This is a genomic window from Massilia genomosp. 1, from assembly GCF_011682185.1.
In the GTDB taxonomy this organism is placed as follows: Bacteria; Pseudomonadota; Gammaproteobacteria; order Burkholderiales; family Burkholderiaceae_D; genus Telluria_A; species Telluria_A rubra.
In genome coordinates this window covers 1-54823 of record NZ_WHJF01000026.1, presented here as the reverse complement: position 1 = coordinate 54823, position 54823 = coordinate 1, and the positions used below count along the sequence as shown (strand labels likewise).

Annotated in this window: 58 protein-coding genes (1 of these 58 cut by a window edge); 36 read left to right on the top strand and 22 right to left on the bottom strand. The window is 64.7% G+C overall.

Going from position 1 to position 54823, the window contains the following annotated elements; genetic code table 11:
• The 6 genes in view from F1735_RS12310 to F1735_RS12285 are tightly spaced (at most 4 nt apart) and all read left to right on the top strand, a layout consistent with a single transcriptional unit that may run on beyond the window.
• Positions 1–1743, top strand: partial view of an MMPL family transporter gene (locus F1735_RS12310; protein WP_167237200.1) — the 3' portion only. Its footprint begins 621 nt before the window's first position; only the last 1743 of its 2364 coding nucleotides appear in the window; its start codon lies beyond the left edge, outside the window; the stop codon is at positions 1741–1743.
• The gene (locus tag F1735_RS12305; protein ID WP_167237199.1) at positions 1736–2287 is read left to right on the top strand and encodes a DUF3261 domain-containing protein; all 552 of its coding nucleotides are present in this window, start codon (positions 1736–1738) and stop codon (positions 2285–2287) included. Before F1735_RS12310 ends, F1735_RS12305 begins: the two co-directional genes overlap by 8 nt.
• A gap of 4 nt (positions 2288–2291) precedes the next feature.
• Positions 2292–3473 (top strand): beta-ketoacyl-ACP synthase, encoded by a 1182-nt coding sequence (locus F1735_RS12300; RefSeq protein WP_167237198.1) that lies wholly within the window; start codon positions 2292–2294, stop codon positions 3471–3473.
• Positions 3470–3946 carry an ApeP family dehydratase gene (locus F1735_RS12295; protein WP_167237197.1) on the top strand — a complete coding sequence of 159 codons (477 nt, stop codon included), beginning with the start codon at positions 3470–3472 and terminating at the stop codon, positions 3944–3946. Before F1735_RS12300 ends, F1735_RS12295 begins: the two co-directional genes overlap by 4 nt.
• A complete protein-coding gene (locus F1735_RS12290; protein WP_167237196.1) occupies positions 3946–4701 on the top strand; it encodes a 3-ketoacyl-ACP reductase FabG2 in 756 nt (251 codons plus the stop codon). The genes F1735_RS12295 and F1735_RS12290 overlap by 1 nt, the downstream gene beginning before the upstream one ends.
• Positions 4698–5927 carry a beta-ketoacyl-ACP synthase gene (locus F1735_RS12285; protein ID WP_167237195.1) on the top strand — a complete coding sequence of 410 codons (1230 nt, stop codon included), beginning with the start codon at positions 4698–4700 and terminating at the stop codon, positions 5925–5927. The genes F1735_RS12290 and F1735_RS12285 overlap by 4 nt, the downstream gene beginning before the upstream one ends.
• 54 nt (positions 5928–5981) lie before the next feature.
• Here F1735_RS12285 and F1735_RS12280 read toward each other — a convergent pair whose 3' ends face one another.
• A complete protein-coding gene (locus F1735_RS12280) occupies positions 5982–6416 on the bottom strand; it encodes an Sbal_3080 family lipoprotein (protein WP_167237194.1) in 435 nt (144 codons plus the stop codon).
• A gap of 202 nt (positions 6417–6618) precedes the next feature.
• Between F1735_RS12280 and F1735_RS12275 the strand changes: the two genes are divergently transcribed.
• From F1735_RS12275 to F1735_RS12265, 3 genes are all read left to right on the top strand, one after another.
• Positions 6619–8220: a methyl-accepting chemotaxis protein gene (locus tag F1735_RS12275; RefSeq protein WP_167237193.1), complete on the top strand. Its 1602-nt coding sequence runs from the start codon at positions 6619–6621 to the stop codon at positions 8218–8220.
• A 37-nt stretch (positions 8221–8257) separates the two neighbouring features.
• Positions 8258–9241, top strand: a complete 984-nt coding sequence (locus tag F1735_RS12270; protein WP_308627314.1) for a porin — start codon at positions 8258–8260, stop codon at positions 9239–9241.
• Positions 9242–9348: 107 nt separating this feature from the next.
• The gene (locus tag F1735_RS12265; protein ID WP_167237192.1) at positions 9349–9558 is read left to right on the top strand and encodes a hypothetical protein; all 210 of its coding nucleotides are present in this window, start codon (positions 9349–9351) and stop codon (positions 9556–9558) included.
• 459 nt (positions 9559–10017) lie between these two features.
• Here F1735_RS12265 and F1735_RS12260 read toward each other — a convergent pair whose 3' ends face one another.
• The gene (locus tag F1735_RS12260) at positions 10018–11310 is read right to left on the bottom strand and encodes a hypothetical protein (RefSeq protein ID WP_167237191.1); all 1293 of its coding nucleotides are present in this window, start codon (positions 11308–11310) and stop codon (positions 10018–10020) included.
• 99 nt (positions 11311–11409) lie between these two features.
• Positions 11410–11970, bottom strand: coding sequence for a PAS and helix-turn-helix domain-containing protein (locus tag F1735_RS12255; protein WP_167237190.1), 561 nt, complete (start codon positions 11968–11970; stop codon positions 11410–11412).
• A gap of 154 nt (positions 11971–12124) precedes the next feature.
• On the opposite strand from F1735_RS12255, the gene F1735_RS12250 reads away from it, so the two are divergent.
• Together F1735_RS12250 and F1735_RS12245 are read left to right on the top strand one after the other, a co-directional pair.
• A complete protein-coding gene (locus F1735_RS12250; protein WP_167237189.1) occupies positions 12125–12823 on the top strand; it encodes a CoA transferase subunit A in 699 nt (232 codons plus the stop codon).
• A 17-nt stretch (positions 12824–12840) separates the two neighbouring features.
• Positions 12841–13491 (top strand): 3-oxoacid CoA-transferase subunit B, encoded by a 651-nt coding sequence (locus F1735_RS12245; RefSeq protein ID WP_167237188.1) that lies wholly within the window; start codon positions 12841–12843, stop codon positions 13489–13491.
• Positions 13492–13878: 387 nt separating this feature from the next.
• Here F1735_RS12245 and F1735_RS12240 read toward each other — a convergent pair whose 3' ends face one another.
• Positions 13879–14262, bottom strand: a complete 384-nt coding sequence (locus F1735_RS12240; protein ID WP_167237187.1) for a BlaI/MecI/CopY family transcriptional regulator — start codon at positions 14260–14262, stop codon at positions 13879–13881.
• Positions 14263–14525: 263 nt separating this feature from the next.
• On the opposite strand from F1735_RS12240, the gene F1735_RS12235 reads away from it, so the two are divergent.
• Together F1735_RS12235 and F1735_RS12230 are read left to right on the top strand one after the other, a co-directional pair.
• Complete coding sequence (locus F1735_RS12235) at positions 14526–14828, top strand: DUF169 domain-containing protein (protein ID WP_167237186.1); 303 nt, start codon at positions 14526–14528, stop codon at positions 14826–14828.
• Positions 14829–14873: 45 nt separating this feature from the next.
• Positions 14874–15278: an SIMPL domain-containing protein gene (locus F1735_RS12230; RefSeq protein WP_167237185.1), complete on the top strand. Its 405-nt coding sequence runs from the start codon at positions 14874–14876 to the stop codon at positions 15276–15278.
• A 48-nt stretch (positions 15279–15326) separates the two neighbouring features.
• On the opposite strand, the gene F1735_RS12225 is transcribed toward F1735_RS12230, so the two are convergent.
• The 6 genes from F1735_RS12225 to F1735_RS12200 form a co-directional block, all read right to left on the bottom strand.
• A complete protein-coding gene (locus F1735_RS12225) occupies positions 15327–16628 on the bottom strand; it encodes a dicarboxylate/amino acid:cation symporter (protein WP_167237184.1) in 1302 nt (433 codons plus the stop codon).
• A gap of 137 nt (positions 16629–16765) precedes the next feature.
• Positions 16766–17311 carry a hypothetical protein gene (locus F1735_RS35680; RefSeq protein ID WP_222852982.1) on the bottom strand — a complete coding sequence of 182 codons (546 nt, stop codon included), beginning with the start codon at positions 17309–17311 and terminating at the stop codon, positions 16766–16768.
• Between the two features lie 121 nt (positions 17312–17432).
• Complete coding sequence (locus F1735_RS12215) at positions 17433–17930, bottom strand: hypothetical protein (protein ID WP_167237183.1); 498 nt, start codon at positions 17928–17930, stop codon at positions 17433–17435.
• Positions 17927–18760 carry an FAD:protein FMN transferase gene (locus F1735_RS12210; protein WP_222852981.1) on the bottom strand — a complete coding sequence of 278 codons (834 nt, stop codon included), beginning with the start codon at positions 18758–18760 and terminating at the stop codon, positions 17927–17929. The genes F1735_RS12215 and F1735_RS12210 overlap by 4 nt, the downstream gene beginning before the upstream one ends.
• Positions 18753–19298 (bottom strand): FMN-binding protein, encoded by a 546-nt coding sequence (locus tag F1735_RS12205; RefSeq protein ID WP_167237181.1) that lies wholly within the window; start codon positions 19296–19298, stop codon positions 18753–18755. Before F1735_RS12205 ends, F1735_RS12210 begins: the two co-directional genes overlap by 8 nt.
• A gap of 10 nt (positions 19299–19308) precedes the next feature.
• The gene (locus F1735_RS12200) at positions 19309–20199 is read right to left on the bottom strand and encodes a DUF6662 family protein (protein WP_167237180.1); all 891 of its coding nucleotides are present in this window, start codon (positions 20197–20199) and stop codon (positions 19309–19311) included.
• 179 nt (positions 20200–20378) lie between these two features.
• Between F1735_RS12200 and F1735_RS12195 the strand changes: the two genes are divergently transcribed.
• The 4 genes from F1735_RS12195 to F1735_RS12180 all read left to right on the top strand — a co-directional run bounded on the left by F1735_RS12195 (position 20379) and on the right by F1735_RS12180 (position 22713).
• Positions 20379–20705, top strand: a complete 327-nt coding sequence (locus F1735_RS12195; RefSeq protein WP_167237179.1) for a low molecular weight protein tyrosine phosphatase family protein — start codon at positions 20379–20381, stop codon at positions 20703–20705.
• Between the two features lie 120 nt (positions 20706–20825).
• Entirely contained in the window at positions 20826–21347 is a 522-nt protein-coding gene (locus F1735_RS12190) for a hypothetical protein (protein WP_167237178.1), read from the top strand.
• Positions 21344–22477, top strand: coding sequence for a hypothetical protein (locus F1735_RS12185; RefSeq protein WP_167237177.1), 1134 nt, complete (start codon positions 21344–21346; stop codon positions 22475–22477). The genes F1735_RS12190 and F1735_RS12185 overlap by 4 nt, the downstream gene beginning before the upstream one ends.
• A 59-nt stretch (positions 22478–22536) precedes the next feature.
• On the top strand, positions 22537–22713 hold the full coding sequence (locus F1735_RS12180; protein WP_167237176.1) for a hypothetical protein: 177 nt from the start codon (positions 22537–22539) through the stop codon (positions 22711–22713).
• Between the two features lie 42 nt (positions 22714–22755).
• Here F1735_RS12180 and F1735_RS12175 read toward each other — a convergent pair whose 3' ends face one another.
• A complete protein-coding gene (locus F1735_RS12175) occupies positions 22756–23550 on the bottom strand; it encodes a 3-hydroxybutyrate dehydrogenase (RefSeq protein WP_167237175.1) in 795 nt (264 codons plus the stop codon).
• A gap of 144 nt (positions 23551–23694) precedes the next feature.
• Here F1735_RS12175 and F1735_RS12170 point away from each other — a divergent pair, with 144 nt between their 5' ends.
• From F1735_RS12170 to F1735_RS12140, 7 genes are read left to right on the top strand one after another with little or no spacing between them, the layout of a single operon-like run.
• On the top strand, positions 23695–24576 hold the full coding sequence (locus F1735_RS12170) for an alpha/beta fold hydrolase (RefSeq protein ID WP_167237174.1): 882 nt from the start codon (positions 23695–23697) through the stop codon (positions 24574–24576).
• 8 nt (positions 24577–24584) lie between these two features.
• A complete protein-coding gene (locus tag F1735_RS12165; RefSeq protein WP_167237173.1) occupies positions 24585–24935 on the top strand; it encodes a RidA family protein in 351 nt (116 codons plus the stop codon).
• A 5-nt stretch (positions 24936–24940) separates the two neighbouring features.
• Complete coding sequence (locus F1735_RS12160) at positions 24941–27181, top strand: RelA/SpoT family protein (protein ID WP_167237172.1); 2241 nt, start codon at positions 24941–24943, stop codon at positions 27179–27181.
• Positions 27182–27991 (top strand): MlaE family ABC transporter permease, encoded by an 810-nt coding sequence (locus F1735_RS12155; protein ID WP_373888508.1) that lies wholly within the window; start codon positions 27182–27184, stop codon positions 27989–27991. It abuts the gene before it with no gap.
• A 25-nt stretch (positions 27992–28016) separates the two neighbouring features.
• A complete protein-coding gene (locus tag F1735_RS12150) occupies positions 28017–28985 on the top strand; it encodes an MlaD family protein (protein ID WP_167237171.1) in 969 nt (322 codons plus the stop codon).
• Positions 28982–29653 carry a hypothetical protein gene (locus F1735_RS12145; protein ID WP_167237170.1) on the top strand — a complete coding sequence of 224 codons (672 nt, stop codon included), beginning with the start codon at positions 28982–28984 and terminating at the stop codon, positions 29651–29653. The genes F1735_RS12150 and F1735_RS12145 overlap by 4 nt, the downstream gene beginning before the upstream one ends.
• A 22-nt stretch (positions 29654–29675) precedes the next feature.
• Positions 29676–30302 (top strand): hypothetical protein, encoded by a 627-nt coding sequence (locus tag F1735_RS12140; protein ID WP_167237169.1) that lies wholly within the window; start codon positions 29676–29678, stop codon positions 30300–30302.
• Here F1735_RS12140 and F1735_RS12135 read toward each other — a convergent pair whose 3' ends face one another.
• Together F1735_RS12135 and F1735_RS12130 are read right to left on the bottom strand one after the other, a co-directional pair.
• Entirely contained in the window at positions 30303–32117 is a 1815-nt protein-coding gene (locus tag F1735_RS12135) for a DUF4153 domain-containing protein (RefSeq protein WP_167237168.1), read from the bottom strand.
• A 40-nt stretch (positions 32118–32157) separates the two neighbouring features.
• On the bottom strand, positions 32158–33411 hold the full coding sequence (locus F1735_RS12130; protein ID WP_167237167.1) for a hypothetical protein: 1254 nt from the start codon (positions 33409–33411) through the stop codon (positions 32158–32160).
• Between the two features lie 255 nt (positions 33412–33666).
• Here F1735_RS12130 and F1735_RS12125 point away from each other — a divergent pair, with 255 nt between their 5' ends.
• The gene (locus F1735_RS12125) at positions 33667–34065 is read left to right on the top strand and encodes a VOC family protein (protein ID WP_187364225.1); all 399 of its coding nucleotides are present in this window, start codon (positions 33667–33669) and stop codon (positions 34063–34065) included.
• 29 nt (positions 34066–34094) lie between these two features.
• Here F1735_RS12125 and F1735_RS12120 read toward each other — a convergent pair whose 3' ends face one another.
• Positions 34095–34787 carry a DUF1349 domain-containing protein gene (locus tag F1735_RS12120; RefSeq protein WP_167237166.1) on the bottom strand — a complete coding sequence of 231 codons (693 nt, stop codon included), beginning with the start codon at positions 34785–34787 and terminating at the stop codon, positions 34095–34097.
• A 185-nt stretch (positions 34788–34972) separates the two neighbouring features.
• Between F1735_RS12120 and F1735_RS12115 the strand changes: the two genes are divergently transcribed.
• Both F1735_RS12115 and F1735_RS12110 read left to right on the top strand, forming a co-directional pair.
• Positions 34973–35371: a MerR family transcriptional regulator gene (locus tag F1735_RS12115; protein ID WP_167237165.1), complete on the top strand. Its 399-nt coding sequence runs from the start codon at positions 34973–34975 to the stop codon at positions 35369–35371.
• A 57-nt stretch (positions 35372–35428) separates the two neighbouring features.
• Positions 35429–36022, top strand: coding sequence for an NAD(P)H-dependent oxidoreductase (locus tag F1735_RS12110; RefSeq protein ID WP_167237164.1), 594 nt, complete (start codon positions 35429–35431; stop codon positions 36020–36022).
• On the opposite strand, the gene F1735_RS12105 is transcribed toward F1735_RS12110, so the two are convergent.
• Positions 36019–36558, bottom strand: coding sequence for a metal-dependent hydrolase (locus F1735_RS12105; RefSeq protein ID WP_167237163.1), 540 nt, complete (start codon positions 36556–36558; stop codon positions 36019–36021). The genes F1735_RS12110 and F1735_RS12105 overlap by 4 nt on opposite strands.
• 598 nt (positions 36559–37156) lie before the next feature.
• Between F1735_RS12105 and F1735_RS12100 the strand changes: the two genes are divergently transcribed.
• Positions 37157–38686 (top strand): slipin family protein, encoded by a 1530-nt coding sequence (locus F1735_RS12100; protein ID WP_167237162.1) that lies wholly within the window; start codon positions 37157–37159, stop codon positions 38684–38686.
• A gap of 16 nt (positions 38687–38702) precedes the next feature.
• Here F1735_RS12100 and xth read toward each other — a convergent pair whose 3' ends face one another.
• On the bottom strand, positions 38703–39491 hold the full coding sequence (gene xth / locus F1735_RS12095) for an exodeoxyribonuclease III (protein ID WP_167237161.1): 789 nt from the start codon (positions 39489–39491) through the stop codon (positions 38703–38705).
• Positions 39492–39892: 401 nt separating this feature from the next.
• Between xth and F1735_RS12090 the strand changes: the two genes are divergently transcribed.
• The 7 genes from F1735_RS12090 to F1735_RS12060 all read left to right on the top strand — a co-directional run bounded on the left by F1735_RS12090 (position 39893) and on the right by F1735_RS12060 (position 47271).
• Complete coding sequence (locus F1735_RS12090; protein WP_167237160.1) at positions 39893–40810, top strand: STM4015 family protein; 918 nt, start codon at positions 39893–39895, stop codon at positions 40808–40810.
• Positions 40773–41930 (top strand): STM4014 family protein, encoded by a 1158-nt coding sequence (locus F1735_RS12085; protein ID WP_167237159.1) that lies wholly within the window; start codon positions 40773–40775, stop codon positions 41928–41930. The genes F1735_RS12090 and F1735_RS12085 overlap by 38 nt, the downstream gene beginning before the upstream one ends.
• Positions 41920–42753 (top strand): STM4013/SEN3800 family hydrolase, encoded by an 834-nt coding sequence (locus F1735_RS12080; RefSeq protein ID WP_222852980.1) that lies wholly within the window; start codon positions 41920–41922, stop codon positions 42751–42753. Before F1735_RS12085 ends, F1735_RS12080 begins: the two co-directional genes overlap by 11 nt.
• Positions 42750–44129, top strand: a complete 1380-nt coding sequence (locus F1735_RS12075) for an STM4012 family radical SAM protein (protein ID WP_167237158.1) — start codon at positions 42750–42752, stop codon at positions 44127–44129. The genes F1735_RS12080 and F1735_RS12075 overlap by 4 nt, the downstream gene beginning before the upstream one ends.
• A complete protein-coding gene (locus F1735_RS12070; RefSeq protein WP_229505730.1) occupies positions 44123–45076 on the top strand; it encodes an STM4011 family radical SAM protein in 954 nt (317 codons plus the stop codon). Before F1735_RS12075 ends, F1735_RS12070 begins: the two co-directional genes overlap by 7 nt.
• On the top strand, positions 45073–45573 hold the full coding sequence (locus tag F1735_RS12065; RefSeq protein ID WP_167237157.1) for a hypothetical protein: 501 nt from the start codon (positions 45073–45075) through the stop codon (positions 45571–45573). Before F1735_RS12070 ends, F1735_RS12065 begins: the two co-directional genes overlap by 4 nt.
• A gap of 180 nt (positions 45574–45753) precedes the next feature.
• On the top strand, positions 45754–47271 hold the full coding sequence (locus F1735_RS12060; protein WP_167237156.1) for a carboxylesterase/lipase family protein: 1518 nt from the start codon (positions 45754–45756) through the stop codon (positions 47269–47271).
• A gap of 33 nt (positions 47272–47304) precedes the next feature.
• On the opposite strand, the gene F1735_RS12055 is transcribed toward F1735_RS12060, so the two are convergent.
• From F1735_RS12055 to F1735_RS12030, 6 genes are all read right to left on the bottom strand, one after another.
• Positions 47305–48561: a PepSY-associated TM helix domain-containing protein gene (locus F1735_RS12055; protein ID WP_167237155.1), complete on the bottom strand. Its 1257-nt coding sequence runs from the start codon at positions 48559–48561 to the stop codon at positions 47305–47307.
• A gap of 1 nt (position 48562) precedes the next feature.
• Positions 48563–50707 carry a TonB-dependent siderophore receptor gene (locus tag F1735_RS12050; protein ID WP_167237154.1) on the bottom strand — a complete coding sequence of 715 codons (2145 nt, stop codon included), beginning with the start codon at positions 50705–50707 and terminating at the stop codon, positions 48563–48565.
• Between the two features lie 252 nt (positions 50708–50959).
• Positions 50960–51196 (bottom strand): hypothetical protein, encoded by a 237-nt coding sequence (locus tag F1735_RS12045; protein ID WP_167237153.1) that lies wholly within the window; start codon positions 51194–51196, stop codon positions 50960–50962.
• A gap of 75 nt (positions 51197–51271) precedes the next feature.
• On the bottom strand, positions 51272–51841 hold the full coding sequence (locus tag F1735_RS12040; protein WP_167237152.1) for a hypothetical protein: 570 nt from the start codon (positions 51839–51841) through the stop codon (positions 51272–51274).
• Positions 51842–51964: 123 nt separating this feature from the next.
• A complete protein-coding gene (locus F1735_RS12035; protein WP_167237151.1) occupies positions 51965–52900 on the bottom strand; it encodes an NAD(P)/FAD-dependent oxidoreductase in 936 nt (311 codons plus the stop codon).
• Between the two features lie 245 nt (positions 52901–53145).
• A complete protein-coding gene (locus tag F1735_RS12030) occupies positions 53146–54156 on the bottom strand; it encodes a hypothetical protein (RefSeq protein WP_167237150.1) in 1011 nt (336 codons plus the stop codon).
• Positions 54157–54475: 319 nt separating this feature from the next.
• On the opposite strand from F1735_RS12030, the gene F1735_RS35675 reads away from it, so the two are divergent.
• A partial coding sequence (locus tag F1735_RS35675; protein ID WP_222852979.1) for a hypothetical protein occupies positions 54476–54823 on the top strand: 348 nt, incomplete at its 3' end.

Below are 54823 nucleotides of genomic sequence, written 5' to 3'. Positions count from 1 at the left end.
GCATTTTCGATGACGGCCCAGCAAACCGTGGTGCCGCTGCTCGAACAGGCCAAGCAGGCCGCGCTCAAGGCCGTCCCGCAGGCGCGCGTGATCACGGCCGGCGTGGTGCTGCATGCCTCCGCCGCCAGCCACCAGGCCGAAGGCGAAATGTCGACCATCGGGGTCGGCTCGCTGGCCGGCATCGTGCTGCTGACGTGGTTTACCTTCCGCTCGCTGCGTCCGATCGCGCTGGTGCTGCTGTCGATCGGAATCGGTTTTCTAGGTTCGCTGTCGGTGTGCTGGCTGCTGTTCGGCCGCATCCACCTGCTCACGCTCGTCTTCGGCGCAAGCCTGATCGGCGTGGCCCAGGATTACGGCATCTACTACCTGTGCAACCGCATGAGCGCCGATCCGGGCGAGAATTCGGTGTGCCTGCTCAAGCGCCTGCTGCCCGGACTGTGCCTGACCTTGCTGGCGGCGGTGATCGGCTACACCGGCCTCGGTTTCACGCCGTTCCCCGGCCTGCGCCACATGGCCGTGTTTTCCGCCGTGGGGCTGGTGTTCGCCTGGCTGACGGTGACCTGCTGGTTCCCGCTGCTCGTTTCCGGCGGCACCCTGAAAACCGGCTCGCTGGCGCGCAGCTACGGCGCGGCGCTGGCCCGCTGGCCGCGCGCGCGCCTGAACGCGCCAACCTTCGCCATCGCAGCCGTGTTCGTGCTGCTGGCCGGTTTCGGCTGGTCGCGCCTGGGCGTCAATGACGATATCCGCTCGCTGCAAACGCCGCCCAGGCATCTGATCGACGACCAGATCAAACTGGGCAAATTGCTCGATGCGCCGACGCCGGTGCAGTATTTCCTGGTGCGCGGCGCCAGCGCCGAAATCGTGCTGCAGCGCGAAGAAGCACTCAAGCGCCGCCTCGATCCGCTGGTCGCGGCCAAGCGCATCGGCGGCTACCAGGCCATGTCGAACTGGGTGCCGTCGATCCGCACGCAGATCGAACGGCGCGCCCTGGTCGATGCCAAGCTGCTCGCGCCCGGCGGCCCGCTCGAGGCGCTGGCCAAGGCGATCGATGAAGACAGCGCCTGGGTCGCCGCCACGCGCGTACACCTGATGGCGCCGCGCACGCCGCTCACGCCCGAGGAATTCCTCAAGACGCCGCCGAGCGAGCCGTGGCGCCACCTGTGGCTGGGCCAGATCGACGGCGTTCACGCCAGCATTGTCGCGCTGCGCGGCATGAGCATGGCCGCGCTGCCCGAACTGCGTACGGCGGGCGAGGGCATGGAAGGCGTGCAGTGGGTCGACAAGGTCGCCGAGATTTCATCGGTGCTGGGCCGCTACCGGCAGTACATGGGCTGGGTCGTGCTGGCCGCCTACGCGGTGGTGCTGGTGCTGCTGTACCCGCGCTATCGCGGCAACGCCTGGCGCGTGGTGGCGCCGACCGCGCTGGCGAGCATCGCCACCCTGGGCGTGCTTGGCCTGGCCGGCCAGTCGCTGCAACTGTTCCACGTGCTCGCGCTGATGCTGCTCCTGGGGGTGGGTGTCGATTACGGCATCTTCATGCAGGAGCACCCGGACCGGCGCGACAGCACGCCGTGGCTGGCGGTGGGCCTGTCGGCTGCGAATACGATTTTGTCTTTCGGCCTGCTTGGCCTGAGCCGCACCCCGGCGCTGCAAGCGTTCGGACTGACGATGCTGATCGGGACCGCGCTCGCGTGGCTGCTGGTCCCCTGCTTCACGAACACCGAGGACAAGAAACATGCGTAACTCCCGCCTTTCCCCAGCCCTGCCGGCCCTGCTGGCCGCCACGCTGCTGGGCGCCTGTAGCACGCCGCCGGCGCCGGTCGCGCGCCTGGGCATCAAGCTGGCGCCGCAAGCGCTGGAGGCAAGCATCAGCGTGCAGCAGCACCTGAAGGTCGAGCGCAAGGGCCGCATCGACGAACTCGATGCCGCCGTCGAAGTCGATCCGCAGCAGGTGCAGATGGTCGGCCTGGCCTTCGGCCAGCGCGTCCTGAGCCTGAACTACGACGGCAAGGAACTGCGCTCGTGGCGCCACATGATGCTGCCCAAGCAGGTGCGCGCCGACGACGTGCTGGAAGACATGCAGCTGACCCTGTGGCCGGCCGAGGCGATCGCGCGCAGCCTGCCGCAGGGCTGGCGCATCGAAGACGCCGGCCTCTCCCGCACCCTTTACCTCGACGGCGCGGTGGTGGCCACGATTAGCTACACGCAGATGCCGCGCTGGAGCGGCACTGTGATCCTCGACAACCTGCGTTACGATTACCGCCTGACCATCGAGTCGGCGCCATAAGAACATGAAGCTCTTCCTGAACGAATGCGGGATCGTGTGCGCGCTGGGCGACTCGCATCAAGAGATCAAGCGCCGCCTGTACGCCGGCGAGAGCGGCATCGCCCCGACCGACGCCTGGTCGCCGGGGCGCGAACTGCCGCTCGGGCGCGTGCTTGGCGCGCTGCCCGACGCCGCCGGGCTCCCGCTCGGCCAGCGCAGTCGCAACAACCGGCTGGCGCTGGCCGCGCTGGCGCAAATCCGCCCCGCCGTCGATGCCGCCGTGGCGCGCTACGGCGCCAACCGGGTCGGCATCGTGATCGGCACCAGCACGTCCGGCATCGCCGAAACCGAAGCGGCGCTGCGGGTCCATTTTGCGGGCGCCGCGCTGCCGGCCGATTTTCATTATGCGCAGCAGGAGATGGGCTCCCCCGCATCCATGCTGGCGCACGAACTGCGCACCACCGGCCCGGCCTACGCCCATTCGAGCGCTTGCGCCTCCGGCGCCAAGGCCATGGCCAGCGCCGCGCGCCTGATCCGCATGGGCTTGTGCGACGCCGTCGTCACCGGCGGTGTCGACACCTTGTGCGGCTTTACGGTCGCCGGTTTTTCGGCGCTCGAATCGGTCAGCGCGGCGCGCTGCAACCCGCTGAGCGCGAACCGCGCCGGCATCAACATCGGCGAGGGCGCGGCCCTGTTCCTGATGACGCGCGAGCCGGCCGCGGTCGCCCTGTGCGGCTGGGGCGAAGCGTCCGACGGCCATCACATGTCGGCGCCCGATCCGGCCGGCAGCGGCGCGCGCCTGGCGATCGCCGAAGCGCTCGGGCGGGCGGGCATCGACGCCGCCCAGATCGACTACATCAACCTGCACGGCACCGCCACCATCCAGAACGATGCGATGGAGTCGCGCGTGGTGCATGAGCTGTTCGGGCCAGCGGTGCCGGTCAGTTCGACCAAGGGTTTTACCGGTCACGCGCTGGGCGCGGCGGCCGCGCTGGAAGCGGCGCTGATCTGGCTGGCCATGCAGACCGACAATCCGGACGGCCTGCTGCCGCCGCAGTTGTGGGACGGCGTGCCCGACCCGGCCCTGCCGGTCCTGAACGTGGCGGCGCCCGGCGCGCGCCTCGGTCGCCCGCTCAACTGGGCGCTGAGTAACTCGTTCGCCTTCGGCGGCTCGAACGCCACCTTGATCCTGGGACGGACCCAATGAACAGCGACAGTTTTCCCGATATCCGCGCGCTGGTTCCGCATGAAGGCCAGATGGTGTTCCTCGACCGCGTGCTCACGGCCGGCACCAGCACCTTGTGCGCGGAAGTGACCATCGGCCAGCACAGCGTGTTTTTCGACGCGGAAGGAGCCGAGCCCGGCGTCGGCTCGTGGGTCGGCATCGAATACATGGCGCAGGCCATCGCCGCCCACGCCGGCTTTCTGGCGCGCCTGCGCGGCGACGCGGTGCGCGTGGGCTTTTTGCTCGGCGCGCGCCGCTACCAGGCCAATGTGCCCCTGTTCACCCTGGGCAGCGTGCTGCATGTGCATGTCCAGCACGTGCTGCAGGGCGAGAACGGCCTGGGCGCGTTCGACTGCCGCATCGACGATGGCGCCAGCGCGGCCAACCTGGCCAGCGCCACCATCACGGTCTTCCAGCCCGATAATGTTAACGAATTTTTGCAGCGGAGTTTTTAATGAGTAGCCAGAGCGGTAGCCACAGCAGTATCAACGAGACAGTATTGGTGACGGGTTCGTCGCGCGGCATCGGCAAGGCCATCGCGCTGCGCCTGGCGCGCGACGGCTACGATATCGTCGTCCATTGCCGCAGCCAGCGCGCCGAGGCCGACGCGGTCGCGCGCGAGATCGAAGCGATGGGGCGCCATGCGCGCGTGCTGCAGTTCGATATCGGCGAGCGCGATGCGGCCGCTGCCGCGCTGCTGGCCGACATCGAACAGCATGGCTGCTACTACGGCGTGGTGTGCAACGCCGGCGTGGCGCGCGACAATGCCTTCCCGGCCATGAGCGGCGAGGATTGGGATATCGTCCTGAAGACCAATCTCGATGGCTTCTACAACGTGCTCAATCCCCTGGTCATGCCGATGGTCCAGCGCCGCAAACCGGGCCGCATCGTCACCATGGCGTCGGTGTCGGGCCTGGCGGGCAATCGCGGGCAGGTCAATTACAGCGCCGCCAAGGCCGGCATCATCGGCGCCACCAAGGCGCTGGCGATCGAACTGGCCAAGCGCGCGATCACCGTCAACTGCGTGGCGCCCGGCCTGATCGAGACCGACATGATCAGCGACGTGCCGCTGGAAGAAGCGCTCAAGATGATTCCCGCCAAACGGGTCGGCAAACCCGAGGAAGTGGCGGCGGCGGTCAGCTTCCTGGTCGGCGCCGACGCATCCTACGTCACGCGCCAGGTTATCTCGGTCAACGGAGGCATGGTATGACACGCCGCGTCGTCGTTACCGGCATGGCCGGCATCAGCCCCCTGGGCAACGACTGGGCCGCGATCCGCACGCGCCTGGGCGAATTCCGCAACGCCATCGTGCCAATGGCTGATTGGGCCGACTACGAAGGCCTCAACACCAAGCTGGGGGCGCCGGCCGCCCCGTTCGAACTGGGCGAGCGCTTTCACCGCAAAGCCATCCGCAGCATGGGACGGGTGGCGTTGATGGCCACGCGCGCGGCCGAGATGGCGCTGGCGCACGCCGGCCTGCTCGAGCATCCATTGCTCAAAAGCGGTCGCATGGGCGTGTCCTTCGGTTCGTCCGCCGGCACCCCGAGCGCGATCGGCGACTTTGGCCGCATGATGGAAGAGCGCAGCACGCGCGGCATCAACGCCACCACCTACATCAAGATGATGGCGCATACGGCGCCGGTGAATATCGGCGTGTTTTTCGGCTTGACCGGGCGCGTGGTCACCACCTCGTCGGCCTGCACCTCGGGCAGCCAGGGCATCGGCTACGCATATGAAGCGATCCGCAACGGCCAGCAAACGGCGATGGTCGCCGGCGGCGCCGAGGAGCTGTGCGCCACCGAAGCGGCGGTGTTCGACACCCTGTTCGCCACCAGCACGCGCAACGACACGCCGGGCGCCACCCCGCGCCCGTTCGACGGCGCGCGCGACGGTTTGGTGATCGGGGAGGGCGCCGGCTGCCTGATCCTGGAAGAGATGGAGCATGCGCTCGCGCGCGGCGCCACCATCCACGCGGAGCTGGTCGGCTTCGGCACCAACAGCGACGGCTGCCACGTGACCCAGCCGAATGCGGCGACGATGAAGATTGCGATGGAGCTGGCCTTGGCCGATGCCGACCTGGCGCCCGGCGCGATCGGCTACATCAACGCGCACGGCACCGCCACCGAGCAGGGCGACATCGCCGAATCGCAGGCCACCAACGCCATGTTCGGCGCGGGCGTGCCGATCAGTTCACTGAAAAGCTACATGGGCCACACCCTGGGCGCGTGCGGCGCGCTGGAAGCGTGGATCAGTATCGAGATGATGCGCGAGGGCTGGTTTGCGCCGACCATCAACCTGGAGCAGGTGGACCCGCGCTGCGCGCCGCTCGACTACATCCACGGCGAGGGGCGGCGCATCGACACCGACTACATCATGACCAATAATTTTGCCTTCGGTGGCATTAATACCTCGCTCATTTTCAAGAGGTTTGGCTAAACCGGAGCACGACGCCGGCCAAAGCGCGGCCCGCAGGCCGGGCCGCGCTCTCCATTACGATCCGGCCGTGCTCGGGAACAGCTGGTCGACCAGTTCGGTGATCTTCTTTTCCGCGCCGATGAACTTGCCCATATTGCCGCCGCCGCGGGTGGCGTCGTAGGTGGCTTTGCCGGAGGGCTTGCCGTTCTTGTAGACGACGATGTCGGCATACGACATGTACATCGCCAGGTCCCAGCGCCAGCTCGCCGTGTAGGTCGAGGTGACCGGGCAGGCGATCAGCGAGGCGTCGCTGTCGAGGCGCTTGACCTCGTAACCCTTGTTGCTCAGCGCGCGCTCGAAGGCGTCGAGGAAGGTCGCACGCACGTTGCCGTTCTGGACGATGCACACGGTTTTGCTGTCGAGCCGCTCGACAGGCTTGACGGTTTGATGGATCGCGCAGCCGCTCAAGGCGAACAGGGCAAGGGAAACGCTGGCCAGTCTGGAGAACATATAGTTTCTTAATGGAAATTATCGGGACTGAACTATACCATTGCGTTTCCACGTAAACATATCCTTTTTTAGCAATAACTAAGATCGTTCTGCGTTGGTACACAGCCTCATAAAAAGCAACGCTTATGTGCGAATAGTTCGACATGGATCAATACGGGGCAACAAATCGACAGTTGTCCAGCGGAAACTTCGAGAGGTCTCCATGTCCTGGTTCTACAATTTGAAGATTGCGCGCAAGTTGATGCTGGTGTTTGCCCTGGTCGTTGCGATGGCCAGTTTCCTGGGCGTGTTTTCGATCAGCCAGCTGGTCAAGGTGCGCGACGCCTCCAACGATATCGCCACCAACTGGCTGCCGTCGGTACGCTACCTGGGGCAGGTGCAGGCCTCGCTGTCGCGCTACCGCATCCCGGAAGCGACCCATGTGCTGCTGACCGACGAAGCCGACATGCTGGCCACCGACAAGTCGATGGCCACGCGCCTCGAGACCCTGCGCAAGCAGCAGGAATCGTCCGCCGCGCTGGTGACCGAAGCGGAGGAAACGCGGCTCTGCAACGAACTGAAGGTGGTGCTCGACAATTACCTGGCCGAGAGCAGGAAGGTGACTGACTTGTCGCACGCCGGCAAGAAGGAGGAAGCGCGTGCGGCTTTCCGCGGCCCGTCGAACAAGGTATTTCGCCAGATTGACGAAGCGCTCGACGCCATCATCAAGATCAATGACAGCGGCAGCGCGGCGTCGGCGGCGTTTGCCATGCAGACCTACGAGATGGCGCGCAAGCTGATCATCGGCAGCCTGGTGGCACTGGCGGCGGTGGGCCTGCTGCTGCCTGTGGGCCTGGCGCGCATCGTGGCCGGCCCCTTGCAGGAAGCGGTGGCGATCGCCGGACGGGTGGCCGGCGGCGACCTGAGCGGGGTGATCGTCGCCTCCAGCACCGACGAAACCGGGCAGTTGATGACGTCCCTGCGCAGCATGAACGACAGCCTGCTGGGCGTGCTCCAGCAAGTGCGCAGCGGCACCGATACGATCGCGCTGGCCTCGGCGGAAATCGCCAGCGGCAACCTGGACCTGTCGAGCCGCACCGAGGAACAGGCCAGCTCGCTCGAAGAAACCGCGTCCGCCATGGAGGAGCTTACCTCCACCGTGCGCCAGAATCCCGACAATGCGCGCCAGGCCAAGCAGCTGGCATTGAGCGCCTCGGCCATCGCCAGCGACGGCGGCGCCGTGGTGAGCGAAGTGATCAGCACCATGGAATCGATCAGCGCTTCCTCGCGCAAGATTGTCGACATCATCAGCGTGATCGACGGCATCGCCTTCCAGACCAATATCCTGGCGCTCAACGCCGCCGTCGAAGCGGCGCGCGCCGGCGAGCAGGGCAGGGGCTTCGCGGTGGTCGCCTCCGAAGTGCGCAACCTGGCCCAGCGCAGTGCTGCGGCCGCCAAGGAAATCAAGCAATTGATCGACAATTCCGTGTTCCAGGTCGACGCCGGCACCGCGCTGGTCCAGCGCGCCGGCAGCACCATGACCGAGGTGGTGGTCAGCGTGCGCCGCGTGAGCGATGTGGTGGCCGAAATCTCGGCCGCCAGCCACGAGCAGAGCACCGGCATCGATGAAGTCAACAAGGCCATCGTGCAGATGGATGAAGTGACCCAGCAGAACGCCGCGCTGGTCGAACAGGCGGCCGCCGCGGCGGGCGCCTTGCAGGAACAGGCTGACAAGCTGGCGCGCCTGGTCAGCGTGTTCCGGCTCGACAGCGCCGGCGCGCCCGCGCCCGCGTTGCGGCCGTCGGCCGCGCGCGTCCTTCATTAATGGCCGCAAGGCCCCGTACCCTTTACCGGAGAGACCAATGAAAAGTAGCTCGTTCGCAGTTGCCGTGCTCGCCCTCGGCGCCAGCGCCGCGGCCCCTGCCCAGTCCAGCGTACAAATCTACGGACTGCTCGATGCGGGTGTCGATCATGCGTCCGATGCGCTCGCCGGCGGCAAGTCGGCCACCCGGGTCAGCTCGGGCGGCATGAATACCTCGCGCTGGGGCTTGCGCGGCAGCGAAGACATCGGCGCCGGCCTGAAAGCGGTGTGGAACCTCGAAGGCGGCGTGCTGATGGATACCGGCGGCATGGACGGCGCCTTGTTCCGGCGCCAGGCCTATGTGGGCCTGGACGGCTCCTTCGGCCGGGTGGTGCTGGGGCGCTCGTTTACCAGCGTGTACGACACCGTCATCCAGTTCGATCCGATGGGCTTTGCGCCCTACTATTCCTGGGCCACGAGCGGGCCGGCCATCGGGCCGTCCAAGTACGGCATGACGACCGGCTTCGATAACATGATCAAGTATTCGGGCGCGACCGGCGGCTTCAAGTACGGCGCGACCTACGGTTTCGGCGAGCAGAGCAGCGGCGCGCGCGACAGCGCCAAAGTCGCCACCGCGGTGAGCTACAGCGTCGGCGGCCTCGGCTTGATGGGCACCTGGGAGCGGGTCAACGGCAACACGCTGGCGGCCAGCGGCCGGCGCGACGAGACCACCGTCATCCACGCCGGCGCGACCTACGAAACCGGTGCCTTCAAGATGTACCTGGTCGCGCGCGATTACCAGGCCGAATCGGGCAACCGCAGCGTGCGCGATGTGGAAGGCAAGACCGTCTGGGCCGGCGTCGCCTGGAAAGGTTTGCCGAACGCCACCATCACCGGCGCGGTGTACAAGATCGACGTGAGCAACGTGGCCGCCGGCGCCGATGCCGACCCGACTTTATATGTGGCGCGCTACCGTTACGCGCTGTCGAAACGCACCGATGTCTACGTGGCGGCGGCGTACGCCAAGCCAAGAACGCGCGCCTGACCGGCCTGTCGCGCGATGACGCCGGCTTTGCCGATACCCAGCGTGGCGTGATCACGGGCGTGCAGCACCGTTTCTGAGAGACTCAATTGCAAGCAATGAAAAGGCGGATGAGCGACGACACCGACGAACTGGCCCAGCGCTACTTTCGCGAGAACGTACATGCGCACCTCACTGCGGAAGAGGTCGACGAGTTCGAGCAGTACGGTGCTGTCGGCTCCGGTTCGCCCTTCGATTTCTGGGAGGCGATCGTGGGCGGGCCGCTTCCGGTGTCAGGTCCGCTTCCGGTGTCCGCTTCCCGCTTCCGGTGTCAGGTCTGACAAACGGACACGGGCTCTACGAGTCTCCTGGTGTCAGTCTCCTGGTGTCAGGTCTGACAAACGGACACGGTCTCCTGGTGTCAGGTCTGACAAACGGACACGGGCTCTACGAGTCTCCTGGTGTCTCTCCTGGTGTCAGGTCTGACAAACGGACACGGGCTCTACGCATTCCCGGTGTCAGCGTCTCCCGGTGTCAGGTCTGACAAACGGATACGGGCGCTGCCGCAATACCGCCGAGTTCGTGTCCGAATGTCAGGCCTGACACCGGGAGCGACAGGGGGCGGGCGCTGCTGCAATACCGCCGAGTTCGTGTCCGAATGTCAGACCTGACACCGGGGACCGGGCTCTGCCGCAATACCGCCGAGTTCGTGTCCGAATGTCAGACCTGACACCGGGGGGGCTGACACCGGGGAAGACACCGGGGAATGAGCGGACGGGCCAAGCTTCCCGCAGGTCCGTCTACCAGAGCAGCGGCCGTCCGAAACTGGCCCAGAACAGCCAGCGTTGCAGCTCGCGGTGTCCGCCGCTGCCGATCTGCCACGGCGCGGCCTTGCCGGCGTCGAGCCGGATGGTGGAGATGAATCCGGCGCAGGTCGACACCACCAGGGTGTTGCCATCGGCCGAGATATCCATCGCCATGACGGTCGAACCGACGAAGTGGTGCCAGTGCTTCCTGCCGGTCGGGCCGAACGCGCGCAGGTAGCCTTGCGCGTCGCCAACGATGAACTCGCCCTGGCGATGCACCGCCGCATACACGCGCGCGCCTTCCTGCACGGTCGGGGTGCGCGGGTCGTCGTTGTAGAAGTCGGTGTCCAGGCCGGGAAAATCCTTCACGTCCACGGCCAGGGTGGCGCCCTCGTAAAAGTGGCAGGCGTTGAAGATCGCCATCTGGCTGTCGCCGCTGAAAGCAGCGTAGTGCGGATATTCGCCTACCGGGCCGATGCTCGAGACCATGTTCAACTGCGCGTCGAACACCTGGTGCGCGCCATCCTGCCCGCCCACCGCGATCCACTTGCCGTCCGGCGAAATGGCGCCGTGTTCCATGTCGAGCCGCACCGGCAAGCCATCTTCTTCCAGCGACTCGGCGGTCGGCCACAGGCGCCGCGCGCCGCCGGCCGCCAGCACGTAAATGCCGACCGAACTGACCAGCAGCACGCGCTGGCCGTCGGGAAAGGGGATCAGGCGGGTCGGGCGCGGACGGTCTTCCAGGTCTTCGCCTTCCATTCCTTCGGGCAGGTCTTCATGCCCGGTCGGCCAGGCCAGCTCGACTACCTTGGGGCCAAGCCAGCCGTCGGTGACGGTCACGCCTTCGTCATTACAGGTGGCAAAATAGCGGCGCTGCGGGCAGCGCCCGATGAAGTCGATGCCCTCGACATCGGTGCAGGTAGCACCCTGCAGATGCAGCACCGGCCCATCCTGGTACGGGGCGCCGGCGCGCAGCAGCATGCTGCCATCGTCGAGCAAGAGCAGTTCCGAACTCTTGATGCCTTGCGCATCGAGCAGGTCGGCCAGCGGCGCGTGCGCCGGCGGCCAGGCCTGGCGGAACGCGTCATGCGCGGCCTGGTCCTTGCCGGGCTGGTTGACCTCTTGCAGCGCTTCCAGCCAGTGCGGCAACAGGTGCGCCATCGGCGGCATGGACGGCTCTTCGCCAGCCTTGTCCCAGCCGTCGGCCAGGCCGATGCGCACATAGTCGTTGATGGCGTCGGCATAGCCGAGCACGTGTTTTTGCCATTCTGCCTGGGGAGAAGTCATGCGGTCGTTCCTGATCGTGAGCGGAGTAGATAAACGGTAATTGTTGACAAGAAAATATTGCCGGAAATATATTACCAGAAATCGGATGACAACAGAATGTCAGCGGCTCACGCCCACCAGTTTATGCACCAGTTCGGACGAGGTGGATGCGGAGAATTTGCGCATCAGCTTGGCGCGATGCATTTCCACGGTGCGGGGACTGAGGTCGGTTTCGCGCGCGATCACCTTGCTGGTCTTGCCCTCGACCAGCAAGGCGGCGATTTCGCGCTCGCGCGGGGTCAGTTCGGCCGTGACCGGGCGCTTTTCGCTGACGTCCTCGAACGTCCACACGCCGGCGCCGAGCGGCGCGCGCGCGTCCAGGGCGCGCCCGCTCACGTGGCACCAGAACAGTTCGCCGGCGGCGCGGCGCATGATGCGCTCATCCGAATACACGCCGCGCGCGTTCATCACCGGAATGATGCGGTCGCCCGTGCGCAGGAATTCATCCATGGTCGGGTACAGTACCCGGAACGATTGGCCATCGAGTTCGCCGTGGACATAGCCGAACATCGAGGTCAATGCATCGTTGCTGGACTGGATGACGCGGTCGACCGAAATGCACATGCCGACCGGCGCGTGGCGGAAAATGGTTTCGTAATCGATGGCGTATGATGCGGTCATTGGAGGGTGGTCAGTGATTCGGTGGCATGGAGCACCAGCAGCCCAAGCCGGTAGTTCTACGGTATTGTGCTTTCGGCCCGCGTATTTTATGCTGAGAATCCACTGTGCAGTGCAGTAGGAACGAATTTAGCTTAACTATAAAAAGGGACAGGGAATGAACAAAGTTTATCCTGACGCGGCATCGGCGTTGGCCGGCATCGTGAGCGATGGCCAGACCATCGCAGTCGGCGGCTTCGGCCTGTGCGGCATACCGGAAGCGCTGATCCTGGCCTTGCGCAACAGCGCCGTCAAGCAGCTCACCGTGATCTCCAACAATGCCGGCGTGGACGATTTCGGCCTCGGCCAGTTGCTCACCACGCGCCAGATCAAGAAAATGATTTCGTCCTACGTGGGCGAGAACAAGGAATTCGCGCGCCAGTACCTGGCCGGCGAACTCGAACTCGAATTCACGCCGCAAGGCACCCTGGCCGAGAAGCTGCGCGCCGGCGGTTCGGGCATTCCCGCGTTTTTCACCAAGACCGGGGTCGGCACCATCGTCGCTGACGGAAAAGAAGTGCGCGAGTTTGACGGAGAACAATACGTGATGGAGCGCAGCCTGGTAGCCGATGTGTCGCTGGTCAAGGCCTACATGGCCGACCGCGCCGGCAACCTGGTGTACCGCAAGACGGCGCGCAACTTCAACCCGAACGTGGCGCAAGCCGGCAAGATCACCATCGTCGAAGTCGAAAAGCTGGTCGAAGTGGGCGAGATCGATCCCGACCAGGTGCATACGCCAAGCATTTTCGTACACCGCATCGTCGTCAACGCCACGCCGGAAAAGCGCATCGAACAGCGCACCGTGCGCACCAACTAAGAGCACAGGAGAAGAAGATGGCATGGACTCGTGATGAAATGGCCGCGCGCGCGGCGAAAGAATTGCAGGATGGTTTTTATGTGAACCTGGGCATCGGCTTGCCGACCCTGGTGGCGAACTACGTGCCGGCCGACATCGAAGTCTTCCTGCAGTCCGAAAACGGCTTGCTCGGCATCGGCCCGTTCCCGCTTGACGCCGCCGTCGACGCCGACCTGATCAACGCCGGCAAGCAGACCGTGACAGCCTTGCCCGGCGCGGCCTACTTCAGCTCGGCCGATTCCTTCGGCATGATCCGCGGCGGCAAGATCAACCTGGCGATCCTGGGCGCGATGCAGGTGTCGGCCCAGGGCGACCTGGCCAACTGGATGATTCCCGGCAAAATGGTCAAGGGCATGGGCGGTGCGATGGACCTGGTGGCCGGCGTCAAGCGCGTGGTGGTGGTGATGGAACACGTCGCCACGGCCAAGGATGGCTCGACTTCGCATAAAATCCTGCCGAAGTGCGACCTGCCGCTGACCGGCGTGGGCGTGGTCGACCTGATCATCACCGACCTGGGCGTGATCGAAGTGAGCCCGGCCGGGCTGAAACTGGTGGAACTGGCTCCCGGCGTGAGCAAGGAACAGGTACTGGCCGCCACCGGCGCCGAACTCGACGCCAGCGCGCTGTAACCGCGCGATGCCATACGGCGCACCGCGCGCCAGCCCGGCCGCCATGCGCAGCGCCAGCAGCGCGGCGCACACCGACCAGAAGCCGACGATCCACAGTAGTTGATCCTGCCAGGCCGCGAGGCCGGCGTCGCCGCCGCGCGGCGCCGATCACTTGATCGCCCAAGCGCATGGCCGCCGCGCCCGCGCCGCCATCGTGCAGGCGCAGCGCCAGTTCGGCGGCGGGCCACAGCACGCAGGCCAGCAGCGCCGCGCAAGCGAGGTTGTAGCGGTATTCGGGCCGGGTGTTGTGCATCAGGGCCAGCAGGAGCGCGCAGGTGCAGCCGACCAGCAAGCCTTGCCATGTAAAGTGGAGCAGGGTCCAGCCGATGCTGTCGATGAGGGACGCCGTCATTGGTCTTCTTCCTTGAGCATGTTTTCGATCTCCTGGCGCTCTTTTTTGCTGATGCCGCTGCGCAGGGCGGCCATCACCAGGGCCTTGGCCGAGCCGGAAAACGCTTTCTGGATCAGGTCCTTGAGCAAATTGGTCTGCAGCGAATCCTGCGCCTGCGCCGGCGCGTACACGTGCGAGCGTTCGCGCTCGTCGCGGATCAGCAAGCCCTTGGTGTGCATGATCTGCATCAGGCGCAGCACCGTCGCGTAGGTCACCTCCGGCCGCTCCTTGAGGATGGCCTGGTGGACCTGCTTGGCGGTGGCCGCGCCGAGTGGCCACAGGGTTTGCAGAAGACCGAGTTCGGCCGCTGTCGGCTTGGGCGGGGCGGGAAGTGTTGGCATGATGCGTTTTCCTTGAATGACAGGTATCAGCTTGGCGCATCGAGACTTTCGTGTCTAACGAGAAGTCCTGGCACGCCCAGAAATAGCGCTCGTCCTTCACACTGGCCCACCTTGACATGGACAGCATGGTCTATAACTGGCGCGGCATGGAAGATTCAGGCGGGCTGCGCCCGGCGTTGCGCGGGTAAAGTTTGCTTTGCCAGCGACAGGCATGGCAAGTACCATGGCTGTGCCAGCATGGCAAACGACACCAAGGGAATCCATTGAAGAGCGCGCAACTGGCACTGGCCAGCATCGGTATCGCTGTACTGACCTACGCGCTGGCGATCCTTTTCGCGCGCGGTACGTTTTCCGGATGGAGCGGCGGCTGCGGCGACTTCGGCATGCGCTGCGTGGGGCAGGGCGTCATCGTGCTCGGGGTGGGATGCCTGGCCGGCGTGGCGCTGGCCGTGGCCGCGCTCGGGCATGCCGGGGCGCGCACCTGGCTTGGCTGGGCGGCGCTGCTGATGAACGGCTTGCCGCTGGCCGCGATCGGCCTCATGGCGCTGCTGATCGCGCTGCGTTAAACGACGCCGCGCCGCCGGTTTTTCGCGGTCCCCTACAGTTTCCAGATGGAGGCGACGGGAGCCCAGCTTTCCAGCGGCTTGCCCTTGGCGCTGGGCCAATGGCGGGCCGCCGCCACGCCCTTGCTGACCATGCCGAACCTCGATGGTTTCATGATCGTGTTCGATACCACCGGGCGTGAAAAGATCGAGACGGAGCTGGCCGGCGATGCGATCAGGATCGCGCGCCGCAAGGCGGAGGGGATTGCGGCAGGACTCGGACGCAAGCTGGGAGCGGCGAGCGCCGTCAGCACGGGAGACTTGAAGAACCTGACGCGGGCCATGGGGCTGGCGCCGAGCGAGGCCGGATCACGTTCGTCGTCGCAGACGATCGGCACGGAGCGCGCCGACCTGCTGACGGTGATGTCGCTCAAGTTCGCGCAACCGGTCGATGTGATCTACCGCTTGCAGTGAGCCGGGTTCCCGCGGGGGCTGCTTGTTCCCCGCGGGAGAGGGCGAGCGTCAGGCGGCTTTGCGAACAGGGTACATTTCGCGGTCGTCGTCAATATGGGTAGGATTGGCCAGTTCGTTTTTCAGGCGTTCGTGATCGAGTTCTTTTTCCCAGTGCGAGACCACCACGGTGGCGACGCCGTTGCCTACAAAATTGGTCAGCGCGCGGCATTCGCTCATGAAGCGGTCGATGCCGAGAATGAGGGCCATGCCGGCCACCGGGATGGTCGGCACCACGGCCAGGGTCGCGGCCAGGGTGATGAAGCCGGCGCCGGTGATGCCGGACGCGCCCTTGGAAGTCAGCATCGCCACGCCCAGGATGGTGAGCTGCTGGCTCAAGGTCAGGTCGGTATTGGTGGCCTGCGCCACGAACAGGGCCGCCATGGTCATGTAAATGTTGGTGCCGTCGAGGTTGAACGAGTAACCGGTCGGCACCACCAGGCCGACGACCGATTTGGAGCAGCCGAGTTTTTCGAGCTTGCGCATCAGGGCCGGCAGGGCGCTTTCCGAGGAGCTGGTGCCGAGCACGATCAGCAGTTCTTCCTTGATGTAGGCGATGAAGCGGAAGATCGAAAAGCCGGTCATGCGGGCGATGGTGCCGAGCACGATGAACACGAACAGGGCGCAGGTCAGGTAGAAAGAACCCATCAGCTTGGCCAGCGGCAGCAGCGAGGCCAGCCCGAATTTGCCGATGGTGAAGGCCATTGCGCCGAACGCGCCGATGGGAGCGACTTTCATCACAATCCCGACCACGCCGAAAATCACATGCGACATATCGTCGACCAGCTTGGCGATCGGACGACCGCGTTCGCCCAGCATCGACAGCGCGAAGCCGAACAGGATCGCGAACAGCAGCACTTGCAGGATGTCGCCCTTGGCGAAGGCATCGACGACGGTGGTCGGGATGATGTTCATCACGAAGTCGAGCGTGCTCTGGTTATGCGCCTTGGCGGTGTATTCGGCGATGGCCTTGGCGTCGAGCGTGGCCGGGTTGGCGTTGAAGCCGTCGCCCGGACGCACCACGTTGGCGACGACCAGGCCGATGGCCAGCGCGAAGGTGGAGACAACCTCGAAATACAGCAGCGCCTTGCCGCCGACGCGGCCGATTTTCTTCATGTCCTGCATGCCGGCGATACCGGCGACGACGGTGCAGAAAATCACGGGGGCGATGATCATCTTGATCAGCTTGATGAAGCCGTCGCCCAGCGGTTTCATGTCGACCCCGAGTTTCGGGTAGAACACGCCGAGCAGCACGCCGCACACGATGGCGATCAGAACCTGTACATACAGGATCTTGTAGAAGGGTTTGTTCATGACGGTGTCTCCGTTCGATATTTGAGTATCTGTATCTTTATCGAAATTCTGCACGTCATCTATTGTGGATATCCGCAGAATGCGAAGTTTCCAGATGTAAATATTTAATGATTGATATGCGGCAATGTCGGTGTCGCTTATCGGGGACATACCGAGCGTATGAAGTTGGCAATGAGCTGTTCGCGCGCGCGGTCCCGCCTGCCACGCGGTAAAGCGACGGGCAGCGGCGGGTAGCGGCGGGCGGCGGGGGGCTGAACCAGCCAGATCGCATATCTGCGGTAAATCTTGCCGCCTTTCATCACGAAGCGGACCTTGTTCAACGCGGCGATGTCGCTGCTGGGGTCGCCCTCAAGCGCCACGATGTCGGCCAGCATGCCCGGCTTTAGCTGGCTGAGTTCGTCCGACTTGCCGAGCACGGCGGCCCCGAGCACGATGGCCAGGGTGGCCACGAACAGGCGCGGGCCGTCGATCACCCCTTCGGCGATAGCGCCTTTGACGGCGACATCGGCAGAGCCCGCGCCTTCGCTGCCGAGGTCGCGCAGGGTGGTAAAGCCCGCTTGCAGGGTCGTGCTGGCGTGCTTGCCGGCGAGCAGGGTGCGGTAGGCCGGCGCTTCCTCTATCACCTGGTCGTCCAAGCTGGTTTCCTGGTACGCGTGCGGCAGCAGGTGCGAGTGCAGGTCCAACAGGCCGGGGATCAGCTTGGCGCCGGGCAGGTCGGTGCGTTCGGCGTCGGCCGGCGCGGCCAGGAAAGGGAAATAGTATCCCGGACGCGGCGCGCCGCCAGTAGGTGCGCCGCCGCGACAATCAGTTCGCTTCGGCGCGGACGACCACGGTGCCGGCCGGCGCGCGGACGCTGTCGGGTATTGCCGCCTTGCGGCTGGCGCGGCGCGCATGCACCCAGTGCCATCCGAACGTTGGCAGCAAGGCGGCCCCCATGGCCAGGTGAACCAGCGCCGCGCCGCTGCCGAGCGCATCGTCGCCCGCGTAGTAGATCGCCACCGCGCTGGCGGCCAGCAGTACCAGCATGATGCCGAGCGTGGCGCCACTGCCGCGCTGGCGCCGCTTGCGCCAGCCGGCGCGCATATGCACGCTCCACAAGGCGCCGAGCATCATCAGCACCACGAAACCGCCCGTCGCGTGCATCGCCGCAGTGACCACGCGGCCGGCGCCGGGCAGGCGCCAGGCAAGCTCCATCTCGAAACGCATGAGCAAGGTGGTGGGCGCCATCAGGCAGCCGCTGACAAACAGCAGCAGCAGCGCGCCCAGCAAGGCCCGTACGAACCAGGCGGGATAGCCTTTCATGCGCATGCTCCCGCGGCGGGATCGATCAGTGCCCCGCCCAGCGCGCGCACCAGGGCCGCGCGCGTTGAGGGTGCGGCGTTGGCTGCCACCTTGGTCAGGGCGTCGGCGCGCCAGGCGCTGCGCGCGAGGACGGTCCAGATGCCGCTGGCGGGGAGCGCGTGCGGCGGCGCCACGATGTGGGCGGGGAAGGCCGCCGCTTGCGGGTCTTCATCGTATGCGGGGGCGCCGGCACGTGAGCTGGCCATGGCGGCGTCGCGCAGCCCGCCCAGCGGGCGCATGCTGCCGTCGAATTCGCGCCGCTGCATCGGCAGCACCAGCGCGCCGAACACGCGCACGTCGCCGCCGGCGTTGACCCAGCCGGCTTCGGCGCCGGCGCGGCGCAGCGCGCGCACCGCCAGGTCGACCGCGTAGCCTTTGGCGATGCCGTCGAGGGTCAGGCGCAGCGGCCGGCCCAGCCTGGCCCAGCCCGGCCCGGTCTCGATGTCGGCAGCGCTGCCGCGCGCCAGCGCCGGCACGCCGCCGTGGTCGGGCAGGGCGCCGCAAGCGACCAGCGCGCCGCCCACGGTGCAGTCGAACAGGCCGCCGCTGGCGCGCATCATCGCGCGCGCGGTGCGCAGCAGGCGCAGGGTGGACGCGGACAAGGCGATCGGGCGCCCCTGCGCCAGGTTCAGGCGCGACAATTCGCTGTCGCGCTCATGGAAACTCCATAGCGCCTGCGCCGTTTCGATGCAGGCAAACGCGGCCCGCATGGCCTCCTGCGCCGCCGCGCCGCGCGCGCCGACTTCGACATAGGTGCCCAGCAGGGGGCGCATGCGCCTGGCGTCAGCCATGGCCCAGGTACAGCTTGTGCATGACCATCAGGCGCTTGACGCCGTCGAGCACATTGCGGCTCGACAGGGTGGCGCCGCTGATATTCGGCACATCCTGGTCGAGCTTGAACGGATCGGCCAGGGTCTTGCCGACGAAGTGCTTGCGCCAGCCCATGTCGCGAATCTGGCCGCCGTGGGTTTCGCGGTAGCTGAGCACCTCGATGCCGAGCACCCGGCCGTCCGGCGCGAGCGCGGTGGCGTAGGTGATGAACTCGTGCTTGCCGACCACCTCGTCGACCATGAACCAGCCCAGGAAAGCGCCTTCGCGTTCGGCGCGCCAGATCTTTTGTTCGTCGGTCCGCTGGCGCACGCCGGCCAGTTCCTTGATGCGGTCGCGCTGCTCGCCGCTCAGTTTGAGCGTCCGTTCAGGGAAGCTTGTCGCGCTCGGGAACAGCAGCGACTGCGCCGCCGCCACCGTCAGGTAGTCGGTGGCGTGGGCGGGCGACACCAGCGCTGCCATCGGCAGCAGCAGGGCGGCGGGGTCGACATAACGGCGCATGGCGGTCTCTCTAAAAGTTGTAGCCGACCTTGAAGCGGATCTCGTTTTTGGTCTTTTCGATCAGGTGCAGGTCGGTGTCGGTCTGGCCGGCATATTTTTCGCCGCCGCCGCGCACTTGCTTGAAGGCGGTCAGCGTGGCCCACCATTTCTGGCCGGCGTAGTGGATGCTGGGGCCGGCGAACAGGGTCCAGCGTTCCAGGCCGACGTCGGTCTCGTACTCGGATTCGCGCTGCATTTCGGCGCCGGCATACCAGCCTGGCGCGAAGCGGTAGGACACGCCGGCGCCAAGCTTGGTGGAAATTTCCATCTCGGGATCGGTAGGCCAGTCGAAATCGTCGGGCAGGTTGGCGATGGGTTTGCGCTTTTCGCGCGCGGCGCGGCCGCCCACGTTGCCGATGACGACCAGTTGGCCTTCGAGGAAGTATTTTTGTACCTGCATCTCGAACTCGACTTCGACTTCGCTTTTGTTGCGCCCGGAGTGCGGGTCGAGGCGGCCCAGTTCCACCGAGGCGATGCCGGAGACGCCGATATCGTCCTTGGCCGGGCTGAGGAAGTTGTATTTCATGCCCAGTTCGACGCTGCGCGCGCGCAAGCCGCTCTTTTTGTCGCCCGGCAGGTAGCCGTCCACGACCAGGCCCGAGGTGTTGATCGCCAGGCCGTTCAGTTCGGCCGATACCTGGAAGCGGTCGCTCACGCCGTATTCGTATTCGGTCTTGGTGTCGAGCGCGCGATAGTGGCCCGCGCCTTTGTCGGAACGCTGGGTGAACCACTGATAGAACTCGCTGCTGCCCTTAGGCAAGGTCTCGGCGCCGCGCACGTAGCCCAGCAGGTTTTCATCGGCCAAGGCAGGCAGCGACAGCGACAGGGCGGCAAGCGCCAGGAAAATACGGCTAGGGGACATCGTGGGTGTTCTCCGGAAGATATGCGGCATGGATGTCGCTATGATTGAAGCGGCATTGTAAATACAAATCATTCTCGTTACAAGTGGCGTTATCAATGGCGCGTGGATTGCTCGATGGCGCCGGAGCACAAGCAACGGGTATGATCCGGGCCTGAACCGCATCATCGTCAAGGAAACGCATGCATCGAGCGCTATTCATCTGCAGCCAGAACCGGCTGCGCAGTCCGACGGCCGAGCAGGTCTTCGCCAGCTGGACCGGGGTCGAGACCGATTCGGCGGGCCTCGGTGGCGACGCCTCGGTGCCGCTCTCGCCCGAGCAGATCGGCTGGGCCACCATCGTGTTCGTAATGGAAAAAGCGCACCGGCGGCGCCTGGGCGAGCGCTTTCGCGCCCATTTGAACGGCAAAAAAGTGGTTTGCCTCGATATTCCCGACAACTATACCTATATGCAGCCGGAGCTGATCGGGATCCTGGAAGCGAAGGCTGGAAAGTTCCTGCGTCCGTGAAGCAGCCCGTGTGACGCGGCGCCTTGTGTGCGCTGTCGCCTGCGCAATTGTGCATGTGACCACCCCGCACGCGGTATAGTTGTGCTTTCGACCCCGCGTCGGCCACCTGGGATACCCGCCATGAAACTACTCCGTCATCTGCTGCTCGTTGCCGCCATCGCACCAGCCATCGTACACGCGGCGCCCAAGGCGAAGCCGGCGCCCAAGTCGGTGACCTCGTTCTTCCCCCAGCTCGAGCTGGGCCGCTTCCTCGCCGATAATTTCGACCTGGCCTCGGTACGCAGTTCGCTGGCCGCGCGCCGCACGCCCGAGCTGCGCACCTTCGCCGATTTCGGCATGCTGCCCACCAACAGCGGCGACGACGTGGTCACCTTCGATGGCGAGCGCTGGCTGTACCAGCTGCGCGTGGTGCGCCGCGCCGACATCAACAACGACGGCATCGAAGACCTGGAAGTGTGCTTCACCGACCGCGCCAAGGGCGCCACCTACGACTCCTCGCAAAGCCTGCTGGTGAGCCGCTATTCCGACGAAACCTACGCGGTTGCGCTGCGCTACGATTCCGATGCCTGCGGCCCGGCGGCCAAACGCGACAAGGCTGGCGCCACCCTGACCGTCCCGTCAGGCAAGCCATCATCGCAATGAGCAAACCTGTTACCCGCACGACGCTGCTGCTTGCCCTGCTCTTGCCCCCGCTGTTGCCCCTCGCTCCGATGGGCGTCGCCAGCGCGGCGGCCCCGCTCGCGGCGGCGCCTGCCTTGAGTTCCTCGCAGCTGGAGGAAATGCGTCGCATGCTGGCAGTGGTCAAGGGCGAAACCATCCTCCAGGCGGCGGTGCGGGAAAACACCGCGCTGCGCGCCTCGCAGCACGCGCTGTTCGCGTATTTGTTCGCCAATACCGCTGCCGAGCGCCAGCAAGACCTGATTCTGCGCGTGCTGGCGCGCCATGTAAGCCCAGGCGGCGCGCGCAGCATCAGCGAGGCGTATGCAACGCTGCCCGGCCAGCGCGCCCTGATCGCGCGCGCCGACGCGCCGCAGGCGGACGTCGTGGTCGCCTTCAACGCATCGGCGCCGGCGCTGCTGCTGGCCAGTACCGTTGCGGCGGCCCGGCCGGAGATCGAACAGGCGGCCAATGCGTGGGCGGCCGAGTCCCAGGAAAAGCTGATCAAGCAGGCGAGCGCATCCATGCTCGACGAAGTGCGCCTGATGCGCGCGCGCGCCGCCTATAGCGACCCTGCCCTGGGCCCCTACTCGAAAAGCAAGGTGGCGCCGATCGAGCAGATGATGACCGCGCACGCCGACTCCGCGCTGCGCAATGCGCGCGCCACCCGTGTACTCGACCAGACACTCGAAGAACTGGACTGGGGCGCGGTACTGCGTCCGGCCAATCTGGTGTCGGCCAAGGCGGTCGGCGAAGGGCAGCGCAAGGTCGAGGCCCTGCAACTGGCCATGGGCCGCTATCTTCAGGCGCTCAAGGCCGACGCGCAGCAGAACGACGATGAGCTGAACAAGATCGACATGCCGTTCGAGAGTAAGGCACTGGACGATCTGGCGCGCGAGGTGGGGCGGGTGCTGGTCAAGCTGGCGCAGCTGGAAAAGGCCCACGATGGCGTGATCGAAGGCTACCGGAACATCCTGGACTTCGCGGCGGCGCGGCAGGGCAAGCTGAGCGTGAAGAACGGCAAGCTGGTCATCGCGGACAAGGCCGACCAGTACACCTATGCGGCGCTGAACGCGAAGCTGGGCGCGGCGCGCGCGGCGATCGCCGCCAAGTAGCATTGCGCGCCGCCCGCGGGCGACCTGGTGCTGCAACCATTGTCCCTTCAGGGAGCTTCATGTACCGGGTACTCAAATTCGCGCTGGTTCTGTGGGCCTGGGGATGCTGGGCCTGGGTAGCCTGCAGCCATCGGTGGTGGTGGCTGCTGGTGTCGGTGGGCCCGTACCTGCTGTTCAACGGTTTCGGGCATCACCTCGATAAAGACAAGGAGCAAGCGACACCGGCTGGCGATTGAGCTCGCCCGGCACGCCGCCTGCTTCCTGAAGGCGCGCCGCACTTATTGCGCGGCCCACCCGCCATCCATGTTCCAGGCCACGCCGCGTACCTGGTTGCCGGCCGCGCTGCACAGGAACACGGCCAGCGCGCCCAGTTCTTCGGGCGTGACGAATTCGCCCGAGGGCTGCTTTTCGCCCAGCAGGGCCTTCTTGGCCTCCTCGTTGCCGATGCCGTCCTTGGCGGCGCGCGCGTCCACCTGTTGTTGCACCAGCGGCGTGAGCACCCAGCCGGGGCAGATGGCGTTGCAGGTCACCCCGGTGCCGGCGCTCTCGAGCGCGGTCACCTTGGTAAAGCCCACCAGCCCGTGCTTGGCCGCCACGTAGGCCGATTTCTGGGCCGAGCCGACCAGGCCATGCACCGACGCCAGGTTGATGATGCGGCCCCAGTTCTTGTGCTTCATGCTTGGGAGCGCCAGGCGCGTGGTGTGGAAGGCCGAGGTGAGGTTGATCGCGATGATCGCATCCCACTTCTCGGCCGGGAAATCCTCGATATTGGCCACGTGCTGGATGCCGGCGTTATTGACCAGCACATCGACGCCGCCGAATTTGTCTGTCGCGAACCGCATCATCGCGTCGATCTCGCTTGGCTTCGACATGTCGGCGTTGTGATACGCCGTCTGTACGCCGCATTCGCGCGCCAGGTCGGTGTGCAGTTGGTCGATCTGCTGGGCGTCGCCGAAGCCGTTGAACACGATGTTGGCGCCTTCCCGGGCCAGCGCGCGCGCCATTCCCAGGCCAATGCCCGAGGTCGAACCGGTGACCAGCGCGGTTTTACCGCTCAACATACCTGATTTCATTGTGTCCTCTACAGAAAGAGTTTGGGGGGGATGATGTAGAATTCTAAACGCAGGGGACCCGCAGTAGGGAAAGAAGCATATCAGGGAAAATGAAAGCATCTGATTGACAGTGGCGGCCTTGATAACGCCTAACCAGGAGCCGGCATGATCGAAGCAAGAATCAAGTTCGTCCAGTGCCTGTCGCCCGCCGGCTTGCACCGGATGGCCTACAAGGAGTGGGGCGACCCGGCCAATCCGCGCGTGCTGGTGTGCGTGCATGGCGTCACGCGCGTGGGCGACGATTTCGACAGCCTGGCGCGCGCGCTGGCCGGTCACTACCGCGTGGTGGCGCCGGACGTGGTCGGGCGCGGCCGCTCCGGGCGCCTGGCCAACCCGCAGTTCTACCGCGTGCCGCAGTACGTGAGCGATATGGTGACCTTGATCGCGCGCGTCACCGAGGGCAATGGCGAGGATGGCGTCGACTGGTTCGGCACCTCGATGGGTGGCCTGATCGGACTGGCCCTGGCCTCGCTGCCCGGCACCCCGGTGCGCAAACTGGTCTTGAACGATATCGGCCCGACGCTCGACCCGGCGGCGCTGCTGCGCATCGGCGACTATATCGGCCAGGAGCTGCGCTTTGCGACCTTTGACGCGGCCGCGCGCTTTGTGCGCGAGGTGTCGCAGTCGTTCGGCGAGCACACCGACGAGCAATGGCGCAAGCTGGCCAGCGACGTGCTGCGCCAGGAGCCGGACGGCCAGTGGGTGCGTCACTACGACATGGGCCTGGCGCTGCCGTTTCGCTCGGCCACGCCCGAGAGTACGCGGGCCGATGAAGCCATGCTGTGGGCCGCCTACGATGCCATCGCCTGCCCGACCCTGCTGGTGCGCGGCGAACATTCCGACCTGCTCTCGCGCGCCACCGCCGCCAGCATGGCCGCGCGCGGGCCGCGCGCCACGCTGGTGGAGATCGCCAACGTGGGCCATGCCCCGACCTTTATTCACGACGACCAGATCGCCATCGCACGACAATTTTTGATTGGTACTTGAAAGACATTATGGAAATTACACGACTGCACGTAGGAAAACGCTTGTCCGAAGTGGCGATTCACAATGGCACGGTGTACCTGGCCGGCCAGATCGCCGAGGACACCTCCGCCGACATCGTGGGCCAGACCCGCGAAGTGCTGGGCCACATCGACCGCCTGCTGGCCGAAGCGGGCAGCGACAAGAGCTGCATCTTGATGTGCCAGATCTTCATCGCCGACATGGCCGGTTTCGCCGGCATGAACGCGGTCTGGGACGAATGGGTCGCATCCGGCCACACGCCGCCGCGCGCCACCGTCGAATCGAAGCTGGCCGATCCCGCATGCCTGGTTGAGATCGTCGTTACCGCAGCACTGCGCTAAGCCGCATGGTCTCGATTGCAGCACTCGGCAGCACAACGGCCGAACTGGTACAGGGGCTCAGTCCGGACGACTGCGCGCGCGTCGAAAGCGCGCTGGCGTATGCGGGCGAGGCCTACAAGGACATGGCCTGCGCCTCGGGCCAGAACGCCTTCGATTTCGCGGTCGGCGTGGCCAGCACCCTGGCGTATTTGCGAAGCGATGCCGAAACCCGCATCGCCGGCTTGATGTTCGAGCTGACGGTGCTCGATCCGAAAGCGGTGGAGGGCCTGGAAGCGCGGGTCGGGCGCGAGGCGACCGACCTCGTGACCGGCGTGCGCCAGCTGATCCGCCTGCGCGACATGACGGTCGGCCATCAGACGGTCGGTCGTGGCAAGAACGCGGCCCAGCAAGCCGTGGCCCAGGTCGAAACCCTGCGCAAGATGCTGCTGGCGATGGCCACCGACATGCGCGTGGTGCTGGTGCGCCTGGCCTCGTGCGTGACGACCCTGCGCTATTTTGCCGACATCAAGCGCTTCGACGACCTGACCTGCGCCTACGGGCGCGAAACGCTCGACCTGTACGCGCCGCTGGCCAACCGGCTCGGTATCTGGCAGCTCAAGTGGGAGCTGGAAGACCTGTCGTTCCGCTTCATCGAGCCCGATACCTACAAGCGCATCGCCAAGATGCTCGAAGAAAAACGCATGATGCGCGAAGGCTTCGTGCAGTCGGCCATTGTGCGTTTGCAGAACGAACTGGCGGCCGCCGGCATCACGGCCGAAGTGTTCGGGCGGCCCAAGCATATCTACAGCATCTGGAGCAAGATGCGCGGCAAGGAGCTCGATTTCAACGAGCTCTATGACGTGCGCGCCTTCCGCGTGATCGTGGCCGACGACAAGACCTGCTACACGGTGCTGGGCGTGGTCCACAATATCTGGACCCCGATCCCGAAGGAGTTCGACGACTATATCTCGCGCCCCAAGTCGAACGGCTACCAGTCGCTGCACACGGTCGTCACGGCCGATGACGGCCGTCCGCTCGAAGTGCAGATCCGCACCCAGGAGATGCACAACTTCGCCGAGTACGGCATCGCCGCGCACTGGCGCTACAAGGAAGAGGGCGGATCGAACTTCAAGGGCCAGGCCTACGACGAGAAGATCGCCTGGCTGCGCCAGCTGCTGGCCTGGAAGACCGACGTCGCCGACGCCGTCGTCGGGCAGGAGGAAATCCAGCGCGAGTGGGTCGAAAAGCTCAAGTCGACCACCCTGGACGACCGCATTTTCGTGCTCACGCCGCAGGCGCGCGTGCTGGAACTGCCGGTGGGCGGCACGCCGATCGACTTTGCCTATCACCTGCACAGCGAAGTCGGGCACCGCTGCCGTGGCGCGCGCGTGGACGGCATCATGGTGCCGCTCAATACCGCGCTGAAAAACGGCCAGACCTGCGAGATCATCACCGCCAGTCGCGCCTCCGGCAGCGCCGGCCCGTCGCGCGACTGGCTCAATGCCGACTACACGGTCAGCACGCGCACGCGCGCCAAGGTGCGCGCCTGGTTCCACGCGATCGACCTGGAAGAGACGCTGGCGCACGGCCGCGCCCTGGTCGAAAAATCGCTCCAGCGCGAAGGCAAGACCGCCGTCAACCTGGAACAGTTGGCGCACAAGCTGGGCTTCGCCAAGGTCGACGATCTGTTCATCTCGGTCGGCAAGGAAGAATTCAGCCTGCGCCACGTGGAGCAGGCGCTGCACGACACCGGCGAGGTGGTGGTGCCGGAAGACGCGGTGGTGCTCGGTAAAAGCCGGGCGTCGAGCGTGGAGCAGGGCGCCAAGTCGGGCGTGCTGGTGGTCGGCACCGAGGGCCTGATGACGGCGCTGGCCAAGTGCTGCAAACCGGCGCCGCCGGACGGCATCGTCGGTTTTGTCACGCGCGGCAAGGGCGTCTCGATCCACCGCGCCACCTGCAAGAACTTCGCCGAAATGCGCGCCAAGGCGCCCGAGCGGGTGATCCAGACCGACTGGGGCCGCGCCGGGCACGACACGGTCTATCCGGTCGACCTGTTCATCCTGGCGGGCGACCGCCAGGGCCTGCTGCGCGATATCTCCGAAGTGTTCTCGCGCGAGAAAATCAACGTCATCGGCGTCAATACCCAAAGCGCCAAGGGACAGGCGCGCATGACGTTTACCGCCGAAATCGGCTCGACCGCGCAGCTGCGAAAAGCCCTGGGCGCGATCATGGAGGTAGGCGGTGTACAAGAAGCGCGGCGGCAGTAAGTGGTGATCCTGCCCAAGTCGTTCCTCTACTCCAAGCCGCGCGAATGGGGGCGCCACGCCTGGCGCTTCTTTTTCAGCTGGTGGTATATGGTGTACCTGGGGGCGGTCGCGCTGGTGATGGCGTTTTCGCCCTCGACCTACAACCGCACCAACCGCCTGGCCACGTCGCGCTACATCTACACCAGCACCTGGCAGGTGCTGCCGTGGTTTACCTTGCTGGCGGCGCTGGTGAGCCTGGTGCTGATCCGGGTGGTGGTGGTCACCTCGCAAAGCTACGGCCTGTCGCGCTACGCGCTCGAGATGGTGGTGCGGGTGCTGGTGCTCGAACTCATTCCCCTGACCGCCGCCATGTTCGTGGCGCTGCGCGCGGGCCTGGCGTTCAACGCCGGCGACGCGCTGGCGCTGGCCGCCGCATCGACGCCCGCCCGTTCGCGCCAGGCCCAGAACCGGCTGCGCCAGGACCTGGTGCCGCAGGTGATCGCCAATGCCTTCGCGGTCCTCTCCCTGGCCATGGTCAGCAGCGTGATCGTGCTGGTGCTGGCCTACACCAGCGTGTACGGCTTCTCGCCGTGGGGCCTGGGCGACTATACGCGCACGGTGGGGCGCATTTTCAATCCGGCGGTGACGGTGGGCTTCGTGCTCAAGACCGTGTTCTTCGGGCTGTCGGTGGCGGTCATTCCGAGCGCCGCGATCCTCGAGGCCCACCGCTACGGGCGCACCTCCTCGTCCACGGTGCAGCCGGGCGCGGTGCGCCTGCTGTTCGTGCTGCTGCTGATCGAAGCCGGCTCGCTGGCCGTCAAATACATATAGGTGGAACAAACAAGTGGAATCGAAGATGAGTCAACAGGGTGAGAATGCGCTCAATCCGGCCAACCCGGACGACGCCCCGGCCGAGGCGGTCGCCAACGTGGAAGTCAAGGCGGTCGTGCTGCTGGTGCTGATGAGCGCCCTGATCATCACCTTTTTGCTGTACGTGATGTACGCGCGCGGCGTGTTCGAAAGCACCCAGCGCCTGGTGCTGCTGTCGGAGGATTCGGACGGCGTCATCCCCGGCATGGACGTGACGTTTTCGGGCTTTCCGGTCGGCCGGGTGCAGCGCGTGGAGCTCGCGCCCGACGGCAAGGTGCGGATCCTGGTCGACGTGCCGCGCAAGGACGCCAAATGGCTCAAGACCTCGAGCGTGTTTACCGTCGAACGGGGCCTGGTGGGGGACACGCGCATCAAGGCGTTTTCCGGCATCCTGAGCGATCCGGTGCTGCCGCCCGATTCGGTGCGCACCGTGCTGCGCGGCGACACCGCCGCCGAGATCCCGCGCCTGGTCGCCAGCGCGCGCGCCTTGCTGGAAAACCTGGAAAACATGACGCGCAGCGATTCGGCCATCAATACCAGCCTGGCCAACATCCAGGCGGCGACCGGGCGCCTGTCGGGCAAGTATGGTTTGCTCGGCACGGCATTGGGCAGCGAGGGCGAGGCCAAGAAACTGCTGCAAACGCTCGAACATGTCGACCAGCTGCTGCTCAAGGCCGACCAGCGCGTGTTCGGCAAGCAGGGCGTGATGGACGAGGCGCAGCTGGCCATCGTGCAGTTGCAGGTGGTGCTCAAGGATGCCAGCAACAGCCTGAAAAAGGTCGATGCGGTGCTGGTCGAAGCGCAGGCGGTGGGCGCCAACGCCAAGGTGGCGACCAAGGACCTGGGCGCGCTGCGCGCCGAGGTGGACGCCAGCCTGCGCAAGGTGACGCGCCTGATCGATGAAATCAACCGCAAGTGGCCCTTTGCACGCGAGACGGAGCTGAAACTGCCATGAAGACCATCTACCTCATCGCCTTGACCGCAGCCGTCCTTGCCGGCTGCGGCAGCAATCCGCCGCCGCCGGCCTGGAAGGGCAACGCCGGCAGCGCGCTGGCCAGTTTCAGCGACGCCTACCTGCGCGGCGAGAGCGGCATCGCCGCCACCGAATTCGCGCGTGCGCGCGCCGAGATGGCCAGCACCGGCCGCCCTGACCTGGTGGCGCATGCGGAGCTGGTGCGCTGCGCTACGCGCGTGGCCAGCATGGAATACGACAGCTGCCCCGCCTTCGACGCCCTGGCGCAGGACGCCACCCCGGCCGAACGCGCCTATGCCGCCTACCTCGCCGGGCGCTGGGACGGCCTGGATGCGGCGCTGTTGCCCGAGCAGCATCGCGCGCTGGTGGCCAGTGCGCGGGCGGGCGACGGCAAGAGCGTGCTGGCGCCCATCGCCGACCCGCTGGCGCGCCTGGTCGCCGCCGGCGTCCTGATGCGCCAGGCGCGTATTGCGCCGGCCGACATCGCGCTCGCCACCGATACCGCATCCGGACAAGGCTGGCGCAGGCCGCTCTTGATGTGGCTCGGCGTCTCGCTCAAGCGCGCCCAGGCCGCCGGCGACACGCTGGAGGCGGCCCGCCTGCAGCGCCGCATCGACCTGGCCGGCGCCACGCCGCCGCCGGCGCCCTGATTTTCTTCACTAAAAAGGCTGTATGAATCAATCCCTGCGCAGCATGGCCAAATGGAGCATGCTGGCCGTGCTGTTATCGAACACCGGTTGCAACGCCAAGGAGATGCCGGACGCGCGGCGTGACTATCTGCTGGCGCACGAGCATGGCTGGATCGACCTGGTGGTCAAGGCGCCGGCTACCGCGCCGGCCGCCGCGCCGGGTTTCAAGCCGGGCGAAGCATGCTCGGTGGGCTTGACGATCAACGGCGACATGCTGCTGTTCGAGAACGCCAGCCTGGCCGACGCCGGCGGCGCCGGCATGCCGGTGGGCTTTCGCTTCGTGGCGCCGGCCGGCAAGCTCGATGCCGCGCTGCACCTGCACGGCTGCGTCAAGGATGAACTGGTGCTCAAGCTGCCGCTGCAACTGACCAAGGACCATCTGGTCGAACTGGCTTTTGACGGCGTTGCGCTCACGGCGGGCGAGGCGACCCCGTTCGAACCGACTTCGCTCGAATGGGTGCGCACCGAAATGCTCAGGATGCAGGCCAACGCCCAGGCCGGCGACGCCGCCACCGGCAAGCTGACCACGCTGGCCACCGCCAGTGTGGCCCTGAACGCTTTTGGCCTGCTGGCACTGCTGGGCTATGCCTGGAGCCGGCGCCGCCGCTGATCAGTTCTCGGACGCCGCGCCGGCGCCGCCCAGCTGGGCGCAGGACTTGAAGTCGCCCGGGCCGGTGGCATCGAACTGCAGCGGCACGCCAGCCATTTCGATCTGCCGGGTGCGCGGCGCCACCAGCTTGTAATCGCCTTTTTTCAGGCGCTCGGTAAACTGCGGGCAGCGCGCCATGCTGTGCAGTCTGGCGATGACGGTCCATTTGCCCGGGGCGGATTCGGCAAACACCGCCGGCGAGGTATAGGAACCGACACCGACGAACAGCAGTTCATCCTTGCCGTCGGCGTCGAAATCGATCAGGAACACATCGCACAGTGCTTTCGCCTCGAACAGGCAATTGGGAACGTCGCCGGCGCGCTTCCAGCCCGACAGCGGAAAACCGGCCGGCAAGCGCGCCGCCGCCGGCCATACGTTCAATTGCTCGACCGGCTTGACGGTGTGCTGTTCGACGAAGCGCTCGCCGTTGTCCGGTGTTTCGAGTGCGGTTTTGGCGCGCTGCGCAACCAGCGCCGCCTGCGCGCCGGTCTTGCCTTGCGTGAGCTTGAGCAGGGCGGCGGCGCCGTAGCGCTTCGACGCCGACTTGAGGAAGTAGTAGTCGAACTTGTCGGCGCTGACGGCGCCGCGCTCGAGGCGCGCAAGCTGGCTGTTGACGGCGATCCGGTCCGGGTCGGCAAGCGGGGAGATCAGCGCCGTCAGCACGCCAATGGCGGCATACGCCGCGCCCAGGTTGACCGGCGCCACGCGGCGCAGCCACGTCCCTTTGTCGATGGCGGCTGCTAGGTAACCGAATGCGTAAAAGCTCGCCACCAGCAGCGCGGCGGCGGCGAAGATGCGGTCCGACGTCCAGCCGTGGTCGCCCACGCGCAGGGCCAGCGCATAGGTGGCGACGGCGGTCAGCGGCAGCAGCAGCACGCAGGCGATGCGCGCGCAGAGGCGCACCAGGCGCGCCACGGCCTCGCCGACCCCGCCGTTTTGCCAGGCGGCGTTGATCAGCACCACCAGCAGCGCGTCGGCGGCCAGCAGGGCCACGGTGGCGTGGCGCGTGGCCCACAGCGCATCGAGCCCGGTGAACGGCAGGCACAGCACAAAACCGCCGATCAGCAAGGTGGCCACCGGCAGCAGCCATGACATCAGCACCAGCAGCAGGTTGCGGATGCCGTGTACGATCGCGGGCCGCACATCGGTCAGGTGCAGGGCGCAGGCAAAAGCGCAGCACAGCAGTGGGGAGACGAACAGCGATGACTTCATCAGCTCCGACAAGAAGCTGATCTTGACGAGGTCGAACAGGGTCGCGCCGAGCCACATGGCCAGTTGCAGCGCGCCGGTGAAGAAGGCGGAAAACACCAGCTGGATGAAGAGCTTCCAGGCGATGTCGAAATGGGTGGCGTAGCTGGCCAGGCGGCCCCGGTCGTGGGCCGCGGCCAGCACCAGCGAGTGGCCGATGAACAGGATCAGCACGCAGAAAAAGAAGACCAGCGGCAGCATGCCCGGCCATCCCGACATCCGCTCCGTAGCGTGGAGGACAGGCGTTTCGCGCCACGCGGTGTGCCAGCCGATGCCGGCCAGCACGCTCGCCGCCAGTGCGCACCAGAGGCCGAGCAGCTTGGGGCGCAGGTGGCCGAGGCTGGAAATAGCCAGCACCGGCACCAGCGCGCCGATCAGCAGCGCCAAGGGGCGAATGTGCGGGGAGAACAGATCGCCCTCCTGGAACAGCAGGTAGAGGAACAAGCCCTGCAGCACGCCGATGGCGGCGCGCGCCAGGCCGACAGATTGCGAGGTTTCCGGGATGGCAACGGCAGGGGAGGTCGACATGATGGCTTGAGCGTGATCGCGGGTCGGGAAAAGGCCGCGCTTACTTGTGCTTGAGCGTCCAGGCGCCTGGTGCGGCGGCGCCGGCCAGCTGGCCGCTCATGTCGAACAGGGCGGCCTGGCCGGACTGGGTGTCGCTCGATCCGCCGGCCACGCTCATGTTCAGTGTGACCACGCCGGCCTTGTCGACGCTGCCCGTCACCGCCGTCGTGCGCGCAGCTGCCTTGCACGATCCGGTGATCACGCCGGTGAAGCCGATGTTCAGGTCGCAAGCGCCGTACCAGGCGCCGAAGTTGCCGCTCCACGGGCCGGCAAATCGGATCGGATCGAGGTATTCGCGGTTGGTCGAGGCTTGTCCGTAGCTGACCAGCTCGGTCGTGCTGGAGAAGCTGACGTCGCCGGAACCTTTGGACGTGGTCGAGGTGTTGCATGCCACCATCAAGCCGGTGATGATGTCGCGCCAGCAGGTTTTTTCGACCCAGTAGTTAACATAGACGTTGGCGGTGCGCAGGTCCAGATTGGTTTCGCTGGACACGATCTTGAGCGTGGAGAAGGTGCCCGCCGGAACAGTCTTGCTTTCGATACCGACCACCTTGCCCTTGCTGGTGAGGGCGCGCGAGGTTTCTTCCTTGGAGCATGGGATGCTCATGGTGCTGGCGAAGTCGAAGCTGTCGCCGACCGCTGCGCTGTACGGCGCCTGCATGGCGGCCGGTGCGTAGGTGGCGGTGCAGGCGGCGTACGAATTGGTGGACCGCATGCCGCCCTTGCCATCGAACACCTCGATGGTTTGCGCGCCTTTTTCCTGGCTGACCGAATCGGCGTTTTCCCAGCCGCCGTCGGCGTTGACCTTGGTGATGCGCTGGGTGACGGACACTTTCCAGCCCATCGTCACATCGGTGTAGGTGGCAAAATCGCCGACGCTGCGGGCCGGCAGGGTGTACGGGCCGCCGCTTGCCAGTGGCGTGACCGGGGGAGGCATCGGGGTCGGCGGGGTCGGGATCAGGACCGGCGGCGTCGGCACCGTCGGCGTTGGAACCGGCGGCACGGCGACTGGTGGGATGACGGTCAGCGGCGGGTCGATCAGCTGCCCCGGGACGGGAATCGGCGTCAAGGGCGGCGTCGGTGTGACGGGAACCGGGGTCGGCTCGCTTGGCGCCGGCGGTACGACGGGCGTCACCGCCGGCGGTGCGACGGGGACCGTGGGAAGCGCCGGCGTTGGCGCCGGTGGCGCATCGCTGCCGCCGCCGCATGCAGTCAGGGCCGTCGCCGAAATCAATCCAAGTAGTCGCATCCGCATCGCTGTCATCCTTTTTTTGTCATTATATATATATCTTCGGTCAACTATAAAAACTAATGTTGAGTAAAGGGCATCGAGGGGTGCGATTATACATGTTGCATATGCTCAAGAATTGCCGGGAATCTTGTTTGGCTTTTTTGCAACAATATTGGCCGGAACAAGCGGTTTTTCTTCGCGCGTGTCGAAGCTGCGCCAGCCCGTTCGTCGCCGGGATGCAGCACGCTTGTTGCGATCACTTTTCACTAAGGAGACATCATGAACAAACAGATCATCTTCAACCTGCCGGTCAGGGACCTGGGCAAGTCGAAGGCATTCTTTGCGGCACTTGGCTTTGGCTTCAATCCGGCGATGAGCAGCGACAGCGCGGCGTTCATGAACATCGTGGACGGCAGCATCCACGCCATGCTGATGACCGAGGACTTCTTCGCTTCCTTTACCAACAAGCCCGTGGCACGGGCGCTGGAGGCCAACGAGGTGATCATTTGCCTGAGCTGCGAGAGCGCGCAGGAAGTCGACAGCCTGATCGCCAGGGCCGCTGCGGCCGGCGCGCGCATCCCGCACGCGCCCGAGGATCATGGCAACATGTACGACCAGGGCTTCGAGGATCTCGATGGCCACCTGTGGAACCTGGTCTGGACGGCCGCCGATGCATGAGGGGCAATGCCGGCGAAGGCCGGCCTTGCTTATTCGCCCTGCCAGAAGTCCTTGAACGTCGCATTCCTGAACTTGATGTCGGAGAAGCGGGCGCGAAACTCCTCGCCCATCGGCGACTGCGCCGAGAAGCCGACTTTGACGGTGGCCGCGCCCGGCAGGCTGAAGGCGCGCACCATGCTCCAGCTGCGACCGTCGGGCGAGGTGTAGAACACGAACATGTCCTTGCGCCGCACCACCTTGAGGTAGACCTCGCTGCCTTCGCGGGTGCCGTGGTGAGCGTCATCGCCCGCGCCCCTGGCCACCGTGGTGGAAATGCCTGGCTTGCCTGTCTTGGCCAGTTCGAACAGCAGCTTTCCCCAGGTCGCCTTGTCGCCGTACACAATCAGCGCCGCGCCGTCGAAGGGTTTGCCGAAGCCGGCCGCGGCTTTGGCGGAAAAGATAAAGTCGCCAACGGGCTGGAACAGGACGCGCGGGGTGTTGTCGGCCATCTCGCTGCCGTCGGTATTGGCGTACAGGTCGGTGCCTTTTTTGGCCACCAGTACCAGCGTCCCGGCTTGCACCTGGGCCGCGCCCGGATCGACGCGCATGTCGAGCGCAAATGGCAGTGTGGCGATGGCCGGCTTGACCTCGCCCTGGATGGGGGCGCTTGCCTGTGCTTGCAGGGCGAGCACGGCCGCCGCCAATGCGATTGTTCCAACTACCGATGCCGGACCGCTTTTCATATCGGGTTTCCCGTTGTGGTGAGGGTGGGGCGCGCTCGGCGGCGTGCCAAAGCGTGATTGGAATCGCTTCCAATTACTTTTTCGAAGGTAACATGCTCGCTTCCGCCTTGTCAATATGTGCCTTCGGCCGCCGTCGGGGATACACTGCTGCCGTGTTTCTTTCATTCCATCATCGACAGGCCAGCATGTATATCAGCGAACTCGGGCGCCGGACCAAGGCCTCGCCCAAGGCAATCCGGCTTTATGAATCCCTGGGATTATTGGGCAAGGTGGGCCGCAAGGGGACTTACCGGGTCTATTCCGAGCAGCACCTGCAGCAGGTCCGGTTGATCCGCCAGGTGCAGGCGCTCGGTTTCAAGCTGGCCGAGATGGGGCCGCTCCTGGTCGCGGTGCAGGGTACGCCCGACTGGGCGCGGCTTCTGGTGCTCGTGGAGCAGCGCCGCGCACAGGTAGCCGCCGAGGTGGCGCGTTTGCAAGAGCTTGAACGCGCGCTGGGCGAGGTCGGCGCCGAGATCGGCGCCTGCCTGGCCGCGCCGCTGCCGTCGACCCTGGCCGATTGCGTCGACAGGCTGCCAGGCCCTTGACTCTGCCCCATGGGACAAGCTGCATACTTCCTGAAATTCATTTTTCAGGAGCATGATATGGGCGGCAAGACAGGGGCAAAACGGGTTCTGGTGATCGCTGCGCACGCGTCGGACGGCACCTTTGGCAGTGCCCTGGCGCAGGCATACGCGCAAGCGGCAAGGCAGGCCGGGCACGAGGTCCGGGTGCTGGCCCTGGACCAGATCGCCTTCGATCCGATCCTGCATCATGGCTACAAGGTGGTGCAGGAACTGGAGCCCGATCTGAAAAAAGCGCAGGAGTCGATAAGCTGGGCCAATCACCTGGTGTTCGCATTTCCGGTCTGGTGGGGCGGCATTCCGGCGCTGCTCAAGGGTTTTCTGGACCGGGTCATGCTGCCCGGCTTTGCCTTCAAATACCAGAAGGGCAAAGCCTTTCCGGCCAAGCTGCTTGGCGGGCGCAGCGCGCATCTGTTGGTGACGATGGATACGCCGCCGTGGTATTACCGGCTGGTGTACCGCGCGCCGGCGATTCGCCAGATGAAAACGACCACGCTGGCGTTTTGCGGCATTACGCCGGTAACAACCCTGAGTTGCGGCCCGATTCTCGATTCCACGCTTGACAAACGCAGCGCCTGGCTGGATCGGGCACGCGCCCTGGCCGGCACACTTTAAGCCCGCCGTTTTCCCTGCTTGCCGCTGGCAAAATACAGCGCCAGTCCGGCCAGCGCGGCCGGCAGCCATACCCACAGCAGTTCGGAGACGATCACCACCATGCCGCGCCCGCTGAGGAAGGTCTTGATGGTCAGCGGGCTGACCCGGATCACGCGCACCGGGAAGAACAGGCGCACGTCCGATACCGGCCAGGCCAGCGCCACGCCCAGCCCGCCAGTGGTGAACATGTCGAGCAGGCCGTGCGAGACGGCGCTGGCGGCGATGAACAAAAAAGCGGCAAGGCGCGACGCGCGCAACGGTCGCGCAAAGGCCGCCGCCAGCAATCCCAGCACAATGGCGAACGCCAGCGAATGCGATGCGCCCCGGTGGCCAAGTTCGTTCGCGTAGGGAATGCCCATGTGCAAACCGGCGACATCGACATCCGGCACGATCGATGCCACGATGCCGGCCGCCAGCAAGCGGCCCGGAATCCGGCGCGATCCGAGCGCCAGGCCGATTGCGAGGGGAACGGCGGGGTGCGAAAAAATGGTCGGCATGGGAATCATCGGGAGTGTTGTCGATATTGACGGGCAAGATGATAACGCGGCGCCGTGTTATCGGGAGTGCTTGTCAGATAAATCTTTATGGCAATTTGTTATCGCTTTTGCGATATACTTCGATGGCGTTGCCATGGCGGGGAAGCCACCGGATAAAGCAGCGGTCCTGGCTCGTGAGCCCAGGCTGGCGCGACGGCGTTACCGTTCGCGTACCGCATTATCCGGCCTTTCTCAGGTTCGATTCCTGATGACGCAGCCGGTAGTTTTTTCCGGACTCACCATCCGGTTCGTGCGGGCTAAACTCTCGCAACACTTAAGCAGCATCCCTCAGGCGGCCAATTTCCGGTTGCTGCGCCGCGCGGCGTCAATCCATCGGCCCCGCATTGCGCAACGACAGCGTGCCCCGGCTTTGCATGGCAGTCACCCGGCGCCGGCCCTGCGTTTCAAACCGACGTATCAACGGTTATCCCGATCATCCTGCGCCTTGGGCTGGTCTGCATGACCCGGCGTACCCGGCCCGATTCGGCAGCGCCATCCCGATACCGTCATCCGCCCGGTTGCGTGGAAGGCTGCCGCGAGGGTTTTATCGAGATACTCCATGTTCCAGCGAAAATTGATAGAAGAACGGCAGGTCGGCCTGCTCTCCACGCTAAAAGGATTCGACAAGATCCTCGGCGCGGGCAGCTACTTCCTGGCGTCCTCGAAAACCCTGCAGGTGCTCAGCCTGTCGGATTTTCCCGCCAACGTGCCCAACCTGGAATGGCTGGTCAACATGCATGGCGCCACCTTGGCGGCCCACCTCGATATCGTGCGCACCGGCGTCGATGAAGTAGCGCTGGTGATCAGCGGACAAACCCGGCATGTGGTGCCGCCCAATTCGCTGCAAGCGTTCTGGAAAAACGGCCTGCCGATCGAGGTCTTGCGCGCCAGGGCCGGCAGCGACCTGACGGTGCCGGCCGACTGGCTGGCGCGCCTGCCGATCGGGGTGTCCGTGGCGTGCATCAAACAGGTCGCGATTGGGGCGGCGTCGTTCGGCATGCTGTTCGTCGACGACATGTTCGCCGACTTCCTGGCGCCGGGCCGCCATGCCTACTTTGACGTGCTGCCAAAAACCAAGCTGGTGACCTCGCTGCAAGCGCAGGTGCTCGAAGCGAAAGACGTGGTCAGGTCGATTCTGGGCAGCGGCCATGCGGCTATCGGCGCACACCTGTTTCCGGTCGAAACGGGCGGCAAGCAACTGGCGCTCTGGTGGGATAAAAACCAGCTGGTGCATGTGTCGGGGCCGGCCAGGCAAGCGCTGGCCAGCAGGCAGTTGCGCGCCGAATTGATCGAGCTCGATGGCGCGCCCTTGCCGGTGCCGGCCCATATCGTCGCGGCCATGCGCGCCAATGCGGCGGTGGGCGCCTTGCTGCAGCCGTATCTGACGACGTGCGAGGTGCCATCGGAACATGTCGGCATGTTCCATGTGGACGGCGTGTTCGAGGCGACCCTGAAGCCTGGTTTTTATGCTTACTGGCACGGCGGCAAGCGCCTGGCCATGACGGCTATCGATACGCGCCTGATCGTGATCGAAGTCACGGGGCAGGAAATGCTTACGCAAGACAAGGTGCAATTGCGCGTGAATGTCACGGCGGGCTATCAGATTACCGATGCGCAGCTGGTCACGTCCAAGCTGAACGACTACAAGGATTTCATTTACAAGGAAATCCAGTTCGCCCTGCGCGCCGCGATCGGCAGCCGCACCCTGGACGGTTTGCTCGAGAACAAAAACGACACCGACGAGCAGATTCTCGGCTACATGCAGAAAAAGGCCGCCGTGCTGGGCATCGCGATGATTTCGCTCGGCATCAAGGACTTGATACTGCCGGGTGAAATCAAGGCGATCCTGGGCAAAGTCGTGGAAGCGGAAAAGGCGGCGCAGGCCAATGTGATCCGGCGCCGCGAGGAAACCGCAGCCACCCGTTCGCTGATGAACACCGCGAAAGTCATGGAAGACAATCCGGTGGCGCTGCGTCTGAAAGAACTCGAAACCCTCGAAAAGATTACCGAGAAAATCGAGCATCTGAATGTGTACGGCGGGCTGGAAGGCTTGCTCAAGCAATTGGCGCCCTTGAAGGGCGGCGCGTAGGCATACATCCGCAGTCTCAGCGGGTGATTTTCGTCATGTCCAGTTCAATCCAGGTGGGCGCGTGGTCGCTCGGCTTGTCGCGTCCGCGCACGTCGCGGTCGACGTTGGCGGCCGCGAGCGCGCCGGCCAGCATGGGGCTGAGCAGCAGATGGTCGATGCGCAGGCCGGCGTCGCGCCCATACGCATCGCGGAAATAATCCCAGAACGTGAAAATGCGCTCGTCGGGGTGCATCGTGCGCAGCGCGTCGGTCCAGCCCTGCGCCACCAGGCGATGGAAGGCTTCCCGCGTTTCGGGGCGGAACAGGGCGTCGCTGACCCAGCGCTCGGGTTTATAGACGTCCAGCTCGGTCGGGATGGCGTTGAAGTCGCCCGCCAGCACCACCGGCGCGCCGCTGGCCAGCAGCCCTTGGGCGTGCGTGATCAGGCGTTCGAACCAGGCCAGCTTGTAATCGAACTTGGGGCCGGGGCAGGGGTTGCCGTTGGGAAGATACAGGCAGGCCACCAGCACGCCGTCAATGGCCGCTTCGAGGTAGCGGCTTTGCTCGTCGGCGTCGTCGCCCGGCAAGCCGCGCCGCACTTCCACCGGGGTCGTGCCGCGCGCCAGGATCGCCACCCCGTTCCAGCTTTTCTGGCCGATCCACAGCGCCTGGTAGCCGGCCTCGTTGAGGGCGGCTTCGGGAAACCTTTCTTGCGGCGCCTTGAGTTCCTGCAGGCAGGCGACGTCCGGTTGGGTTTCTTCCAGCCATTCCAGCAGGGCGGGTAAGCGGCTGCCGATGCCGTTGATGTTGTAGGTGGCGATGCGCATGGGAGGTCCGTCAAGTCAATGTCATGCTATTTTGACCGCAGATGCGCATCGAGCGCCGCACGTTAGCTCTCTGCCGTGCAGGCCCGGGCCAGGATCAGTCGGGCGCCCTGGCGTCTACTATCAGCACGAATAGCCTGATCGCCGGCGCCACCAACAGCGCCATATGCGATGAGCACCCGCGCCGCTCTTGCTGGCCTCATTCTCGCGAGCGCGCCCTGGCGGGCGGCATCAGCTGGCCTGCGGGCAACAGACAACGCAGCCTGTGCCAGGGCTGCGTTTTTTGTTGTAAGCGCCCGCCGCGCCGTGTAGGCAAGGCGGAAATATTTCCATAGCATGGTAAAATTTTGAGATTGCCAGGGCGATGGGCGCCAGCGGCTTTTACCTTTTCCCGGACGCACACCATGCCGATTTCTGAAGAAACTGTTACCTTTTTCAAGCGGACGGTCACGGAGTACGACCCCTCCGAGCCGGTCATCTTGTCGGACGATATTGTGTATCGTCTCTCGCTCGACTACGAGGATGAGCAGTCGATGCCGGAGCTGCTCGAAGAGTTCCTCGGCGGCATCGATAAAATCCAGCTCACCGCGCTCATCATCGGCGCGTGGAGCGACGAATCCGACGTCAGCTCGGCCTCGCTCGTCGAAAGCCTGGTCAAGCACGCCGGCGAACTGCCGAACCTGCGCGCGCTGTTCATCGGCGACATGACGTACGAAGAACGCGAAATATCGTGGATTGTGCAAAGCGACCTGACGCCGCTGCTTTGCGCTTTCCCGCAGCTGGAAGAGTTTCGCGTGCGTGGTACCGACGAGCTGGAGTTCCAACCGTTTACCCACGCGAAGCTGCGCACCTTGACCATCGAAAGCGGCGGCTTGCCGGCCAGTGTGGTCCAATCGTTGGCCGCCTCGACCATGCCGGCGCTGAGCCATCTGGAATTGTGGCTCGGTACCAAAGGTTACGGTTTTTCGGGCGATGTGGCGCTCTACCAGAACCTGGTGGCCAAACTGCGCACGCCAACCCTGGAATACCTGGGCTTGCGCAACGCTGAAATCGCCGACGAACTGGCGGCATGGCTGGCCGGCTACGAGCTGGTCGGCTGCCTGACGACGCTGGACCTGTCGCTCGGCACCCTTGGCGACGTCGGGGCCGAAGCCTTGTTCAACAGCCCGTACGTGCCTAAGCTGAAGACACTGAAGCTGGCGCATCACTACATGTCCGAAGAATGGCAGGAAAAGCTCAAATCGCTGCCGATCACGGTCGAGCTGTCCGATCCGCAAGACGACGATGACGACGGCGATCGCTACGTTGCTGTTTCCGAGTAAGGATGCGGCCGGCCGCGAACGCTTGCCCTTGGTGTTGTTGGGCGTGCGTGGCGACAAGCGGGAAACGCTGACGCAGGCGGCCCGCGCCGCGCTCGGCCTGCCGCCGGCGCTGGTACACGACTGGTGCGAATGGTTGCAACAGCCTTCCCTGCTGGCGGCCAGCCTGGCGCGGCCGTGCGTGTTCAAGATTGATTCGACGGGCGACGATGCGCGCGTGCATGCCCTGCTGACGCGGCAGGGCTGCGACGCCCTCGGGTGCGCCGTGCCGCGCTTGCCGGACAGGGGCGAAATCGCCGTCTCCGGCGAATGGTTTGCCGGCTTGTCGCTGGCGCTCGGGAGGGTGGCGGCTGAACTTGCGGCGCGGCCCCATGTCCAAGTCATGAATTCGCCGCATGAACTGCTGTTAATGACAGACAAGCTGGCTTGCCAGCGGCATTTTGCCGGGCGCGGCATTCCCATTCCGGGTTTGCTCGGTCCGATCGAGGGCTATGCGCACCTGCGCGCGGTGTTGGACGAGCACGATCTGCAACAAGTGTTCTTGAAAACGCGTTACGGATCGAGCGCGTCCGGCGTGGTGGCCTACCGGCGCAACGGGCGCGGGGCCGAGCAAGCCACCAGTTCGGCCGACCTGGTGCATGGCGAGGGCGGGGCGCGCCTGTACAACGTCAAGCGCTTGCGCACTTACAACGCGCAGGCCGACATTGCCCGCTTGATCGACTTGCTGGCGCGCCAGCAAACCTATGCCGAGGCGTGGATTCCCAAGCCGCGCCACGGCGACGGGCATTTCGACGTGCGCGTGGTGACCTTGGGCGGGCAGGCCGCGCACCGCGTGGCGCGGGTCGGCGCGCGCATGATGACCAATCTGCACCTCGACAACCAGCGCGCCGATGTGGCCAGCTTGCTGGGCGAGAAAGATCTGGCCGTGCTGGAGCGGACCGCGTGCGCCGCGGCTGCCACTTTTCCGCAAAGCCATGTGATCGGCCTCGATCTGGTCGTGCGCAAAGGGCGCGCCCATGTGCTCGAAGCGAACGCCTTCGGCGACCTGCTGCCCAAGCTGCTGTGGCAGGGCCGCGATACCTACGCGGCGCAGTTGCAAAGTTTTGTATCCCATGAAGCCTGATCCCCGTTCGATTCCCGACATGAAGCAGGTGGTCGGCAGCCACGACATCGTGTTCATCACGCTCGACACCTTGCGCTACGACGTGGCCCAGCGCTTGTACCAGGCGGGCGAATTGCCGGTGCTGGGGCCGCGCCTGCCGCCCGGCGGCTGGGAACGCCGCCACAGCCCGGCCAGCTTTACGTATGCGGCGCATCACGCGTTTTTTGCCGGCTTCTTGCCCACGCCCGACCATCCGGGCCGCCACCCACGCCTGTTCGCCACCGCGTTCCGGGGCAGCGAGACGACCTCGGCCCACACCCACGAGTTTGCGCAAGAGAGCGTGCCGGCCGGCCTGGCTGGCGCTGGTTATCGCACGATCTGCATCGGCGGGGTCGGCTTTTTCAACAAGGAAACGGCGCTCGGTTGCGTGCTGCCGGGCATGTTCCAGGAAAGCCACTGGAAACGCGCGCTCGGCGTGGACGGCCTTCATTCGACCGAGCGCCAGGTGGCGCTGGCGATCGCGCGCCTGGACGCGCTCGGCCAGCAGCGCGTATTCCTGTTCATCAACGTGGCGGCGATCCATTCGCCCAACCGTGGCTACCTGCCGGGCTGCACCAGCGACAATATCGACAGCCACGCCGCCGCCCTGCGCTATGTGGACGGGGCGCTGGCGCCCTTGTTCGCGGCCTGCGCGGCGCGCGCGCCGACCTTTGCCATCGTTTGCTCCGACCATGGTAGCGCGTATGGCGAGGAGGGCTTTCGCGGCCACCGCATCGCCCATGAAAGCGTATGGAACGTTCCATACGCCCATTTTTTTATCGACTTTGAGGGAACGACGCCATGAATCATCCCGCCACTCCCGGCACGCTCGCCCAGCGCATGCGTCACACGCCGTACCAGGCGTATTCCTATTCCTATCCGCACAAGGCGGCGTACCGCACCCTGGCCGCGCCGGCCTCGTTGGCGCAACTGTGGGCGGCGCAGGACCGCTCGGCCCTGTTCGCCTACATCCACATTCCGTTTTGCGCAATGCGCTGCGGCTTTTGCAATCTGTTCGCGATGGCGCGCCCGACGCCGGAGATGGTGGAACGTTATGTGGCGCAGGTGGTCCAACAGATGCGTGCAATCGACCAGGTGCTGGGCGAGCGCACGTTTGCCCGCTTTGCGCTTGGCGGCGGCACGCCCACGTTCTTGTCGCCGGCGCAGTTGCAAACCTTGTTCGATGGCGCGCGCGATATTCTCGGCATCGATCTGCAGACCACGCCGGCCGGCATCGAAGCCTCGCCCGAGACCGTCACGCCCGAGCGCATGGCGGTGTGCCGCGGCATGGGCATCGACCGGGTGAGCCTGGGTATCCAGAGCTTCGCGGCGGGCGAGATGCGCGCGCTGGCGCGGCCGCAGCAGAACGAGGTGGTGAGGCGGGCGATCGGCTATATCCGCGCTGCGGGTTTTCCGACGCTCAATCTCGACCTGATTTACGGCATTGGCGGGCAAACGGTGGAGAGCTTGCTGGCCTCGATCGACAGCGCCCTGGCGTTCAAGCCGGAAGAACTGTATTTGTATCCGCTGTACGTGCGCCAGCATACGGGGCTGGGCAAGATTGCCAACAGAAAGGGGGCGGCCTCATTCGATCCGATTGTGCTGAACCAGGAAGGCGACAGCCGCATGCAGCTGTACCAGGCCGCGCGCGATCATTTGCGCGCGCGCGGCTACGTGCAGGTGTCGATGCGCATGTTCCGCGCGCCGCACGCGCCGAGCGAGAGCGGGCCGTCCTACTGCTGCCAGAACGATGGCATGGTGGGGCTCGGTACCGGTGCGCGTTCGTACACGCGGGACCTGCACTATTCGACCGATTACGCGGTGGGGCGGGCCGATACCATCGGCATCATCGACAATTACCTGGCCTTGGACGCCGACAGTTTTACCCATGCGCACCACGGTTTTGCGCTGGGGCCGGACGAGCAGCGGCGCCGTTACGTGATCCAGTCGCTGTTGACCGATCCCGGGCTCGATCCGGCGGCGTACACGCAGCGCTTCGGCGGCGACTGCATGCAGGACTTGCCGCAACTGCATGAACTGGGCGCGCTCGGCTTGCTGGAAGAGGGCGCGACGATCCTGCGCCTGAACGATCGCGGCTATGGTTACGCCGATACCATCGGCCCGTGGCTGGCGTCGGACCAGGTGCGCCAGCTGATGGCCGACGGCGGCACGACATGCTGAGCATGCCGCCGGCTGCCGCGCTTGCCCAGGCGCAGCCGGCGCGGCAAGCGGAGACGCCGGGGCAGCAGTCACGGCAGCCGGTGCTCTCGCTCCTGTATCGCGGAACGCTGTCCGGATGCAATTACGATTGTGCGTATTGCCCTTTCGCCAAACGGCGCGACAGCCGGGCCAAGCTGGCGCGCGACGCGGCCGAAGTGGCGCGCTTTGTCGCCTGGGTGGGCGCGCAGGAGCGGCCCATCAGCGTGTTGTTCACGCCGTGGGGCGAAGGCATGATCCGGCGCCATTACCGCGATGCAATCACGGCCCTGTCGGGCATGGCCCATGTGCGCCAGGTGGCGATCCAGACCAATCTGTCCGGACCGCTGGCATGGCTGGAGCAGGCCGATCGACGCAAGGTGGGCTTGTGGTGTACCTACCATCCGAGCCAGGTGCGGCTGGAGCGCTTTGTCGAGCGCTGCGCGCGGCTGGCGCGCATGGGGGTGGATTTTTCGGTGGGCATCGTGGCCATGCGCGAGCATTACGAGGATATCCGCGCCTTGCGCGCCGCGTTGCCGAGCCAGCACTATCTCTGGCTCAACGCCTACGACCGGCGCGCGCCGGGGTATTATCAAGCCGAAGACCTGGCCTGGCTCGACGCCATGGACCCATGGTTCCGCTACAGCCGCAATCCCCAGATGTCACGCGGAAAAGCCTGCCGCGCCGGTTCGGAAGCGCTGTCGGTCGATGGCGATGGCGAGGTACAGCGCTGCCATTTCTTGCCGCAGCGCCTGGGGAACCTGTACCAGGATAGCCTGGAAAACATGCTCGTCGAGAAGCCGTGCAGCCGCCTGCGCACATGCGACTGCTATATTGGCTACGCGCACCGGCAGGACTTGCCGTTCTATGAAGACTTTGGCGCTGGCGTGCTGGCGCGCATTCCGCTGGGCCTGGCGCCGGCGCGGGGGTGAACGCCATGCCGCATTACATTGCTAATCCACACCGGGTTCTCGTCGAGGCTGGCGTGACCGCATGCTTTACTGCGGACCATTTTTCCTTTGAACTGATGCTGGGACCAAACGAAGCGGTGGTCAGCTTTTCCAGAAGCACCGGCAAGCAAGGTGATCGCGGGATGGTTGGCGAACAGCGTGTGCCGGCCAGCGTTGCTGCCGATTTCATCGCCAGTCTCAATGCCGTCCTGGCGCGTGAGGAAAAGAAAATCGGCGGGAGATACACCACGCAGCATTTTGCCCGGATTGCCGAAGGAGAACCGGGCAGTGCGGCGCTGCTCGATATCACCTCGACCGACATGCCCCGGGAATTTTTGGAGGACATCGTTGCCAGTACGACTGAGGAGTCCGATCTGGGCCGACGAGTCCGTACAGCGCTGCTGCAGGATTCGTTTAACCGGGCGTATGCGATGTATATGTTGGCGCAGCGCTTCGCGCATCAGTTGGGATTTGCGTAATCTCGGCAAGCCGGCGCTTCGGGAGAGGCGCCCGATGTAAGTTCGCAAGGATCGCGTTCTGTGCGCACGTACAAGATGGCTTGGATTGAACAAAGTGTCGTCTCTGGCACTTTTTGGTATTGCACCCGCAGCATGGCGGGCGCAAAATCAATTGCACTGCAATCACAAGGGAGACTGGGAATGGCGAATTTCGTGCTGGCTGGCATGCTTGCAGCGGCGGTCACGGCATCCCCGGCGCCACCGGCGACCCTGAGGGTGAGCGGCGGCAACGTTACCGGCCTGGCCATGGCGGACGGCAGCACTATCTACTACGGCATCCCCTACGCGGCCGCGCCGGTGGGCGAGCGACGCTGGAAGCCGCCGGCCGAGCGCGCTCCATGGAGCGGCGTTCTCGACGCGCGCAAGCCGGCCTCCGCTTGCGTGCAGGAGAATGTCGGCTGGAATGGCGATTTTCTTGCCGGCGCCAGCGAAGATTGCCTGACGCTCTCGATCCGCGCGCCGGCCGCCGCCGGCAAAACCAGGCTGCCGGTATTGGTCTATATCCACGGCGGCGCGAACTCCGCCGCCGGGGCGGGCAATATGGCGGAAGACGCCCTGCACAGGGAAGGCGTGCTGCTGGTGAGGATCCAATATCGGCTGGGCCTGTTCGGCTTCATGGGCCTGGATGCCTTGCGCGAGGAAAGTCCGAACAAAACGTCCGGCAACTATGCCCTGCTGGACCAGATTGCCGCGCTGAAGTGGGTCAAGGCCAATATTGCCGCTTTCGGCGGCGATCCCGGCAACATGACCATCAGCGGCAATTCCTCGGGAGCCTTCGATGCGCTGCTGCTGACCATCTCGCCGCTGGCGAAGGGTTTGTTTCAAAAAGCCATATTGCAAGCGGCGGCGCCGGGCGCGCCCATGACGGCGCAGCAGAACGAAGAGCTCGGCAAGGTGGTGCTGGAGCGGCTGAAGTTGCCGCCGGGCGCGGCCGGCCTGGCCCAGTTGCGGGCGCTGCCGGCCGATACCGTGATCAAGGCCGGACTCAAGCTGCCGGTGCGCACGGGCATCGATCAGAGTTTTTTGTGGGAGCAACAGGTCGTCGATGGTTATGTGTTGCCGTATGCCTATAGCGAAGCGTATGCCAACGGCGCCGGGCGTGGCCTCGCCATCATCATCGGCAACAATCGCCAGGAACTCGGGGCCGACCGCAAGCCGGACGTCGTCCCCGCCATGCTGGCGTCGGCATTCGGCGCGCAGGCGGGCGCCGCGCGCGCGCTCTACGGCGACGATGCGCGCCTGGGCAGCATCCCCACCCAGCTCCTGACCGATATGTGGTTTCGTTGCCCGGTCCATTGGCTGACCGGCCGCATGCTCAAGGCGACCCCGAAAGTGTGGCGTTACGAATTCGGTTTCGGCGTGCCCGGTTCAGGCCGGCCGCCCGAACACACCAGCGAGATGCACTACATCTATCACGCGGTGCCGGCGAGCGCCATCGACGCCGCCTGGCCGCCGCTGCAGCGTTACTGGGCCAATTTCATGCGCAAGGGAGATCCGAACGGCAGCGGCCTGCCGCCCTGGCCGGTCATGGGACCGCGCGCGACCTATTTGTCGGTCGCGCCGGAAGGCATCGGCACCGGAGAAGGCTTGCGCTCGGCGATCTGCGAGCTGATGTACAAGGAGCGCGATTATCCGGCCTCGCCAGTGGCACCCGGCTGACGCGTGGGGCCACTGATGCACGGGCCGGCTGCCTTATTCGAGGACGGCGCCGCTATCCTGAGGCAGCCGCTGGCGCGCCGCAACCGGGCTCGCGCCGGGGGCGTGCGCGGCAAGCAGCCGCGCACGCCTTTTGCGCACCCAGATAATCACCCCGGTCACGCTCAGCATGGCCACCACCACGCCCAGGAACGACAGCACAATCCGGCCCGGCAAGCCGGCGATGCGGCCCGAATGCAGGGGAAACTGGAGTTGCAGGAAAATATCGCCGGCACTGCCCGTGCCCGGCACGCGGTCGGCCACGAATGTGCCATCCTTGCCGTCGAAATACAGCCAGGCATTGCCCAGGCCGACATCGCCGTGATCGTTGCCCGGCTTGAAGAACCCGACACCGTACAGCCCGTAAGCGGAGGCGTAGAACACGCCGCCGACCGGTTCGGTCCAGCCGCGTTTGTTGCCTTCGGCGCGCGCCAGCGCCATCACCTGCTCGCGGCTGATGAGCGCCGGAACCGGTTTTTCCGGCGGGTTCATGGTGCGCGCGGCAAATGCATCGGTGCTGAGCGTGGACACCGTGGAGAGCAGCGGGCGCACCACGCGGTCGCTCAGGTTCATCGACACCGAGGTGATGGCCAGCACCAGCAAGAGCAGCCAGGCCCACACGCCCCCTGAGCGGTGCAGGTCGAAATTGAGCTTGGGGCCGCCTGCTTTCCAGCGAAAAGCGAAGGACTTGCGCCAGCTGCGGAAGTGTGGGAACGACAAATACAGGGCGATGAAGCAATCGAGCACCCACACGATGGCGATGATGCCCATGAGCCAGATGCCCAGTTCGATGCCCTTGACCTCGGGAATATGCATCGAATAATGCAGCTTGTACAGGAAGGGCAGCAGGTTTTCGCGCGCCAGCGAAATGTCGCCCCACTGGCGCCTGGCCTGGATCTTGCCGGTCACGGGATCGACGCCGATCTGGTTAAAGCCCAGCTCGTACGGCTTGGCAGTGGCCGGATCGATCGTTCCTTCGACCGACATCATTGAGGTGTGGCCCGGCTCGACCTCGGTCATTACGTAGCCGATGCGCACGCGCGGGTCGGCCGCTTCGATCGCCCGCGCCAGTTCGGCGCCGGGGATCTGGCGCTGGGCCGCCTGGCCGCTGTGGGCATGGAACAGGTCGGGATTGAGGGCCGCGTCCAGCTCGTGATCGAAGGAGATCAGGGCGCCCGTTGCACCGGAAATGAACAGGAAGATCGCCACGCCGAGTCCGAACCAGCGGTGCAAAATGACCAGTGCGGGGCGCATCTCAGTATGTCCAGTCGAGGGTAGCGCTGGCGCTGCGTGGCGCCGCGTAGTAGGCCTGGTTCCAGTACAGCGAGCTCAGGTACTTTTTGTCCGTCACGTTGTTCAGGTTCAGGGCCAGGGTCATGTTGCGGTTGACTTCGTAGCGCGCCATCAGGCCCAGGGTGGCGTAGCTGTCCTGGCGCGTGACGATGCCCGGTTCCTGCTCGCGCTCGATATCGCTCTGCCAGTTCAGGTTGGCGCCGATCTTGAGCTGGGGCACGGCCGGCAGGCGGTAGGTGCTCGACATGCGCAGCAGGCGGCGCGGCACGTAGGTCTTGCTCTTCTTGCCCTCGCCATCTTCCACTTTCAGGTGGGTGTAGCCGACGCTGGCCAGCCAGCCCTTGGCCAGTTCGCCCGTCACTTCCAGCTCGGCGCCGGTCGATTCGGCATTGATGCCGCGATAGTAGGCCTTGGCGCCAGTCATCCTGACCTGCTCGGCGGTATTGTCCTGGCGTGCGCGGAAGAGGGCGCCGGAGTAGCTGGCCTTGCCATCGAACAGCTCGCCCTTGAAGCCGGCCTCGGCGCTGCTGCCCATGATCGGCTCGAGGGCGGCGCCGTTGATGTCCTGCTCGCTTTGCGGGCTGAAGATTCCGGTGTAACTGGTGTACAGACTCAGCTGCGGCGCCACGTCCACCACCAGGCCCACGTAGGGCGAGCTCTGGCTGGCCGATTTTTTCTTGCTGCTGCCATAAGACAGGCCGCTCGAATCGGCCTTGGTCGCGTTCAAGCCAGTCAGCAGCTTGACCTTGTCGGCCAGCGCAAAGCGCGCCGCCGCGTACACGCTCTTGCGCACGTCCTGGTAGGTGCTGCCGTCGAAGCGCGCGTCGAATTGCGGCAGCGGATAGGCGCCGGTAAAGTCGGTACTGGCGGTGAGCGGGGTGCCGATGCCGCGGCCGTAGCCGGACAGGTCGTCCAGGCGCGAGCGCGACCAGCTGGCGCCGAAAGAAAGATCGTGCTGGCGGCCAGCGAAGTTGAACTGTCCGCTCGCGCCGATGTCGAACAAGCTCTGGCGATGGTCCGAGCGGTAGGCCGACGGGTATGAAAACAAGCCTGCGCCGGTGGCCTTGTCCGGCGTGCCGTACACGTAGAACAATTTCGAGCGCGACGATTCGGTGTTGTGGCTCAAGGTGGACTTGAGCGCCCAGCCCTGGCCCAGCTGATGGTTCAGCTCAATAAAGCTGCCACTGGTCTTGCTGTCCCAGAACGACCAGTCGGCCGAGGTATTGGTGCCAGTCGGGTAGTTGGTGGGGCTGCCATCGGTGTAGTACAGGGGCAGGGCGCCCCACATGCCGCCGTTGGACTTGTTGTCTTGCCAGGTGTGGCCGATGCTGAGCAGGGTGTCCGGGCCCAGTTTGGCTTCGACGATGCCATAGGCAACGTTCTTTTTCGTTTCGTAGCGGTCGAGGTAGGAATCGCCCTGCCGGCTGGCGAGCACCACGCGGCCCTTGACGCTGCCGCTGTCGTTTAGCGGGCTCGACACGTCGGCATCGATGCGGCGCGTGTTCCACGAGCTCAAGGTCAGGCCGGCGTTGGCGGCAAAGGCGGCGCCGGGACGCTTGCGGATGAAGTTGACGGTGGCCGACGGGTTGCCGGTGGAGGCGGCCAGGCCGTTGGCGCCGCGCACGATGTCGACCCGGTCGAACAGGGCGGTATCGAGGTTGCCCATCATGTTGCCGAATACCAGCGGCGTGCCGACACCGTCGACCTGGAAATTGATGATGTCGAAACCGCGTGCAACATAATAGGTGCGTTCGGTTTCGACTTTTTCGACGCTCACGCCGGTGGTGTTGGCGAGCACGTCGTTGACGGTGTCGAGACGGAAATCGTCCATGCGCGCGCGCGTGACGACCGAGACCGATTGCGGGGTGTCGCGCAGGGTCAGGTTGAGTTTGCTCGCACTGTCGCTCTCGCGCACCTTGTAGCTGCCATGATCGTTCGCGCCGGTGATGGTGATGACCGGCAGCACGGCGGCCTCGGGGGCGTCGGGCGCCTCGTCGGCGGCGCTGGCGGCGCCAACATGGCCGAGCGCCACGGACAGGGCGAGGACCAGCGGACGCAGGCGTAGACATGGAAAGGACGAGACAGACGTGTTGATACGGCGAGGCATGCAAAAACTCCTGAGGTGAGCAAGATCGTCACTGGCTTGGAGACTGCGCCTGGCTTGCGAACGATGGGGTGCGGATGTGCTACGGATATGGTGCGCTGCCGTCAAGACAGATGCGAATGATTCTCATTTTATCAAAAATGGCAAGGTGGCGCAAACGCGCCCGCTGTTTGTTAGTTTCTCAGGTGAAATAATTGTTGTATTGTTGGCGGTTTCGATCACGGCAGCTTGGCTTGGCGGCGTTGCCGGGTTACGCTAGGACATGCCTGCAACACGCTGGCGTGGACGTGCCAGCGTGATCAATGCGGGCCAAGCGACAAGAACTGGAGGCCGACCGATGCGTTCTTCCTGGCGAATGAGGATCGTCCTGCCGGCATGCGCCATCCCGGCGGCGACATGCGACAGGCCCTGGTCGACGATGAGCGATGACGTGCGCAAGCCGGACGATTGGCCGCTGGTATGCGTTGGGAAGATCTTGTCGTCGACCCGCACCCGGCCGGCGGCGTGATGATCGAAGACGGGCCGGCATGCCCGCGCCAGGCTACGGCCGCACCCGGCGCCATGCGGTCAATAGTCGCAGCGGTAGAAATGCCCCATGATCGGCACCACGCGACCGGCGCAGTCGGAAAAGAGGGACAGGTCGCTGCTGGTCCACGCCGCGCTGTCCTTGGGCTCGGCGATGCGGCCGCTGGCGTCGTAGATCACATAGGTGGTGTTGGTGTCGATCTTGCTCCAGTCGTAGGCCAGCACCGGGCGCTTGCCGGGCGGATGGGTTACCAGCTTTCTATCGAAGCTTTGCCCTTCCGACATCAGTTGCACCACGTTCGAGGCGCGGCCGACCGTCGCTTGCAGCAATTCGGGCAGCGAGAACAGGGCCGCCAGCACGATGATATAGGTGGCCATGGAGGCCGCGCGGCGCCAGCGATGGTGCAGCAGGGCGCGTACCAGGCCGAACAGAGAACACAGGCCGCCGAACAGCGCGACCGGCAGGATCAGCATGCCCGCCAAGCCGGAAAACGGCACGACAAGGACGAATGCGAGGAGCGAGGCCCCCAGCAGCCAGATTGGCCAGCTGAAGTAGGCGTCGCGATGGTGGATGGGGCTTGCGTGTTTGCTGCCGTGCGCGATAGTTGACATGATCGTAATCTTTCGCAAGTGAACTGGCGACTTGTTTTTGGCGTCCTGGGCCAGTGGCGTGGCCTATATTGTCACTACCTTGCCGTTAGCGCAATTTGTTTTTGCTGTCGTGCTGCCCCGCCTCTATGCGGGACGGTCACGAAAATGATAGGGCAAGACATTGTGAATGCGGGTCGCCGCGACTGCGGCTTGCCCTGCGGCTACGCTTATCTGGTTCAAGCCCTGGGCCACGTCGCCGATGGCATACAGGCCCTCGACGCTGGTCTGCTGGTGGGCGTCGACTTGCAATTCCATGCAGGCCGAGGTGTGCGCACCGAGCGCCGCCGCCAGGTCGGAGCGCGCCGTTTCGCCCAGCATGGGGTAGAGCACGTCGCACTGGTAGGACTCGCCGTCTTCCGTATGCATCACCGGCGTCATGCGCTCGCTCATGGTCACCCCGCGCAAGGGCGAGGTGAAGTAGCGGATGCCGGCGCTGGTGAGGCGCTCGCGGTCGGCCGGGTCGACTAGGGCATCCTTGGTGCGTTCGAACAGCATCACGTCGGCCGAAAAGGTGCGCATGAACAGGGCGTGGCCGACCGGGTTGGTGGCGGACGTGACCACGGCAATTTTCTGGTCGAGCACATCGAAGCCATCGCACACCGGGCACAGCCTGACAGCGCCGCACGCCACCGCCTCGAGGAAGTTCTCGATTGGCATGCCGGTGTCGGCGATGCCGGTCGCCAGCAGCACCGTGCGGGCGCGGATTTCGCCGCCGTCGTACGCGGCCACGAAGCAGCCGTCTTCGCGGATCAGGCGGGTAACTTCGCCCTCGATCACGTCGCCCTCGTAGCGCTTGAGCTGTGTACGCAGTTTATCGAGCAATTCCTGGCCATGGATGCCGTCCGGGAAGCCCGGATAATTATGCGTGACGGGAATCCAGCCCAGCCGGCTGTTGCCTTTGTCGACCAGGATGATGTTGCGGCGAAAGCGGCGCAGGTAAATCGCCGCCGTCAGCCCGCCGGGGCCGCCGCCAATGATCAGGGTGTCGTGGATGACGGGGGAGGGGATGTAGGGAATCATGGGCGCATTATCGAAAATGCCCGCACAAACCGGCATCGGTGCGACTCCCGCTGATGGGTAAGACAGGGCTTACATCATCGCTTGCGCTCAGCGAATGGTTCGCCCGTGCAGCCGCCTTTAACACGCGGCGCACAAAGGGGCGCCCTGGTGGAAGCGCTAAAAGAAACGAAACCGTATGCACGCGCTTGGCGTCTGTGATGACGAAGGCGATGCTGACGGACGCGTAGCCTCAAAGACAGGGCGCTTTATCGTTGTGACGGTCTGTGGCGCGACGGCGTTGAAGGTGCATCTTGCCTTGTGTACCGGGCTGTGGGCAAGGTTGACATATCGGTGGGGGGCCTTGAAGGAGCTACGCCGTGGGGAAGAACAGTGATGCCAAGTCCTTCATAGAGCTTATCCCAGTTTCCCTCCGGCGGCCATCCTGAAAATGTTGACTCCAGCTTGCCATCTCGGAAAAACAAAAAAAGCGGTGAAACCCACTGGAAAACTTCCGGCCATTCCTCACGGCTATGCGCCAAGACAAGCGGAAGCAGCGGGTGCATTTGGTTCCAATTAGCATACTTGTTGTAATTGAAGTTAAAGTCCTGCATCGCCATCACCGTAACTCGCCGACGTAACAAGGGGACGAGCGTGGAATTGCCCTCAATCTCCGACACAGCTTTGATTGCGAATGGGCAGTAAGGCGAGAGCACAATCACAAGGTGCTGTCCCGTTTTCAAATCAAGGTCAAGCCGCGTTAAACTGCGACGCCCCTTCAAAACCCAGCCCGTGCGCGGCGCAGAGGGACTTGCCAGGTCATTTATTTTCATTGTGTGACGTTGTGAGTAGTTTCGACCGTACCGTTCCAAGAGAGAATTTGCTTTTTTGAATTCGCGGAGGGAGTAATACATTTGCAACATCTTCATGGATTGTTCAGATGTTGCTTTGCGTATGGAAATCAATCCGTCAAACATCTTTTCAAGGAAGGGTAATTTTGATTTGTCAAGCGTATAGAACATCATGTATTGCGTTGCTTCGAAAAAATCGGCCAGTTCGTCATCGGGTATAGCCGCCGCGTCTGTATCGAAATCCTTGATGTACTCAGCGTTTACCAGTTTAGCCCGTTCCGCAGTCGATTTGCCATTTGTTGCAATCGTATCGGTTTTCGCAATAAATTCGTGTAGTCGCTGTGATGTCGTGACACTTGCAGAACCCATCGAACAACATCCGACCAGCAATAGCGCGGTAAAAATTTTTGGCCAACTTAAAATTTGCATAATTGCACCTTAATTGAGAAAGAGAAAGCAGCCTACATCTTTAAAATTGATTTATCCCGACTCTAGCGTTTGTCAGCAAACGTCCTAGTTAAATGGGGAAAACATTATTGAATGGCCACCTTCACGCTCAACGCTGCCTTGCTTGAGCAGTGAGTTCGCGCTTTCTAGTTCAGCTCTCGACAGCTGTGAATGTACGTATCCGACACGGTATCGATTTTCCGCGCTCCCCGAATGGCCCCACGCTTGAACAATCGCATATGCACCGGGGGCGTCTTGTCGTCCAAAGGTGCCGCTGAGGTAACTGTGCGCAAGCCAGGCCATGGCACTTTCTGACCCAGAGCGCGCCGCATCAAGACCGTGCTGTTCGGCGATGGTCATCAGGCTAGAACGTTCTTGTTCAGAACCAGTTCGAAGAATCGTCATAATCGAAGCAACAGTAGGAGCATTTTTAGAAATCAATAATTTCGCCGCAGTTGAACCTGCTTTTGCTGCTGGGATGAGTATATCTGTCGGCTTACGTAAGAGAGCCAATTGCAAAATGATTTTTCCGAACTGGCCGACATCAGGAGAGCACGATTTTTCATCGCTTTTTCGTGATATCGGAGGAAATCTGATCGGTTACGGCGGCGGAATCATGGCTAATCTCATTTTTAAGGCGTGGGGATGC

Excerpts from the sequence above, each read along its gene's own strand:
- F1735_RS12225 (WP_167237184.1), bottom strand. The coding sequence starts at position 16,628 with ATGAACAAACCCTTCTACAAGATCCTGTATGTACAGGTTCTGATCGCC.
- F1735_RS12070 (WP_229505730.1), top strand. The coding sequence starts at position 44,123 with ATGCTGAGCATGCCGCCGGCTGCCGCGCTTGCCCAGGCGCAGCCGGCG.
- F1735_RS12150 (WP_167237171.1), top strand. The coding sequence starts at position 28,017 with ATGAGTCAACAGGGTGAGAATGCGCTCAATCCGGCCAACCCGGACGAC.
- F1735_RS12290 (WP_167237196.1), top strand. The coding sequence starts at position 3,946 with ATGAGTAGCCAGAGCGGTAGCCACAGCAGTATCAACGAGACAGTATTG.
- F1735_RS12185 (WP_167237177.1), top strand. The coding sequence starts at position 21,344 with ATGAGCAAACCTGTTACCCGCACGACGCTGCTGCTTGCCCTGCTCTTG.
- F1735_RS12180 (WP_167237176.1), top strand. The coding sequence starts at position 22,537 with ATGTACCGGGTACTCAAATTCGCGCTGGTTCTGTGGGCCTGGGGATGC.
- F1735_RS12080 (WP_222852980.1), top strand. The coding sequence starts at position 41,920 with ATGAAGCCTGATCCCCGTTCGATTCCCGACATGAAGCAGGTGGTCGGC.
- F1735_RS12285 (WP_167237195.1), top strand. The coding sequence starts at position 4,698 with ATGACACGCCGCGTCGTCGTTACCGGCATGGCCGGCATCAGCCCCCTG.
- F1735_RS12130 (WP_167237167.1), bottom strand. The coding sequence starts at position 33,411 with ATGCGGATGCGACTACTTGGATTGATTTCGGCGACGGCCCTGACTGCA.
- F1735_RS12265 (WP_167237192.1), top strand. The coding sequence starts at position 9,349 with ATGAGCGACGACACCGACGAACTGGCCCAGCGCTACTTTCGCGAGAAC.
- F1735_RS12305 (WP_167237199.1), top strand. The coding sequence starts at position 1,736 with ATGCGTAACTCCCGCCTTTCCCCAGCCCTGCCGGCCCTGCTGGCCGCC.
- F1735_RS12135 (WP_167237168.1), bottom strand. The coding sequence starts at position 32,117 with ATGTCGACCTCCCCTGCCGTTGCCATCCCGGAAACCTCGCAATCTGTC.
- F1735_RS12270 (WP_308627314.1), top strand. The coding sequence starts at position 8,258 with ATGAAAAGTAGCTCGTTCGCAGTTGCCGTGCTCGCCCTCGGCGCCAGC.
- F1735_RS12145 (WP_167237170.1), top strand. The coding sequence starts at position 28,982 with ATGAAGACCATCTACCTCATCGCCTTGACCGCAGCCGTCCTTGCCGGC.
- F1735_RS12200 (WP_167237180.1), bottom strand. The coding sequence starts at position 20,199 with ATGTCCCCTAGCCGTATTTTCCTGGCGCTTGCCGCCCTGTCGCTGTCG.
- F1735_RS12170 (WP_167237174.1), top strand. The coding sequence starts at position 23,695 with ATGATCGAAGCAAGAATCAAGTTCGTCCAGTGCCTGTCGCCCGCCGGC.
- F1735_RS12250 (WP_167237189.1), top strand. The coding sequence starts at position 12,125 with ATGAACAAAGTTTATCCTGACGCGGCATCGGCGTTGGCCGGCATCGTG.
- F1735_RS12050 (WP_167237154.1), bottom strand. The coding sequence starts at position 50,707 with ATGCCTCGCCGTATCAACACGTCTGTCTCGTCCTTTCCATGTCTACGC.
- F1735_RS12255 (WP_167237190.1), bottom strand. The coding sequence starts at position 11,970 with ATGACCGCATCATACGCCATCGATTACGAAACCATTTTCCGCCACGCG.
- F1735_RS12275 (WP_167237193.1), top strand. The coding sequence starts at position 6,619 with ATGTCCTGGTTCTACAATTTGAAGATTGCGCGCAAGTTGATGCTGGTG.
- F1735_RS12115 (WP_167237165.1), top strand. The coding sequence starts at position 34,973 with ATGTATATCAGCGAACTCGGGCGCCGGACCAAGGCCTCGCCCAAGGCA.
- F1735_RS12260 (WP_167237191.1), bottom strand. The coding sequence starts at position 11,310 with ATGACTTCTCCCCAGGCAGAATGGCAAAAACACGTGCTCGGCTATGCC.
- F1735_RS12205 (WP_167237181.1), bottom strand. The coding sequence starts at position 19,298 with ATGCGCCGTTATGTCGACCCCGCCGCCCTGCTGCTGCCGATGGCAGCG.
- F1735_RS12240 (WP_167237187.1), bottom strand. The coding sequence starts at position 14,262 with ATGCCAACACTTCCCGCCCCGCCCAAGCCGACAGCGGCCGAACTCGGT.
- F1735_RS12160 (WP_167237172.1), top strand. The coding sequence starts at position 24,941 with ATGGTCTCGATTGCAGCACTCGGCAGCACAACGGCCGAACTGGTACAG.
- F1735_RS12055 (WP_167237155.1), bottom strand. The coding sequence starts at position 48,561 with ATGCGCCCCGCACTGGTCATTTTGCACCGCTGGTTCGGACTCGGCGTG.
- F1735_RS12300 (WP_167237198.1), top strand. The coding sequence starts at position 2,292 with ATGAAGCTCTTCCTGAACGAATGCGGGATCGTGTGCGCGCTGGGCGAC.
- xth (WP_167237161.1), bottom strand. The coding sequence starts at position 39,491 with ATGCGCATCGCCACCTACAACATCAACGGCATCGGCAGCCGCTTACCC.
- F1735_RS12040 (WP_167237152.1), bottom strand. The coding sequence starts at position 51,841 with ATGTCAACTATCGCGCACGGCAGCAAACACGCAAGCCCCATCCACCAT.
- F1735_RS12280 (WP_167237194.1), bottom strand. The coding sequence starts at position 6,416 with ATGTTCTCCAGACTGGCCAGCGTTTCCCTTGCCCTGTTCGCCTTGAGC.
- F1735_RS12030 (WP_167237150.1), bottom strand. The coding sequence starts at position 54,156 with ATGCAAATTTTAAGTTGGCCAAAAATTTTTACCGCGCTATTGCTGGTC.
- F1735_RS12120 (WP_167237166.1), bottom strand. The coding sequence starts at position 34,787 with ATGAAAAGCGGTCCGGCATCGGTAGTTGGAACAATCGCATTGGCGGCG.
- F1735_RS12075 (WP_167237158.1), top strand. The coding sequence starts at position 42,750 with ATGAATCATCCCGCCACTCCCGGCACGCTCGCCCAGCGCATGCGTCAC.
- F1735_RS12085 (WP_167237159.1), top strand. The coding sequence starts at position 40,773 with ATGACGACGGCGATCGCTACGTTGCTGTTTCCGAGTAAGGATGCGGCC.
- F1735_RS12035 (WP_167237151.1), bottom strand. The coding sequence starts at position 52,900 with ATGATTCCCTACATCCCCTCCCCCGTCATCCACGACACCCTGATCATT.
- F1735_RS12190 (WP_167237178.1), top strand. The coding sequence starts at position 20,826 with ATGAAACTACTCCGTCATCTGCTGCTCGTTGCCGCCATCGCACCAGCC.
- F1735_RS12110 (WP_167237164.1), top strand. The coding sequence starts at position 35,429 with ATGGGCGGCAAGACAGGGGCAAAACGGGTTCTGGTGATCGCTGCGCAC.
- F1735_RS12245 (WP_167237188.1), top strand. The coding sequence starts at position 12,841 with ATGGCATGGACTCGTGATGAAATGGCCGCGCGCGCGGCGAAAGAATTG.
- F1735_RS12060 (WP_167237156.1), top strand. The coding sequence starts at position 45,754 with ATGGCGAATTTCGTGCTGGCTGGCATGCTTGCAGCGGCGGTCACGGCA.
- F1735_RS12295 (WP_167237197.1), top strand. The coding sequence starts at position 3,470 with ATGAACAGCGACAGTTTTCCCGATATCCGCGCGCTGGTTCCGCATGAA.
- F1735_RS12175 (WP_167237175.1), bottom strand. The coding sequence starts at position 23,550 with ATGAAATCAGGTATGTTGAGCGGTAAAACCGCGCTGGTCACCGGTTCG.
- F1735_RS12210 (WP_222852981.1), bottom strand. The coding sequence starts at position 18,760 with ATGGCTGACGCCAGGCGCATGCGCCCCCTGCTGGGCACCTATGTCGAA.
- F1735_RS12165 (WP_167237173.1), top strand. The coding sequence starts at position 24,585 with ATGGAAATTACACGACTGCACGTAGGAAAACGCTTGTCCGAAGTGGCG.
- F1735_RS12140 (WP_167237169.1), top strand. The coding sequence starts at position 29,676 with ATGAATCAATCCCTGCGCAGCATGGCCAAATGGAGCATGCTGGCCGTG.
- F1735_RS12125 (WP_187364225.1), top strand. The coding sequence starts at position 33,667 with ATGAACAAACAGATCATCTTCAACCTGCCGGTCAGGGACCTGGGCAAG.
- F1735_RS12090 (WP_167237160.1), top strand. The coding sequence starts at position 39,893 with ATGCCGATTTCTGAAGAAACTGTTACCTTTTTCAAGCGGACGGTCACG.
- F1735_RS12195 (WP_167237179.1), top strand. The coding sequence starts at position 20,379 with ATGCATCGAGCGCTATTCATCTGCAGCCAGAACCGGCTGCGCAGTCCG.
- F1735_RS12215 (WP_167237183.1), bottom strand. The coding sequence starts at position 17,930 with ATGAAAGGCTATCCCGCCTGGTTCGTACGGGCCTTGCTGGGCGCGCTG.
- F1735_RS12230 (WP_167237185.1), top strand. The coding sequence starts at position 14,874 with ATGGAGGCGACGGGAGCCCAGCTTTCCAGCGGCTTGCCCTTGGCGCTG.
- F1735_RS12100 (WP_167237162.1), top strand. The coding sequence starts at position 37,157 with ATGTTCCAGCGAAAATTGATAGAAGAACGGCAGGTCGGCCTGCTCTCC.
- F1735_RS12105 (WP_167237163.1), bottom strand. The coding sequence starts at position 36,558 with ATGCCGACCATTTTTTCGCACCCCGCCGTTCCCCTCGCAATCGGCCTG.